Origin of the sequence: Arthrobacter parietis (assembly GCF_039530425.1) — a bacterium.
GTDB classification, from domain to species: Bacteria; Actinomycetota; Actinomycetes; order Actinomycetales; family Micrococcaceae; genus Arthrobacter_D; species Arthrobacter_D parietis.
The window spans coordinates 1,112,620-1,167,591 of record NZ_BAAAON010000001.1 but is presented as its reverse complement, the minus strand read 5'-3'; the positions used below and the strand labels follow the sequence as shown (position 1 = coordinate 1,167,591).

Here is a 54,972-nt window from a genome sequence, read left to right as displayed (position 1 = left end):
CCGACGGCGCTGAGGCTGCACGCCTGGCAGCACGGCTGGAGCCGGACGTCGTGTTGATGGACGTCCGCATGCCGGTGATGGACGGGATCGAGGCCACCCGGCGCATCACCCAGTCAGGCGCGTGTGCCCGGATCATCATCCTCACCACCTTCGACCTTGATGAGTACGCGTTCGCAGGGCTGCGGGCAGGGGCTTCAGCCTTTCTCCTCAAGGACGTCGCGCCCAACGAGTTGGTGCAGGCCGTCCGGGTGGTCGCGAGCGGGGATGCCGTGGTTGCGCCGAGGGTCACCCAGCGGCTGCTCGAGGAGTACGTACGCTCCCGCCCCGACGCGCCGAAGCCTCCCCGCGACCCGCTTTTGCAGGACCTGACGCCGCGTGAGCTCGAAGTTCTTGGTGCCATCGCGGAGGGGCTTTCCAACGCGGAGCTGGCACACCGGTTCTTCCTCTCCGAAGCCACCGTGAAAACCCATGTGCGCCGGATTCTCACCAAACTTCATCTGCGGGACCGCGTCCAGGCCGTGGTGTATGCCTACGAAACCGGTCTGGTTACCCCAAGCCAGGGGCTCGATTTCTGAGCTTGCCGGCTTCCGGCGCAGCACGCGGCGGACAGTAGGCTTGCAGGCATGACTGCCGCTCACGCTCATATCGCAGACCTCGGCGCTTACGTTGCCGCCTCACCCTCCAGCTTCCACGCTGCCCACGAAGGCGGCATCCGACTTCAGGCGGCCGGCTTCAACCAGCTGCATGAGGACGATCCCTGGGACGGGGGACCCGGCCGCTTTTACGTCATCCGCGACGGCGCGCTGATCGCCTGGATCACCCCGTCCACTGCGACGGAGACCACCGGCTTCCACATCCTCGGAGCGCATACGGACTCCCCGTCCTTCAAGCTGAAGCCCAAGCCCACCATCGGACGGCACGGTTGGCTACAGGCCGGCGTCGAAATCTACGGCGGACCGCTGCTGAATTCCTGGCTCGACCGTGAGCTGGCGCTCGCCGGCCGGCTGGTGACGCACGACGGCGCGGAGCACCTTGTGCACACAGGCCCGCTCCTGCGCTTCCCTCAGCTGGCCATCCACCTGGACAGGGCTGTCAACGACGGCCTGAAGCTCGACAAGCAGCAACACATGAACCCGGTCTGGGGCCTTGGTGATCCGGGACGGGCGGACCTCCTGCAGCTTCTTGCGGTCGACGCTGATCTCGAAGCAGCGGAGATCGGCGGCTTCGACGTGGTGGTTGCGGACACTCAGCAGCCCCGGGTCTTCGGCGCGGACGGCGAGTTCTTCGCCTCGGGCAGGCTGGATAACCTCTCTTCCGTGCACGCCGGGATCACCGCCCTCATTCAGGCAACAAGGAACGACGCCGGTGGCGCACCCATCGCGGTGCTGGCCGCCTTTGATCACGAGGAAGTCGGCAGCGGATCACGCTCCGGCGCGAGCGGGCCGTTCCTGGAGGACATCCTGCATCGGATCTCGTCGGGATTGGGTGCCGGTGAGGAGCAGCGGCGGCGGGCTATCGCGTCGTCGTTCTGTGTGTCATCGGATGCCGGCCATGCAGTCCATCCCAACTACGCCGAGCGCCACGATCCGGCAAATCACCCGGTCCTGAATGGCGGGCCACTGCTGAAGATCAACGCGAACCAGCGCTACACCACCGACGCTCCCGGCGCCGCCTATTGGGCGCGGTTGTGCAGGGATGCGGGCGCGCCGTACCAGGAGTTCGTGTCGAACAACGTGATGCCGTGCGGATCCACCATTGGACCGCTGACCGCAACCAGACTTGGCATCCGGACGGTGGATGTCGGCGTTCCACTGCTGTCCATGCACTCGGCCCGTGAGCTCTGCGGCGTCGAGGATCCATACCAGCTCACCCGGGTGATGCAGCGGTTCTTCACGGTTTCCTGACACGGTTTGCCGGCCCAGCCACTTGTCCACAGGCGGTTCGGAGAGCTGCCTCATGTCCGGTAGTATTGATAAGTCCGTGCCAACGTGGAACCGCTGAAAATGAGTGGTTTCCGCGCGCGGATCAACGCTAAAGAACCTCCTGTTGCGGAAAGACCGCGACCGTTTAGCCCAGAGGAGGTGGGTTCACAAATGCGTGCATATGAACTGATGGTAATCATCGACCCCGATGTCGAGGAACGTACCGTTGAGCCAACACTCGAGAAGTTTCTGAATGTCGTCCGTAACGGCGAAGGAACTGTGGACAAGGTAGACATCTGGGGACGTCGCCGCCTTGCCTATGAAATCAAGAAGAAGTCCGAAGGTATCTACGCCGTCGTCAACTTCACCGCTACCCCGGCTGTTGCAGCTGAACTTGATCGCCAGCTTGGTCTGAATGAGACCATCATGCGCACCAAGATCATCCGCCCCGAGGAGCAGAAGGTTTCCGCCGAGTAATTTCGGCTATCAAACCAGGCCCACTCCGGTGGGCCCGTGACCGTAGGAGGCACCATGGCAGGCGAGACCACTATCACGGTCGTCGGTAATCTCACCAGCGACCCGGAACTTCGTTTCACCCCGTCAGGCTCTGCAGTGGCTAATTTCACCATTGCGTCGACGCCGCGGACCTTCGACCGTCAGTCCAGCGAGTGGAAGGACGGCGAAACGCTGTTCCTCCGGGCGTCGGTCTGGCGTGAAGCGGCTGAGAACGTAGCGGAGACCCTCACCAAGGGAACCCGTGTTGTTGCTCAGGGCCGCCTCAAGTCACGTACGTATGACACCAAGGAAGGCGAGAAGCGCACCGTCATGGAGTTGGAGGTGGACGAAATCGGTCCATCCCTGCGCTACGCATCGGCCAAGGTAAGCCGTACCCAGCGCTCCGGCGGTGGTGGCGGCGGTTTCGGTGGAGACAGCGGCGGCGGCTTCGGCGGCGGCAACTCCAACCAGGGTTGGAACGGCGGCGGCGGCCAGCAGGCCCAGCAGCCGTCCCAGGACCCGTGGGGTGCACCGGCCGGCGGTAACTCGTCCGGTTGGGGCAACGGCCCGGAATCATCCGAGCCGCCTTTCTAGACCTTCCAGGAACGGTGCCGCACCGGCGGCGTTCCACTTTTGAAATTCCCATCCCGCAGAACCGTTCTGCGGGCTCCACCAGACATAAGGAGCACCACGATGGCTAAGGCTGAACTTCGTAAGCCCAAACCAAAGTCCAACCCCTTGAAGGCCGCTGACGTCACCGTCATCGACTACAAGGACGTAGCACTGCTGCGTAAGTTCATTTCCGACCGCGGAAAGATCCGTGCGCGCCGCGTTACCGGCGTGACCGTGCAGGAACAGCGCAAAATCGCCCAGGCAATCAAGAACGCCCGCGAAGTTGCACTCCTGCCTTACTCCGGCGCAGGCCGCGGCTAAGGAAAGGAACACACCATGGCAAAGCTTATTCTGACCCAGGAAGTCACCGGTCTGGGAACCGCAGGCGATGTTGTCGAGGTCAAGAACGGTTACGCACGTAACTACCTTCTGCCCCGCGGCTTCGCCCTCACGTGGACCAAGGGCGGCGAGAAGCAGGTGGAGTCCATCAAGGCTGCACGTTCTGCCCGCGAACACGCTTCACTCGAGGACGCTCAGCGTCAGGCTGCTGCTCTGCAGGCAAAGCCGGTCAAGCTGACCGTCAAGGCCGGCGAGTCCGGTCGTCTCTTCGGAACCGTCAAGGCCGAGGATGTCGCCAAGGCTGTTGAGGCCGCTGGCCTTGGCGCCATCGATAAGCGCAAGGTCGAATTGCCGGCACACATCAAGTCGGTCGGCAGCTACCAGGCAAACGTTCGTCTCCACGAGGACGTAGCCGCAGTGATCGATCTCGACGTCGTCGCCAGCTAGAGTTACGCATAGTACGCGCAAGGCCCTCGTTCCTTCGGGAGCGGGGGCCTTCTGCCTGCCGCCGGATCAGCTGCTTGTGAAGTTCTCACTGACCATGAACTCGTGACCCAGGGCGATGAGCTGAGCGAGAACGTCCTGGTCGACGTCGTCGAGCTTATTGATGTACAGGCATCCTGCACCAGTTCTATGCTTGCCCAGCTCCGGAAGAAGCTCGGCGGCTTGTGGTGCGTAAGTGAGCCCGTAGAGCGCGAGGTTGGCGCTGCGCGGTGAGAACCCGACGGCCAGGGCGTCCCCCTCGCGGCCGGAAGCGTACTTATAGTGGTAGCTTCCGAACCCCACCATTGACGGACCCCACATCACCGCTTCGAGCCCGGTGATACGGCTCATGAGGGCCAGGAGCGTTTGAGCGTCCTGCCTGCGGCGTTCATGGGGCACTGAATCGATGAAGTCCTGTGGGGACGCGGCGGTGGGTACAGTCTTGTTGTCTGCCATGGGTGGAAGTATCTCAGGGTTAAGACGTACACCGGACCGTACCCGGTGCATATATCTCGCAGGTGGAGTATTCCCGTGTCCGTACGTCTATGGCCGGTCCATCAGTGTAGGGGCATAAAGGGCCGTCATGCTTTCTATTCGCTGTGACGCACGTCATGTCTAGTGGCGTACGGGTTGTGGATAGTCAGTGCATAAATGCGCCGCCGTAGGGCTCTTTTGCTCGTCTGTCAACACGAAAGTGCGGGCTGAATGTTGGCGGAATAAACTTCTTCTCCACAGGTGGAATGAAGCATTTACCCAAGTCAGCCCCACATTGTGGATTAATATTCTTTCTACTCCACAGAGATATCCCCAGCCTGTGCACACAACACGCCGAACAATTGCCTGTTTATACACACCCCCTGTGGATAACTCACTTGGCAGAGCGGAAGCTGGGCACTAGCGTTGCGGGGTATCCCATACCGCAAGGACTGTCGGTGACGGCTGGTATCTATAGTTATTCAGCTCGGATCCACCACTCCTCGGCAGACGCCCTGGGCAGGGATCGGGAAAGTTTCGGGAAGGAAGGCCGCACACGTGTCTTTGACTCATGCGGATTCATCAGAAGACACTCGTTCACCGCAGTTCTCCCGAACGCCTCCACAGGATCTGGTTGCTGAGCAGTCCGTCCTCGGCGGGATGATGCTGTCCAAAGACGCAATTGCCGATTGCGTCGAGGTGCTACGCGGCGTGGATTTCTACCGCCCGGCACACGAGAGCATCTATGAAGCGATCATCGATCTCTACGGTCGTGGAGAGCCCGCTGATGCCGTGACCGTATCGGACGAGCTCACCAAGCGCGGAGAGATCTCCCGCATCGGCGGTCCTGCTTACCTTCACACACTCATCCAGTCTGTTCCCACGGCCGCCAACGCGGGCTTTTACGCTGAAATCGTTCGCGAGCGTGCTGTCCTGCGTCGCCTGGTTGATGCCGGTACCAAGATTGTCCAGCTCGGCTACTCCAATGACGGAGAGGTGGATGACCTCGTCAACGCCGCCCAGGCCGAGGTCTATGCAGTAGCCGAACGCCGCACCGCTGAAGATTATGTGCCCCTGAAGGACATCATCGAGGGCACGGTCGACGAGATTGAGTCGGCTGGCCACCGTGGCGAGGGGATGACCGGGGTACCGACGGGCTTCTACGAATTCGACGAACTTACCCAGGGTCTGCATGGCGGGCAGATGATTGTGATTGCGGCTCGTCCTGCCATGGGTAAAGCGCTTGCACTAGACACCCCGCTGCCCACGCCCAGCGGCTGGACAACCATGGGTGAGGTGTCGGTGGGGGACCAGGTGATAGCAGCAGACGGTAGCCCAACCGCGGTCGTAGCTGCCACGGAGGTCATGCATGGCCGACCGTGTTTCAAGATAACGTTCGACGACGGTTCGACCATCGTTGCTGACGAAGAACACCAATGGCTGACCGATACCCGAGCTTCCCGAAAGTCCGCGCAGGCGGCGTCCGTAGGCCACAGCGGCGTACGCAATCAACGGGTGTTCCCCTCTGTTCGCACTACACGGGAAATCGCGAATACGCTCCGGTGCAATACCAGCGATCAGCGACTCAACCATTCAGTGCGCAATACCCGTCCGTTGGCCCTGCCTCATGCTGAGCTCCCGATCGGCCCTTACACTTTGGGGGCGTGGCTGGGTGACGGCGCATCGGCGACCGCTCGAATAACCACGGCTGACGAGGAGGTGCTCCTCCGTATTGGCGGCGAGGGGTACGTGACGAAGCAGATTACCGACATCACCTATTCTGTACGCCTTCCTGAGCAGTACATCTTCCATGGTGTTTGTGTCGTTTGCAGTCGCCCGTTTGAAAACAAGGTTCGCCATGTCCAGACCTGCTCGCGCTCGTGCGGTGCTCGGGCAAGTGCTGTATCGGCCCCGGTTCCTCCTAGCGTTTGCATGGATTGCGGTGAGCGGTGCGCCGGCGGCTTGCGTTGTATGGCGTGTCGTAACGGCAACGGATCTTTACAAGCCCAGCTGCGCACCCTTGGAGTGCTTGGGAACAAGCACATCCCTGCCCAGTACCTTCGAGGGAGCGAGGCGCAGCGGCGCGCTCTCTTGGCCGGTCTGCTGGATACGGACGGTACCGTTACCGCGAATGGCTGCGTGCAGTTTGCGGTCACGCACGCTCGCTTGGCAAAAGATTTCCGTGAGCTCGCGCTCAGCTTGGGCTACCGCACCGGCTGGTGGGAAAGACCTGTCAAAGGTCGTAGCGCTTCTTCGTCGACGTGCTTCGTCATCACTTTTTCCACTGATGACACTGTATTTGGGCTCACTCGCAAGCAGATTCTCCACAAAGAGCGGGACTGTAGGTCCACGCCGAAGCGGACTCAGCGGTTCATCACCTCGGTGGAACGCGTCGAGTCGGTACCTGTTCGATGCATACAGGTAACGAATGACGAGCATCTGTATCTGGCAGGCAGGTCCTTCGTCCCCACTCACAACTCCACGTTCGCTTTAGACTGGGCCCGTTCTGCCGCCATCAAGCACAACATGACTACCGTCTTCTTCTCGCTCGAGATGGGCCGCAATGAGATCGCCATGCGTTTGTTGTCTGCGGAAGCCACCATCGGACTGCAGGACCTGCGTAAGGGCACCGTAAAGGATGAGCAGTGGGGCAAGATCGCCACCACGATGGGACGCATGAACGACGCCCCGCTTTTCATCGATGACAGCCCGAACATGTCGCTGATGGAGATTCGTGCGAAATGCCGCCGTCTCAAGCAGAGGCATGATCTGAAGCTCGTTGTCCTCGACTACCTGCAGCTGATGTCATCCGGAAAGCGCGTGGAATCCCGGCAGCAGGAAGTTTCGGAATTCTCGCGCGCGCTGAAGCTCCTGGCCAAGGAACTGAACGTCCCCGTCGTCGCGCTTTCCCAGCTCAACCGTGGCTCTGAACAGCGAACCGACAAGCGGCCGATGGTCTCGGACCTTCGCGAATCGGGCTGCCTCACTGCTGACACAAGGGTGCTTCGATCGGATACCGGTGCGGAGACCACAATGGGCGAGCTGTTCCGGACCGGTGCCCGGGATGTGCCTGTTTGGTCTTTGGATGACAGCCTCCGGTACGTGGAGCGCCACCTCACGCATGTTTTCTCGACCGGCACAAAGGAGGTTTTCCGTCTAACGCTGGCCTCCGGGAAAACTATTCGAGCCACTTCCAACCACCCGTTTTTCACCTACGACGGCTGGCGTGCGCTCGGTCATCTCAAGGTCGGGGACCGACTGGGTGTTCCTCGCCATGTCAACGGGCCGTCAGAGCGGACCCATTGGGATGATTCTCAGGTCATCCTTCTCGCCAATAAGGTGAGGGACTTCGTTCCGGAAGAGGTCTTCGCTTTACCCAAGGCCCAAATTTCCCTGTTCCTGAAGCACCTGTGGGCCACCGACGGTTCTGTGACCGTGAACCGGGCGGCTACGGGCGGCCGCATCTACTATGCGTCGACCTCACGGCGGCTCATCGATAACGTAATGCGGCTCCTTCTTCGCTTCGGTATCAGCGCCAGGGTAAAAACGGCGACCGCCAAGGGCAACTACCGTCCGGGTTACACGCTCGACGTCTCGGGCGGTGACGATCAGCGCCGGTTCCTTCAGGAGATCGGCGTCCATGGTGCCCGGGCGGCTTCATGCGAGCATCTGCTTGAGATCATCCGGGACAAAACAGCCAACACCAATGTTGACACCGTTCCTCTGCAGGTTTGGGATGATGTGAAGTCCATCCTCGCGGAAAAGGATATGACCCACCGTGAGTTCCAGGCAGCCATTGGGACCCAATATTGTGGATCAACCCTCTTCAAGGCCGCTCCGTCGCGGCAGCGATTGGCAAGGGTGGCGGCCGTGTTGGGCTCAGCGGAGCTCGACGTCATGGCAGTCAATGATCTCCTCTGGGACAGCGTTGTCAGTATCGAACCGGACGGTGAGGAAGAGGTATTCGACGCGACTGTCCTTGGAAACCACAACTTCGTTGCCAACGGCATTGCCGTTCATAACTCGATCGAGCAGGATGCCGATATGGTCATCCTGCTCCACCGCGACGACGTCTATGACAAGGAATCGCCGCGAGCCGGAGAAGCCGACGTCATTGTCGCCAAGCACCGTAACGGTCCCACCAAGACTTTGGTTGTCGGGTTTCAGGGCCACTACTCGCGGTTCAACAACATGGCAGCGGACACCGGCGGGTTCTAGGGGGAAGGGTGATCACGGGAGACGGCTGGGCTTCAGCCGATGAGGCACGCCGGCCTGCGCCGGGTCAAGCTCCACCGGGCTCACCAGGACGGCCGGCCCTCGGCGCAGCACCCCACTGGCGACAGGCTGACAGCGCACGCCCCCGCGGCCACGCATGGCCGCATGTGCTCCAGGAGCTAGCATCCGGTCCATCCACGCACACGGATGCGCGGGCCTGCCGCCGCGCAGCGTCACCCGGTCCGGGCCCGACTCGAGGGTGAACTCCTGCCCAACCAGGGGCGCCAGATGTGCACCCCTCAAGACCACGTTGCGCCGCGTCAGCAGCGGATCGAAAGCACCCTCACCCAGTTCTGCCGCGATCGCCTCCAACGCCTCGACGGCGAACACCGTCACCGCAGCGTCCATGTGCGCCGCCTTGCCGAAGAAGCGGTCCCCGACGATGCCCTTGCCGGCCACCACGTCGACATGCTCGGCGTCCACCGTTGGCACGTCCGCTGCGCCATCACGCGCGCGGCCGAAGTAGGCGTGCTGGCCGGACACGAGCAGATGCAAAATCTCGACCTCGTACCGGTAGACGCTCATTCATCCAAACTAACGCCTACTGTGGCTGAGCGCAGCCGCTTACCCGCCGGCCACGGACTGAATGATCATCACCTCTGAGCCGGGTGCAACCGGTGTAGAAAGACCGTCCGCCCGGCGCACGTCTTCACCGTCCACGTAGATATTGACGTAGCGGCGCAGCGCCCCGGTCTCATCACGGATCCGACGGGCAAGGACAGGTCTCCCGTCGGCCAGTGTGTCCAGTACCGCAGAAACCGGAGCGGGCGCCTCCAGCGGAATCTCGACGGCGGACCGGTCATCAACCAGCGGCCGCAGCAGCGTCGGAATCAGGACGGTGACAGGGCTCATGGTGACCCGACGCCAGCAGCGGCGCCAACGACGACGGCGGCACGCACGCACAGCACATCCGGCAGGTGAGCCGCCACCTCAGTGAAAGTATTCCCTTCGTCCGCGCTGGCGTAGACAGAACCGCCCCGCGTTCCGAAGTAGACGCCGACCGGCTCCGCAGTATCCACGCCTGCGGCATCGCGCAGTACGGCGTTGTATTCGCTAGCGGGCAAGCCTCTGTCCAGCCGGGTCCAGGTGGCACCGGCGTCGTCCGTGCGGTGAACGGCAAGCCGTGCATCCGGGGGGATGCGCTCTCCGTCGGCCTTCAGGGGAATAACCCAGGCGGTACCGCCGCGGCGGGGATGGGACAGCATCACGAATCCGAAGTCAGCCGGCAGTCCGTCAGCGATCGATTCCCAGGTTTCTGCGCCGTCGTCGGTCCGGTAGACACCGTGGTGGTTCTGGGCGTAGAGCCGTTGGGGATTCTCAGAATCCCGAGCGATCTTGTGAACACACTGACCGAATTCCGGGTTGGGGTCCGGCATGAAGTACGCCGAGATGCCCTTGTTCCGCGGTTCCCAGGACTGGCCGCCGTCTGTGGAGCGATAGACGCCGCCGGTACTCATGGCCACGTGAACGGTGTCGTCGACCGGGCTGGGCATAACCGTGTGCGCCGCGGCGCCGCCGAAACCGGCGCCCCACTCCGAGCGGTGCGGATGGTCCCACAGCCCGCGGTTGAGCTCGAAGTGCTGCCCGCCGTCAGTCGATTTCCACACGGAGATCGGTTCACAGCCGGCCCAGACAACCCCCGGCCGGCCCGTTGTGTCCGGCTGCAGCTGCCAGATCCGGCCAAGCGCGGTGTCATCTGATTCGGCAAACTTGATGGCGCCCTGCTCGGGTTCGGACCAGGTCGCTCCGAGGTCATCCGAATAGACCACGGTGGGTCCCCAGTGCCAGTCCATCATTCCCACCAGGATGCGCGTCCTCCCCTCGCGGGTATCAATTCCGATGCTCGGGATCTCGGACATGAGGTGGTGGGGCTGTGAGAGCGTCCAGTTCTGCCGGTCGGTGCTGGTTGCAAGCCAAAGGCCCTTTTTGGTTCCGACGGCAAGGAGGGTGGTTTCCATGGGTACTCGATTCGCGAAGGTGAAAACGCGGTCGCCGTGGACACACCAAACGCACGACGGCACCGCATGTAGACACCGTAAACAATGGCACAGCACCCAGCGGCTGTACAGGGGTTTTGCTGGGTATGCTTCTATCCCATGGCCGTGTATATCGATCCTCCGCTCTGGCCCGCGCACGGCACGCTTTTCTCGCACCTCATCTCGGATACCTCGCTCGCTGAGCTGCACGCATTCGCAGCCAGTGCCGGCATTCCCGAGCGCGCGTTCGACATAGATCACTACGACGTCCCGGCCCGGCGCTACCGCCGGCTCGCCGAGCTCGGTGCCCACGAGGTTGACGGCGGAACGCTGGTGCGGGTCCTGATCGCCAGTGGGCTACGGGTACCTGCACGACGCCGGCCGGACCGCATCCGCCGGTCCCTCCTCACGCGATGGGAGCAGACCCTGCCCGGCACGTCCCGGCTCGGCGCGGAGTTGCTGGGCCGGTGGTCGGAGCCGCACCGCCGCTACCATACGCCCGAACACCTGCTCGATGTCCTGGAGGCGCTGGACCTCCTTTTCACCGAGAACGACGGCGCCGAAACCCGCCTGAATGCCCGGCTCGCCGCCTGGTTTCACGACGCTGTGTATAACGGCCGAGCTGGGGAGGATGAGGCGGCGTCGGCTGCGCTCGCGGGGTCCCTGCTCGAAGGTGTCGTAGAGACTCATGCGGAGGTGAGGCGCCTGGTGCTGCTGACCACTACGCACGCACCGCTGCAGGGTGACCGCCCGGCCGAGTTGCTGTGTGATGCGGACCTTGCGGTGCTGGGCCGTGCTCCGGGCGGGTACCGGCGGTACCTCGCCGCCGTCCGGGAGGAGTACGCCCACATACCGGACCCGGAATTCGCGCGGGGGAGGGCCGCCGTCGTCGACCGCTTGTTGAATCTTGATCCCCTTTATCGCACTGCCGAGGGGCGGCGTCTGTGGGCGGTGAAGGCTCGGGTGAACCTTTCCGCCGAGGCAGCAACCCTGCGCTGAACGTCCCGGCTCGATTACCGGCGCCGTGGCACAATTGTTGACACTGTTCACATTTGTTTAGGCGCCTCACGAGGGGAGGAGATGGTGTGACTCATCGGAAGCGCAGCACATACCGTCACGGTGACCTGCAGCGCGCCCTGGTGGCTGCTGGTACTGAACTTGCCCGCGAGGGCGGGCCCTCCGCCGTCGTGCTCCGTGAGGTCACGCGCCGCACGGGCGTGACACCCAACGCCGCCTACCGGCACTTCGCCGACAAGCGGGCACTCCTCCATGCCGTGTCGATGGCAGCTCAGGCGGAACTGGCGCGTTCCATCGAGCAGGAACTGTCCCGGATTGAATCAACCGGCGACGTCGGCGACGTGGCCAAGGCTCGGCTCCGCGCCGTAGGAGCCGGGTATCTTCGTTATGCACAGACCCAGCCGGGCCTTTTTCGTACTGCGTTCGCGGAGCATGCGGACCTGCGCGATGCCGCTGCCCCTGATTCGGCCGGCGACAGCGGCCTGACACCGTTCCAGTTGTTGTCTGCGGCGTTGGATGGTCTGGTCGAGGCGGGTGTTCTTCCGGCGGAGCGGCGTTTGGGAGCTGAGTTCCTGGCGTGGTCGTCGGTGCATGGGCTCGCCATGCTCGTCATTGACGGACCGCTGCAGGGACTGGATGAGGAGCAGCGGACCTTCGCTGCGCGGCGACTGCTGGAGATGGTTGAGAAAGGGCTATGACCTTAGGAGAGGTCCGTTGGCCTCCGCCCGGCCTCGCGTGCGCGCTCCCTGTAACGCAGCATGTGGCCGCGCGCGATCAACGCGATCGCCGCCACCACGATGACAACGCCGATAATCAGCAGCACTATGGAACCGGCATCGACAGGCTCGCTGCGAGCGGCGGACCGCGCAAAACCTGACATCCCCTGCGGTATGAAGAAGGTGCTGAACAGAAGGAGTGCAGCACCAACGATGAAGTGCTTGACTCCAGCTTTCACGGACATCTCCTCATCTGGCTGAACAGCTATTCAACCAGTACCCAGCGTAGCTATTCGGAGCCAGGATGGCCCATCCGTTTTGTCCTGCCCAGGGCCTAGGCTGGGATTCGTGTCCACCACTGTCCCCGACCGCCGCCAGCTTGGCCGCTCTATTCTCCGCCTTGCCGTCCCTGCGCTGGGCGCTCTCATTGCGGAGCCGCTCTTCCTGCTGGCGGACTCCGCGATCGTCGGTCATCTGGGCGTCAACGAGTTGGCCGGCGTAGGACTCGCATCAACAATCCTTCAGACCGCCGTCGGACTTATGGTTTTCCTCGCCTACTCGACAACGCCTGCGGTTGCGCGGTTCCTCGGCGCCGGCCGCATGCAGGATGCACTCGCAGCAGGGCGCGACGGCGTCGGGCTGGCACTGTTGCTGGGTGTGACCCTGTCGATTCTCGGATGGATCCTCGCGCCAGGGCTCGCTGCCGCAATGGGCGCTGAAGGCGAAGTTCACCAGTTCGCGGTGGATTACCTGCGGTTCTCCATGCCGGGGCTGACAGCCATGCTTGTTGTACTCGCGGCAACAGGAGTGTTGAGGGGGCTCCAGGATACACGCACGCCGCTGGTAGTGGCCGGAGCCGGGTTCGGCGCCAATATCGTCCTGAACTACCTACTGGTGTACGGTGCGGGGCTTTCCGTTGCAGGTTCCGCGCTGGGGACGAGCATTGCGCAATGGGGCATGGCAGCGGTCTATCTCGTCATCATCTATCGCTTTTCAGGCAGGCACTCGGTTTCGCTTCGTCCTACCTGGCGGGGCCTGAGGGCAACGGCACGCGTCGGTTCATGGCTGATGCTCCGGACCGCCAGTCTGCGGGTGGCGATCCTCGCAACGGTGGTGGTGGCAACGTCGCAAGGGCCCGTGTCCCTTGCAGCCCACCAGCTGATCATGACCATCTTCACTCTCCTCGCCTTCGCGCTGGATGCTCTTGCGATTGCGGCACAGGCGCTCATCGGGAAGGAGCTCGGTGCTGGCAACCGGCCTCTCGCACATGCCCTCACCCGCACCATGATCCGTTGGGGAGTTGTCTTCGGCGTGCTCACCGGACTGATGCTGGCAGCCGCTGCACCGTTCATTGACTGGATTTTCACCTCTGACGAGGGCGTCCGGGCGGCCTTCACCATAGGCCTCTGGGTACTCGCCGCAGCGCAGCCGGTCTGCGGCTACGTCTTTGTGCTGGACGGAGTGCTGATCGGTGCGGGTGACGCGAGGTATCTGGCGCTCGCCGGCGTCGTAAATCTGGTTCTGTACGTTCCACTGCTGGTTCTGGTGTTCGCAGCCGGCCTGACGGGACTGGAGGGGATCGCCTGGCTATGGGCAGCGTTCGGTGTCGGGTACATGCTGGCGCGCGCACTGACTCTGGGCTGGCGGGTCCGGAATGATCGCTGGATGGTGACCGGGGCCGCCTGAGACTAAACTTGCATCGTTCCTCAGGCGCACGGAAAGGCAGGACATGAGCGTGGAAAAGGCAGGCAGGCCCGCACTGACTCTGCTCTGGCGTGCTTTTCTGCTTCACGCCGCAGTGGCCGGTGCTTTCGGGCTGCTGACCATCTTCTGGGGACAGCCCTCCGTCCATGTGATGTCCGTCGCGGGAGGGCTCTATTTTCTGGGGCTGGCCGCCGCCGTCTACTTCACCGAGCAGAGCCTGTTGCTAGAGGGCGCCATACCCGCGTGGCTCACCCGAACGGTGCCGGTGTTCCTGGCAATTGCCGGTCTGCTCAATCTGTGGGTGCATGCAGACCAGGTGTTTGCCCAAGCCGGGGCGCTTGCATTGATCCTGATGGGTTTGGTGTACCTGATTATCTGGTTCAGGAACCGCGGCGCCTATATTGCTGCCCGCGATTTCCTCCTGATCGGGATCGTGACAACGTTGACCGGAGCTCTGCTGCCGCTGTTCCAGCCTCTCGGAGCGCATGCCCTGCTCGGTGTGGCCGGCGGCGGCGCGGTGATTTCCGCCGTCGTGCTTGCTCTTGCAGCCCTCAGCTACCGGCATGACGCACGGGAAGTTACCGGTCCCGTAACCCACGCCAAACCCGTAAACTAGATTTCTACTATTCGTAGAAAACATTGAGGAGAAGGAACCGTGTCCAAGCAGGTCAAGGGCGTCAAGGGTCCTCTCATTTTTTCGGCCGTTCTGGCAGCAATAGCGGGGATCGCGACCATGGTGTTCGCCACCGGCGGTGGCACCCGGGAGCTGCGGGTGGACCTGGGCCTGACCGCCGCGGGCATCGCCTTCATCGCCTCGATGGTCATCTGCGCGCTGTTGCTGATGACGGAGAAACCCAATGAAGATCACCTCGGGAAGGGCACGGGGATCAATCGCTCGTCCTCGAAGATTCCCGGCGGATCAGCCAACCTCGATGAGCACGGCAACCCCCGGGGCACCAAGCCGAAAAGCACGGACGACGACGCCCGCTAACACGCAAGCGAAGACGGCAGGCTGCCGTCAACCGGATCAGAGGAGGCGCGGGAACCAGGGCGCTTGCGCGAAAAGGTGAACTCTGGTTCACTTATTTTCACGGAGGGGAGTATCCCCTAACCAGTCCATCGTCATTCCGGCAGCCCCAGCGCTTCCCGGTGGACAGGCCGGCAGCGGCCGGGAGAGACCTCCAGTTGGTAGTAACTGACTGGAAGCAGGTACCCCATGAACGTGCCCTTGTGGCTGTGGTTTGCTGTCATTGGCCTCATACTCCTGATGTTGACGTTCGACCTCGTTGCGCACCGGCGCGCGCATGTCATTTCTGTCCGGGAAGCTGCAATCTGGTCTGCTGTCTGGGTCCTGATGGGCGTGGCGTTTGGTGGAGTGGTCTGGCTCGGTTATGGCGCTGAGTTCGGCCAGCAGTATTTCGCCGGATACGTGATTGAGAAATCTCTCGCCGTCGACAACGTCTTCGTGTGGGCCATCATCTTTGCCTTCTTCGGAGTCCCCCGCGAGTTCCAGCACCGCGTATTGTTTCTCGGCGTGCTGGGAGCCCTGGTTTTCCGAGGCATTTTCATTGCTGCCGGTTCGGCCATCATTGCCAGTGCGGAGTGGGTTCTCTACCTGTTCGCCGCGTTCCTGATCTTCACCGGCTACAAGATGCTCAAGCAGCGCAACGAGCACATTGATCCGGAGAAGTCACGCACGCTGAAGCTGTTCCGCCGCTATGTCCCGATGACCGACGCCTTTTATGGTCAGCGTCTTCTCATCCGCAAAAAGGGCGTACTGCTTGCCACTCCGCTGCTCGCGGTCCTCGTCATGGTAGAGGTGACGGACATTGTGTTTGCGGTCGATTCCATCCCTGCGATCTTCGCGGTGACGGATGAGGTGTTCCTGGTCTTCACCGCTAACGCGTTCGCTATTCTGGGCCTGCGTGCCATGTACTTTCTGCTTGCCGACCTCATTCACCGCTTCATCTACCTGAAGGTAGGGCTTTCCCTGGTGCTGGTGTGGGTGGGAATCAAGATGCTCCTCAAGGTGGACGTCTTCTACATCCCGACGGCGATTTCCCTGGGTGTCATCATCACCATTTTGGCCATCTCCATAGGCGCGAGCCTGTTGGCGACCCGCGGGGAGGAACGCCGGGCGCTTCCCGGTCCGCTGACTTCCCCCTTCCGCACGGCCACACCGGAAGAGTTCGAAGATCTGCAACCGGTCTGGGGTAGAAAAGGTGTAGCGGCGGGAACTGACCCCCGCAACGACACCTAAAACGACAACGGGGAGGCACTATGCCGGAGGCTGGACCGGACCCCCATCCCGGAGATGGCCCCCCGGCTGCGACGGGCGGTGAAAGCCGCCCGTCGTGGACCATCCTCACGAATCACGGGCACGTGCTCCTCGCGGTGGCAGCCCATCCGGACATTCTGGTGGAGGACCTTGCGCTCCGGGTGGGAATCACCCGCCGTGCCGCCCTGCACATCCTCAAGGATCTCGAGGAAGCCGGGTACATCCACCGTCTGAAGGAAGGGCGCCGCACACACTACGTCGTGGAGGGTTCCCAGCCCTTCAGGCATCCTGCGGAATCACACCACGACGTCGGCGCCCTCCTCCGCATCTTCAAGGATGACGAAGTGGCTTCCGACTCTAAACGCCCGTCCGGTCGATAGCATTGGATCCATGGCGCCACATGTTCACATCACCGGCGACAGCGAAGCTGATGAGCTGCTGTCCAACAATCCGCTCGCGCTGCTGCTGGGCATGCTCCTCGACCAGCAGGTAGCGATGGAAACGGCCTTTGCGGGGCCGGCCAAGATCAAGGCACGGCTGGGCGCGCTGGATGCCGCCACCATCGCAGAGTACGACGCCGACGCTTTTGTTGAGCTCTGCCGGACCCCTCCCGCTGTGCACCGCTATCCCGGCAACATGGCGGCCCGGATCCAGACACTCTGCCGGACGGTGGTGGATGAATGGGGTGGCGACGCGTCGGCCATCTGGACGCGTGGTGAACCTGACGGCGCCGAGGTGCTGAAGCGGCTGAAGGGCCTGCCGGGCTTTGGGGTCCAGAAAGCGCAGATTTTCCTTGCGTTGCTCGGCGAACGCTATGACTTCACGGGCTCCGGGTGGCGGGAGGCAGCAGGCCACTACGGCGAGAACGGCTGCTTCCGGTCCGTCGCGAACATCACTGACGCAGAGTCACTGGCGAAGGTTCGTGAGACCAAACGCGCGGCGAAGGCAGCCGCGAAGCAGAAAGCATAGCTGGTGCGTCATGACCGTAGCTGGTGTTGACTCATAACCAATTCTCAGCGTAACGTCATCACCGTAAGCACACTTTGGTTATGACGTTATGAGGGACACCCATGAGAAGCGGTACAGCTACCGGACTGTGGTTTGCGCTGCTGTCAGCCGCCTCCTTCGGCGTGTCAGGGCCCTTCGCCAAATCGCTGCTGGAGATCGGATGGAGCCCTGGTGCCGCCGTCGGAATCCGTATCGGTGGCGCAGCCCTGGTGCTGCTTGTCCCCGTGGTGGTTGCGCTCCGAGGCCGCTGGGGCACGCTGCGGCGCAACGCACTGACGCTGATCATCTACGGCGCAACCGCCATTGCGCTCTGTCAGTTCTTCTACTTCAGTGCTGTTCAGCGGATGTCAGTCGGCGTTTCACTGCTGCTCGAGTACCTCGCGCCCGTGCTCATTGTCGGATGGTTATGGCTCCGCTCCCGCAGGGCGCCGAGTAGGCTCACCATCTGCGGATCCATCACCGCCATGCTTGGACTGCTTCTTGTCCTTGACCTGACCGGCGATCAGCGGTTGGACCCCATCGGGGTTCTGTATGGACTCGGAGCCGCGGTCTGCCTCGCGGTGTTCTTTGTAATGTCGGCAAAAGCCGACGACGACCTGCCGCCACTGATAATGGCCGGCGGCGGTATGCTGGTCGGCGCTTTCACGATCCTCGTGCTCGGGCTGATCGGCGTGATGCCTTTTGCGTTCGAGTTCCGAGACGTGACCCTCGCAGGCTGGCAGACGTCCTGGCTGGTTCCCGTCCTGATGCTGGTTCTGATTGCGACGGTGCTCGCCTATGTCACCGGAATCTTCGCCGCTCGGGGCCTTGGGTCGAAGGTGGCATCCTTCGTCGGTCTTACTGAAGTGATGTTCGCCGTCCTGGCATCGTGGCTCATTCTCGGCGAGCTGCCCTCAGTCATCCAGCTGCTCGGCGGTGCGCTGATTGTCGGCGGCGTGATCCTGGTCCGCATCGACGAACTCCGGCAGGCGGCTGGCTCCCGCGACCCGCTCGACCAGGCAAACGTCGTAGAACCTGTACCGACAACGCCGGGCAGCTAGGGAGTGGGACCAGCGGAACAGTAAGTCCGGCTGGCCCCACACCAAGCGCTATTTCCCGAACCGGCGCAACCGCAGTGAGTTCGCGACCACCAGCACCGAGCTGGCCGCCATGGCCGCGCCCGCGACCATCGGGTTCAGCAGGCCCAGCGCGGCAATCGGAATGCCGATCGTGTTGTAGAAGAATGCCCAGAACAGGTTGGACTTGATGGTGCCGAGCGTCTTCCGGGACAGCTCGATGGCCTGGGCTACCTGTTCCAGGCTGTTGCCCATCACAGTGAGGTCAGCGGCTTCAATCGCCACGTCTGTGCCCGAGCCCATCGCGATGCCAAGGTCAGCCTGCGCCAACGCAGCGGCATCATTCACGCCGTCACCTGCCATGGCAACGGTTGCCCCATCCGCCTGAAGCCGCTTCACGGCCTCTACCTTGCCCTCGGGGAGCACATCCGCCATGACGTCTTCGGGAGCGATGCCTACTTCCGCGGCGATTTTCCGTGCCACGGCGGCATTGTCACCGGTGAGGAGCATAGGCCGCAGCCCGAGTTGCTTGAGCCGCTCAATGGCAGCGGCTGAGGACTCCTTGACGGTGTCCTGCAGACTGATCAGCCCGGCAACCTCACCATTGACGGCAACCCAAATGGCGGTGGAACCGGCCTCCTGCTCCGCAGCAAGAGCCGAACGGTGCGCATCGGTGATGTCGACGTCGTTCTCCTCCAGCCAACCGGCACGCCCGGCCAGCACGACAGAACCGTCAACGGTCCCACGCACACCGCCGCCTGCGGAGCTGATGAAGTCGCTCACCGGCGGGTGCCCCGGAGCAGCCGCCGCAATGGCCTGCGCAATGGGGTGTTCGCTGGCGGACTCCACAGCCGCAGCCAGCGACAGCACGTCTTCCCGGCTGCGGGAACCAAGCACGACGACGTCCGTCACGGACAACCGGCCGCTGGTCACGGTGCCGGTCTTGTCCAGAACGATGGTGTCGACCGTCCGGGTGTCCTCGAGGACCTGGGGACCCCGGATGAGGATGCCCAGCTGGGCGCCCCGGCCCGTACCGGTGAGCAGCGCGGTCGGTGTTGCGAGCCCCAACGCGCACGGGCAGGCAATGACCAGCACTGCGACGGCGGCCGTGAACGCTGCTTCGACATCACCGCTGAAGACGAGCCACGCCGCGAAGGTGAGCACCGCGATCACAAGGACCACGGGCACAAAGACTGCGCTGATGCGGTCGGCGAGCCGTGCGATCGGCGCCTTGCCGCTCTGCGCCTGGCTCACCAGCCGGCCCATCTGCGCCAGGGTGGTCTCGCTGCCGACGCGGGTTGCCCGGATGATCAGCCGGCCGGACGTGTTGATGGTTGCGCCGGTGACGGTGCTGTCCGGGCCAACCTCGACGGGCACTGACTCTCCGGTGATGAGCGAGGTGTCCACGGCGCTGCGACCCTCGACCACGAAGCCGTCGGTCGCGATCTTCTCACCTGGCCGGACAACGAACTCATCACCATGCACCAGCGACGACGCCGGCACCTTCACTTCCACACGCTCACCGCCCTGTTGGCGCAGCACGGTGGCATCCTTGGCCCCGAGATTGAGGAGGGACTTCAGTGCATCACCGGCCCGCTGCTTGGCATTGGCTTCCAGATACCTGCCGAGCAGGAGGAAGGTGACCACGACGGCGGCAACCTCGAAATAGAGCGCGTGCCCGCCCATATCCATACCGACATGCGCCGTGACCATCGGGTCAGCGAGGAGCTGGCCCAGTGAGAACAGATAAGCGGCGGTGACGCCGATCGACACCAGCGTGTCCATTGTGGAGGAGAAGTGCCGCGCGTTGATGGCCGCGGCCTTATGGAAGGACCACGCAGACCACGTCACTACCGGCGTGCTGAGGGCAAGCACCACCCAACCCCAGTGCGGGAACTGGAGCGCCGGGATCATCGAGATGAGGAATACCGGGACGGTCAGGATGGCAGCGGTGATCAGGCGGGGACGCAGCTGGGACGCCGTGCCTCCGTGCGACATGTGATCATGGTCCATCCCGTCCGCCGCGGGTTCGCCTTCCGTCGATGGCCCGGGCCCGTGCGGCGACTTCTTCAGCTGCGCGGTGTAGCCGGTGGCATTCACCGTGTTGACGATGTCTTCATCCGAGATGTGCGCAGGCACCGTCACCATCGCGGATTCCAGTGGCAAGTTGACGCTCGCCTCGACGCCGCTGAGCTTGCCGAGTTTGCGCTCCACCCGACCCACGCATGAAGCGCAGGTCATGCCCTGGATATCGAGCTCAACTACCCTGGTTGCGCTCGCGGTTTCTGTAGTGTCCGGTGTGGTGGTCATGATGGTCCTTCCAGGCCGGCTTTTCGCCGGAGTTCTACTACGCGTCGTTGGAAACGACGACGTAGCCGGCTTCCGCCACGGCTTCGCCGATCTGCTCTGAGTCGATGTCACCCTCCGAGGTGACGGTTGCGGTGGAAATTCCACCCTTGTTCAGCTCAACGGAGACGTTCTGGACGCCCTCGATGGCGGAGATCTCCTCGCTGACTGAGTCAACGCAGTGGCCGCAGGTCATTCCCGAGATGCTGACTGTTGTGGTGCTCATGATTGTTCTCCTTCGGTGATGTGCAGGAATTACCGCAACAGCCGGCTGATGGCCGCTGTTGCCTCCTGAACTTTTTCGTTAACTGCCCGGGGGTCTCCGGACGCCTGTGACTCATTTGCGGCACCGACGACGCAGTGAGCAATGTGCTCTTCAAGGAGCCCGATGCTGACCGCATGCAGTGCCTTGTTCACGGCGGAAACCTGGGTGAGGACGTCAATGCAGTACTTGTCCTCCTCCACCATCCGCGCAATTCCACGGACCTGCCCCTCAATGCGCTTAAGCCTGAGGAGGTAGGCCTCCTTGTCAGCGGTGTAACCGTGTTCCGTTGTTGTCTGCGTCATGATTCCTCCCGGTTGTCACTCCAACATATACCCGCCGGGGGTATGCGTCAAGTACCCCTAGGGGGTATGGATTGGGAACGATTCGCCCGGTGCCCTACGTTAGATAACAAGACACGAAAGGCAACCCCTCATGACCCTCAACCTTGAGGCGTGGCAGAAGCGCGTCCTCCTCCTTCTCGGCCTCATCGCGGTGGCCGCCCTATTTGCCCTCGCCTTCACCGCGGGCAGGGTGGCGGCAGATCCTGAGACGCCGGGGACCAACAGTGCGGACGCTGGATTCGCGCGTGACATGCAGGTCCACCATTCCCAGGCCGTGGAGATGTCTCGCATCGTGCGTGACCAGACTGACGACGTCGTCATCCGCACTATTGCGTATGACATCGCCATGACCCAGCAGCACCAGGTCGGCCAGATGTACGCCTGGCTGGAGGAATGGGGTCTGCCGCAAAGCAGTGACGCGGATCGGATGGCGTGGATGGCAGGCAGCGGACACACCGCACATGCCGATGGCGGCACAGGCGCCGAGGGCGGGGATGACGCCGCCGCGGACACTCTGATGCCCGGCATGGCAACGCCCGAAGAAATGCAGGCGCTCGCCGAGGCGACCGGCGAGGACGCTGAGCGGCTGTACCTCGAGCTCATGATTGACCACCACATAGCCGGTGTGGACATGGCCCAGGCGGGAGTGGATTTGGCGGAGGACCCGGAACTCCGCGAGCTCGCCCGCAAGATGGCGGCGGGCCAGCAGATTGAGATCGTGGAGATGGAAAAGCTCCTGGCGCAGCTCTAGGCCACCCGCCCGGTACATTTAGACCCGAACCCTTACAAAAACAGAAGGAAACCAGCGCGTTGAATAAGAAACGAGCTCAGGAGAACGTGGACCGGCAGGCACGGTTGAAGGCGCTCCAGTCACAGCAGCGGGCCAGCGAACGGAAGCGGAACAGCCTGATCTTCGGCGGCATTGCACTGGTGATTGTCGCCATCATCGTCGCTGTCACCATCGTAATTGTGCAGCAGGTGCGGGAGAACGATCGCCTGGATGCGCTCGCCGAGCAGCCCATTGAGGGTCTTGAAACCATCGAGGTGACATCCTTCGAGCACGTCCCCGGACCCGTTGAGTATGAGCAGGATCCTCCCGTCGGTGGGAACCACAACGCCATCTGGACCAACTGCGGTATCTACACGGAGCCGATCCCCAATGAGAACACCGTCCACTCCCTTGAGCATGGCGCTGTATGGATCACCTACCAGCCGGATCTGAAGCAGTCCGAGATCGATGCCCTCACCGATCTCGTGGGGGAGCGGAGCTACGTCCTCCTGAGCCCTTACGAAGGCCAGGAATCACCGATCATGGCGAGCGCCTGGGGCCTTCAGCTGGGCGTTGACTCGGCTGACGATGAGCGTCTCGTTGCCTTCCTCACCAAGTACATCCAGGGCGAGCAGACCCGCGAGCCGGGTGCGGCCTGCAGCGGAGCGCTGGACCCCTCCGCATAACCCTTACCTTGAATGAGCAGGGCACGCCCCTTATCCCTCGGGATAGGGGGCGTGCCCTGCTTAATGAGGCTCAGGCGGCGGACGGCTTGCGCAGGCTCCAGAAGGCCAGGCCGGAAGCGGCGAGCATGAGAACCGCGCCGATTCCTGACGTAAGAACAACGCCGCTGTCGAACGCGTGGAACGCCGACTCCAACAGGAGCGCCCCGCTCTCCGAAGGCAGTTCCGACGCGACGTTGATGGCGCCGCCCAGCGTTTCTGTCGCCGTCGTCCCCTGTTCAGGACTCAGCCCGGCAGGAAGCCTCAGGTGCTCCTGGTAGGAAGCGAGCAGGATGCTGCCGAGGAGCGCGGTGCCGAAGACGGAGCCGACCTCGTAGGCAGTCTCCGAGATGGCTGACGCTGCGCCCGCTTTCGCTGCCGGCACGCTGGACAGGATCAGGTCGTTCGACACCGTCTCGGATGCGCCCACGCCCGCGCCGAGCAGCACGAAGGCCGCAAGCAAGGCGCCGATCGATCCGCCCTGGCTCAGCAGCGCGACAAACGCATATGCTCCCGCCGAAAGCAGCAGGGCAGCCGGCACCACCACATGTGGTGCAACTTTCCGGACCAGCGGCACGACGGCGAGTCCCGCAACAATCGTCATGACAAGGCCGGGCACCAGGACCGCGCCGGCCTCCAGCGGACTGAGCCCGAGCACCAGCTGCAGATGCTGAGACACGAAGTAGAGAAACCCGACCAGCGAGAAGATTGCCAGCAGGTTCACCAGCACCGCACCGGTGAATGGCCGCACGGTGAAGAGGCGCACGTCGAGCATGGGATTCTGCCGCCTCAACTGGCGGCGGACAAACGCGGTACCCGCGGCAAGACTAACGACGACGGCGGCAGCAACAACGGCTGCCGAGCCGCCTTTCGCGAAGGTCTTGATGGCGAAGACGATGGGCAGCATGGTGCTGACGGAGAGCATGATGCTCAGGTAGTCGACGCGGCCCGGGTTGGGATCCGCTGACTCCGGAACCAGCAGGGGCGTAACAACGAGAAGGACCAGGAGTACGGGAACAGCCAACAGGAACACCGAGCCCCACCAGAAATGCTCCAGGAGTGCGCCGCCCACCAGCGGACCAAGGGCAGCACCCGCCGAAAAACCGGCTGCCCAGACCGCGACAGCGAGGCGGCGCTGGTTCCGGTCGAGGAAGATGTTTCGGATGAGGGAGAGCGTTGACGGCATCAGCATGGCGCCGAACACACCGAGACCAACGCGGGCTGCCACCAGAAACTCGGCCGTGGGTGCGAAGGCGGCAACCACGGAAAAGACAGCAAACCCGGTGGCGCCGATCATCAAAAGCCGGCGCCGTCCGAATCGGTCGCCGAAACTGCCCATTGCAACCAGTAAGCCGGCGAGGACCAGCGGGTAACTGTCGATGATCCACAGCAGGGTTGTACCGCTGGTGTTGAACGCAAGCGAGATTTCCGGCATGGCGAAACTCAGGACCGTATTGTCCACTGCCACCAGCAGCACCGGCAGCATCAGAGCCGCCAGCGCCCACCACTCACGGCGACCGGCACGCGGAGGGACAGCGAGCGAGCGGGTGGCAGCCGGGACAGAAGTGTAGAACTGGGTCATGGGTTTAAGCTATACCGTCCAGCCGGTACAGTAAAGCGAATCGGCGTCAGTATGATGAAGGTCATGGCCAGTGCCCGCGAACGGATTCTTGACAGCTACGAAAGCATCCTCATCAGCGATGGGGAGCGCAGTGCCACCATGGAATCGGTGGCCGCGGCAGCGGACGTGTCCAAGGGTGGGCTGCTCTATCACTTCCCATCCAAGGAGGCCCTCGTTGACGGGCTTGCTGATCGCCTCGAGAGTCTCGTTGCCCGGGACCGGGAGGCAATGGCGGCGGATCCGGAAGGTCCGGCGCGCTATTACGTCCGTACCTCCATGTATGAGAACAGCCCCCTGGACCGGGCGCTCGTAGCCATGGCGCGCCTCGCTCAGCAGGGCCACCCGAAAGCACAGGAAACCTTCGCGCTCATTCAGGAGCAGTGGCTGGGTGCCCTCGAATCCGAGCTCGGGAGCCGCGCCGTTGCCCGCGCCGTGAAGCTGTTAGGAGACGGACTGTATTACGACGCCGCGTTCTTCGCCGGCGCGGCTTCCGAACAGCAGAGCGGGGATGACCTCAAGGACGTCCTCGCAATCGTGGACCTGATCGTCCGGGAGGGTGCACAGATCCAGCGAGGGGCATAGCCGCTGTGCTGAGGGCGCTTGAATTCGAGGCCACCGCTGCCCTGGAAACACGTGCCGGGTCTACGATGCTTCCATGACTCAGCGGCAGTGGTCCGGGCATGTGTTCATTGGCATGAGCGTCGACGGGATGATCGCCAGGGCAGACGACAGCCTCGATTGGTTGACAGGCGACGCATCAGCCGGGGAGGCCAACAATCCGGACGTATCAGGTTTCACTGGATTCATGGCTTCGGTCGACCACCTGGTGATGGGCAGAAGCACCTATGACGTGGTGCAGGGGATGGGGGAGTGGTTCTACGGCGATACACCGGTGCTCGTGTTGAGTACCACGCTCGAAACGGATGACCCCCGTATCCGGATTGTGCGCTCACTCGGCGAGGCCACTGCGATGCTGGATGACGACGGCGCCCGCAACGTCTATGTGGACGGCGGCAGAACTGTGCGCACCTTCCTTGCCGCTGGTTTGATCCGAACTCTCACCCTCACGCGGGTTCCTGTTCTCATTGGCGAAGGGAAACCACTGTTCGGCGCACTCTCGGCCGATGTGCGGCTGCAGTTGGACGACGTGAGAGCACTCAAGGACGGGGCTGTGCAGACGCGTTACACGGTCCTCTAAAAACAGCCGCAAAACCCCTTGACCCAGCAACGGTAGAGGAATAATCTACAACCAAATGGTTGTAGATCAGCTTTCAGAACCTGAAGTGGACCGGTTGTTCCACGCACTCGCGGACAGCACGAGACGCAGCATTGTGCTCCGAGCAATCAGCGAGGAGTACTCAGTTTCAGCCCTGGCTGCGCACTACGCCATGAGTTTCGCGGCGGTGCAGAAGCACGTAGCGGTGCTGGAACAGGCGTCGCTGGTCACCAAGGAGAAACGCGGAAGGGAGCAGATGGTGCGTGCCAACCGGGAAACAGTTCGGAAGGCGCGGCAGCTGCTTGACGAGTTCGAGTTGATCTGGCGGCAGCGCGTCGACCGGATCACCGAGATCCTCGCAGAGGATGAGTAGTCGATATCAGGAAAGGTAGTCATCATGGCTGTCATCAGTACCGAAAAGGACCTCGAGGCGCTCAGCCTCACGATCGTTGCGGAGTTTGACGCCGCCGTCGAACGCGTCTGGCAGATCTGGGAGGATCCACGCCAGCTCGAGCGTTGGTGGGGCCCGCCGACGTGGCCGGCCACGTTCGACAAGCACGAGTTCCGCGAGGGCGGCTCGTCAAGCTATTTCATGACGGGCCCGGATGGGGAGAAGAGCCGCGGCTGGTGGAAGTTCACCGCGATTGACTCGCCCCGGCGGCTGGAGTTCAACGACGGCTTTGCCGATGAGTCCGGTGCCCCCACGGGCGAAATGGGGGAGACCCACGCCGTCGTCATCCTGGAGGAGGTTGAAGCGGGCCGCACACGGATGACGGTGGCATCCAGCTTCGAGAGCGCCGAGCAATTGCAGCAGATGATCGAGATGGGCATGGAGGAGGGGCTCAAAGAGGCAATGGGCCAGATCGACGAAATCCTGGCAGAGCGGGCCAGCGTCTGAGGCCGGAAAAAGCAATGGCCCCGGCGGATATCTCCGCCGGGGCCATTCACCTGTCAGCAGTCAGGCCTTCACCGCAAGCACGTTGCAGCCAGCGCCCAACAGGATCGACTGCGCGGTGGAACCCATGATCAGCTTGCCCACCGGTGTTCGGTGACGCAGCCCGATCACGATGAGTTCGGCGGCATGGCGAACAGCCGCCTCCAGCACGTCCTCCGCGGCCGTGTCCTTCGACGTTCCGTGATGGACGGTGAAGTCCACTCCGGAAGTCCGCAGCGTGTCCTGCAGGCGGGACATGTCGTCGTCGTCGGCGTAGGTCGGGTCCACCAGGCGGTCCGCGCGGGTGGTGTTGACCACCACGAGTGTCGCGCCGCGTTGGCGAGCCTCGTCAACCGCGGCTGTCGCGGCGGCGTCACCCAGCGCATTCGGCACGTAACCGAGTACAACAGCACTCATTTTCCGCCTTCTTTCAGCTCGACGGTGGCAACAGGGGTTTCATCGGCCACCTCGGACTCCATGGCCTTCTGACGTTTCTTCAACCAGAAGGAGAGGGCAAAGATGACAATGAGCACCGCGTAGATGGTCGCGGCGATCGGTGTGCTGACCAGTGCGGTTGGATCACCCTGCGAGATGGCAAGCGAACGCCGGAGCTGATCCTCGAAGATCGGGCCCAGGATCAGGCCCACCACCATCGGGGCAATCGGATAGCCGTAGCGGCGCATGAAGAACCCGAGTACGCCGATTACCAGTAGCACAAAAACGTCCACCGGAGTGAAGTTCACGGAGAACGCGCCCATGGCTGCGAAGACCATGATTCCGGAGTAGAGGTAGGGCCGGGGGATCTGCAGGATCTTGACCCAGATACCCACGAGCGGCAGGTTCAGGACCAGCAGCATCAAGTTGCCCACGTAGAGGCTCGCAATCAGCGCCCACACCAGTGCACCCTCAACCTCGAACAGGAGGGGTCCGGGCTGGATGTTGTAGCGCTGGAACGCGACGAGCATCATGGCTGCAGTGGCCGTCGTCGGAATGCCAAGCGTCAGCAGCGGAACCAGGACACCGGCCGCGGCCGCGTTGTTGGCAGACTCGGGACCGGCGACGCCCTCGATGGCGCCCTTGCCGAACTGCTTCTTCCGCTCGCCCTTCGCGAGCTTCCGCTCGGAGGCGTAGGACAGGAAGGTTGCGACGTCCGCACCGCCGGCGGGAATGGTTCCCACCGGGAAGCCGATGAACGTTCCGCGAAGCCAGGGTTTCCAGGACCGCTTCCAGTCCTCCTTGCGCATCCAGTTGGTCCAGCGCCCGGCCACGGGAATCACCTTGACGGGACCGTGGCGGAGGCGGGAGGCGACATAGAGCGCCTCACCCACCGCGAAGAGCGCCACTGCCACCAGAACGACGTCGATACCGTCCGCCAGGAACGGGTTGCCGAACGTGTACCGCTGCTGGGCGGTCAGCGCGTCGACGCCGATCAGGGCAATGAACAGGCCCAGCGCCAGCGACGCAAGCCCCCGCAGCACGGAGGCACCGAGCAGTGCCCCGACGGTCAGGAACGCAACGATCATGAGCGCCACGTACTCGGTGGGCCCGATCTGCACTGCGAATTCAGCGACATAGGGTGCAACGAAGCTCAGTAGCACGGTGGCGACCGTGCCGGCAACGAACGAGCCGATCGCCGCCGTCGCCAGTGCCGCGGCGCCCCTGCCCGCCTTGGCCATCTTGTTGCCCTCAAGTGCGGTCACAATGGAGGCTGATTCGCCGGGCGTGTTCAGGAGGATCGAGGTTGTGGAGCCGCCGTACATGCCGCCGTAGTAAATGCCGGCGAACACGATGATCGCAGCCGTCGGATCGAGGCTGTAGGTGATCGGCATGAGGAGCGCCACGGTCATGGCGGGGCCGATTCCGGGCAGGACGCCCACTGAAGTACCTACCAGCACGCCGCCGAGCGCATACAGCAGGTACATCGGCTGCATCGCAACGCTGAAACCCTCAAGCAATGCCATGAAATTATCCATTGAAGATTTCAACTCCTTCCAGGAGGAAGCCGGCCGGCAGCGAGACTCCGAGGAGGCCGGCGAACACGAACTGGAGGATCAGCGCCAGAACGACGGCGATGACCGCGTTACGCCACCACGGCTTGGCACCGAGGGACCAGGCGGCACCGAAAAAGAGGACGGCGGCCGCTACCGGCCAGCCGAGCGGAACAATGAGTGCGATGTGAATGGCGAGGAACCCGACGAGCTTGCCGACGGTGAGCCAGTCGGTCTTTACGTTGGGGTCAATGTCCTCGCCTTCCTCGGCAGCACCGGTGTGTCCGCGAAGGAGCTGGATGACCAGCCCGATGCCGATGGCCACCATGATGCCGGAGACGATGAACGGGAAGACACGGGGGCCAACAACGCCGGCGGACGGCGGGATGGGAATCTGCGCGCCAGCAATGAAACCGACGACGCCGACGCCGACGATCATTCCCGCGAAGATCAGTTCGCCGAGGGGCCGGGCGGTCGCGGCTTTGGTGCCACTCCCGCCCGGCGCCTCGTTGATTGAAGAGCTCATCGCCGTTACAGCAGACCGATCTCGGTCAGCGTGGTCTTTACGGCGGCGATGTCTTCGGTCAGGAAGGCGTCGAACTCCTCGCCGGCAAGGAAGGCGTCGTCCCAGGCGTTGGTTTCAAGCGTGGTCTGCCAGGCTTCGGTTTCGGACATTTCGGTGACCAGTTCGGTCAGCTCGGCTGCCTTGGCCTCGTCGATGGTTCCCGGGGCCACAACGCCGCGCCAGTTGGTCAGCACCAGGTCCACGCCCTCATCCGTCAGGGTGGGAACGTCCGGCAACAGAGCTGCGGGCTCTGCACCTGACACTGCGAGTGCACGCAGCTTGCCGGCCTTCACCTGTTCGGCGTACTCGCCGACGCCTGAGATGCCGGCAGACACCTTGTTACCGAGCAGCGCAGCGAGCGACTCACCGCCACCGGAGTAGGGAATGTAGTTGAGGCTATCGGGGGCGATTCCGGCCTCTTTCAGCATCTGGCCTGCGAGGATGTGGTCAGCGCCGCCGGCTGATCCGCCGGTGATGGAAACGCCCTGACCGTCCTTCTCGACTGCGGAGAGGAGATCGTCGATGCTCTGGAACGGTGAATCGGCCGGCACGACGACGATCAGCGGTTCTTCTGTCAGCCGCGCAATGGGCGTGGTGTCTTCGATACGCGTTTGGGCTGCATTGGTTTCGACGGCGCCGACCATGACGTAGCCCATCACCATGAGTGTGTTGGGGTCCTGCTCGGTGGCCAGCTGCGCAAGCCCGTTTGTGCCGCCCGCGCCGCCGACGTTCACTACCGAAGCGTTGCCCACCAGGTCGTTATCCTGCAGATCCTTCTGCATGGCACGGCCGGTCTGATCCCACCCGCCACCCGGATCGGCGGGGACGATGATGTTGAGCCGGTCGATTCCGGACTCGGCTTCCGTGCCGCCGGACGTGCTGCCGCAGGCGGACAGGGCAAGGACAGATGCGACGCCGATGGCGCCTACAGCCGACAAGCGCTTCATTGTGCTCTCGTGCTTCATTGGGTGGAACCTTCCTACGTTCAATACCGACATGTGATGCGCCTCACCACACGTTCCGGTCCAGCGTAGGAAGGGAAGAGCCGCGCGGGAACCATACGGTCACAACGTGCGTAGTGGTCTTTATGGTCATGAGAAAGTTCCGGATCCAGCGTTGGCTTTCCGCCGGATCCATACACCCGATCATGCGAGAATGGAAGGATGATCCGGTCAATGTCGCTTAGATCACAGCTGTTCTTCCTGCAGCTGCTGATTGTGCTGATCATTGTGCTGGTTGCCGGCACCGTCGCCGTCCGGCTGCAGGAACAGCAGATTCGCGATGCCTACCAGGGCCGCATGGTCGGAGTGGCGCAATCAATCGCCCAGTTGCCGTCCGTCGTGGACGCGTTCGACGACGAGGATCCCAGCGCGGTCATCCAGCCGATTGCTGAACTCACCACTCAGGCCACTGGAGTCACGTATGTGGTGGTGACTGACGACGTCGGAATCCGGTATTCACACCCGAACCCGGACATGATCGGTCAGATGGTGTCCACTGATCCATCCGTCCCGCTGTCCGGTGAAACTTTCGTGGGCACGCAGACCGGAACACTCGGCGAGTCCTGGCGCGTGAAGGTTCCCATTCGGGGGGAGGACGGCACCGTGATCGGGACGGCCTCCGTGGGCACCCTGGAGTCGACTCTCGCGGCGGATCTGCAGGAAGACCTGCCTGTGCTCCTCGCCTGGCTCATCGTGGCTGCCCTTGCCGGAACCGCTGGATCGATCTGGATCTCACGGCTGGTTTGGCGTCGCATCTACAGGCTCGAACCGGAAGAAATCGCAGCGCTGCTCGAGACCCGTGACGCCATGCTGCACGGCATCGGTGAAGGGGTGGTCGCGGTTGATGAACGCGGACGGCTTGCCGTGCTCAATGACGAGGCCAAGCGGTTGCTCGAGCTGGGAGATGAGGTGAAGGGGCAGCCGGCAAACGCCGTCCTGGAACCCGCCCTGGCCGGCATGTTCGGTTCGGCAGGGGACGCCGATGAGACCGTTCTGGTGGGTGAAAGGGTGCTCCTCGCCCGCTCAAGCGACGCCGTCGTTGACGGTCGCCGCGTGGGAAGCGTGCTGGTGTTGCGCGACCGCACGGAACTCCACCAGCTGCTGCTGGACCTGGATGGTGCGCGTGATGTCACGCAGGCCCTCCGCAGCCAGGCGCATGAGTTCGCAAATAAGATGCACGTCATCTCGGGTTTGCTCGAGCTTGGCCGGACAGACAAGGCGGTGGATTTCATTTCCCGCTCAGGTCATGGCGGGTCGGTGGTGTCCGGAGACTTCTCGCCCGGTGTCAGCGATCCGGACACCGCAAGTCTCCTCATGGCCAAGACCACCATCTGCGCCGAAAAGGGCATCAGTTTGATCGTGGACGAGGCTTCGGCCTTCGAGGCGGACGGCACCACGGATCCGGTAACGGTGTTGGGGAACCTCATCGATAACGCCGTCGACGCCGTCGGTTCCAACGGGACAATCCACGTCCGGCTCACCTCTGACGCCGGCGGCTGTTCCATAGCGGTGTCCGACGACGGCCCCGGGATCCCCGAACACCTGCGCTCGCAGGTGTTTGCAACGGGGTTCTCAACCAAGGACGCCGCAGGCGCAGGTTCCCGCGGCTTCGGGCTGGCGCTCGTGCAACGCGTTGCAGAGCGCCGCGCGGGCAGCGTGACGCTCACGGAGTCGGTGCTGGGCGGCGCTCACATTGCGGTGACGCTCGGCCCGGCGCCTGTTCCGCTGGAGCAGAAATTTCCGAGCTCAGTGGAACCTCACGCCGCCGGGGTGCTCGCTCCGTGAGCCTGATTCGAACGCTGGTCGTCGACGACGATCAGGAGATTGCCGGTGTGCACTCAGGGTTCCTGCTTGCGCACGGAGGCTTCGACGTCGTTGGCGTGGCAAATTCCGGCGGCGAGGCGCTTGAGAAGGTGCGTGAAATGAAGCCGGAGCTGATGCTGCTCGATATTCATTTGCCGGACATGTCCGGAATCGACGTGCTGCGGGCCGCCCGCACCATCCCCGGTGACCCGGTGGACATCATTGCCATCACAGCGGCCCGGGAACTGGAAACGGTGCGTGCGGCAATGGCTGGCGGGGTACTTCATTACCTCGTCAAGCCATTCAACTCGAAGGTCCTGATGCAGCGGCTGGACGACTACGTTCAGCACCGCGCGAGCATCGCGGAGCACAGCTCCGTTTCAGCCGGTCCCCTGGATCAGGACCGCATCGACAGGTTGCTCTCCGCGACGCCGGCGAGGACTCCGCCGACGCCGCCTCCGATGCTGACAGAATCCTTGCCGAAAGGGTTGTCCCAGCCCACCCTTGAATCCGTGGTCGGTGCGCTCCGGACCTCCGGCGTCGGCTTCTCTGCGTCCGAGGTTGCCGCCCAGCTCGGTCTCGCAAGGGTGAGCGCGCGGAGGTACCTTGAGTACCTCGTGACGAAGGGCAGCGCGCGCATTGTGCCGAAGTACGGTGCGGCGGGCAGGCCGGAGAAGTTCTATGTGTGGACGGGTGCCCAGCGCTAGACATGGCGCAGGTACCGGTCAGGCGCCTTGTCCACGAGCGCCAGGTCCTCCCACTCCCGCTCCCGCAGCCCCCATTCGCCCACCTCGAGAATCTGCGCCCCCGGCAGGGCGGCGAGAAGCGGCGAGTGGGTCGACAGGAGCACTTGGGACTTGCCGTCCGCGAGCAACTGCTTGAGCACCCCCACCAGCGCCAGGCATCCGGAGAAGGACAGCGCTGATTCCGGCTCATCCAGCACCCATAGACCGGCTCCGCGGAAACGGTCGACGACCAGTTCCAGGAAGGATTCCCCATGGGACATGTCGTGGAACGCTGCATCCCCACGGCTACTGGGGTTTTTCTCCAGGTAGGTGAAGAATCCGTGCATGGTCTCCGCTCGAGGTCCAGCCCTTCCTGCAGAAACTGCGCAACCGGCGCCAGCGTGGCTGGCCATACAGTGCGTGCCAAGGTCTTGTCCCGGGCCTCCTCCACGCGCCGGACGGGGTACCGGTCGAATGCCATGGCCCCATTCTGGCAGTCCGCACTGACAGCTTCTGCCAGTCTGTGGATGAAGGGTTCACTTGTGGGCCGGCGCGGGTTAGGCTCGGACTTGTCAGGTCAGGCGGGTAGAGGGCGCCGGACAGAACCGAAAGTACGCAAGGAAAATTCGCCATGTCTGAAAACACCTCTGTTGATAACAACCGCAGCATCCGGGACTGGGCAGACCTCGCCGAGGAAATGTGGTCCTATCTCACCGGTAAGGGCGCTGCCGTCAATTACAGCTTCATCGACATGACCGTCGAAGTGCCGCGGGACATCGGCCCGGACGCACCCCGCGCAACCTGGAAGCTGAACGGAACCGTACGGGTCACCACCAGCGACAACGACGCCGCGGGCTCCGACACCCACCGGAGCTGACCCGTGTCACAGCGGGTACGCCTCGACATCGATCTCGCCTTCTCATTCTCGGAGAACGACGACGGCGGATCCACCCGCGCCACAAGCGGCACCGTCAGCGCGGCCGGGTCCGAGGTGACCATCTACTGCGAGGATCCAGCGGTAGCAGGCTTCGGGGGTATGCCCTCTCTGGAGAGTGTCCGCGAGCTCGCAGCGAACCTGGCCACCAAGGGCCTCACCGTGACCATCGCCGGTCCTGCCGGAACCCTGGTAAGCATCGGCAAGGTGGAAACGTCCATGGCCCAGCGCCTGATGACGCGGTCAGCGCACATCCGTGCGGGCTCAATCACGGCACTGGCTCCTCTGATCCGGGGCGGCAGCCGCAAATCCAGCGTGCCGCTACTGCCGCCGTCGACCCCGTTTCCCCTCGTTCCCACGGTGAACCGCCGCATCCGTCGCCAGGTGACCACCACCCACCACACGAGGGGCAGCGGGCGTCCGCGCCTCATCTTCGTGCAGGATTCCGAGACCTGGAACGGGCAGGTCCCTCGTGAAGTGAATCTGGTTGGGGAGAAGCTGGTGATAGGAAGCTCGCCGGACGCCGACCTGGTGCTCGACGGCCTGCTTCCCGTGCATGCCACAGTAGAGCACAACGTCGACGACGAGTACGTGCTCATACCGCATGGACCCGTTCGGGGAAGTGTGCGGTCGGACGGACCGTCCATCCTGAGGACCGGCGCACGTGTCCAGCTCGGTGACTGGTGCCTCGCATACTTCCGCGAGGAATATGCCGACCACGGGCGTCCATTCGGCGGCCGCAGCGGCGGCGAGATGGCGTACCAGCGGCCGCAATACGATCCAAGATCAGGCACGGTCGAGGAAGACGGCTCCTTCGGCATCGGAGACTACCGGCAGAATCCGCGCTGACGATGGACAGTGTGGAACTCCTCCTCGAAGCAACCGGGGAGGAGCTTCTGCGCTCAGATTGGGACATCCTCAAGCGGGCCGGCTTACCTTCCCAGGCACGGCATACCGCGGCTTCGAACCGCGCTCATATCACCCTGCTGGCTGCGCCACGGATTCCGGCTGAGTATGACAGCACTCTTGCGGCGCTCGCCGAGGCGCTGCCGCTTCCCATCCACACGGCGGGTCTGGTGCTGTTCAGGACCGGCCGGGGCCAGGTGCTGGCGCGCCTCGGCGTCGTCAGTAGAGCACTTCTTGACTTTCATCAAACCGTGCACCAAGCTCTCGACGGCGTGCCGGGTGTCACCGGGAACTGCGTCCCTGACCGCTGGGTACCGCACATCACGCTCGCCCGCGGCATGACGCCGGGGCAGGTGGCTGAGGCATTGGACTTGCTGCCCGGCGATCACGGCCAGCTCATTCTCCCCACCCTGCGGCGCTGGGACAGCCATGAAAAAACGACGACGGCGCTTGGCAGCACGACCGGTTAGCGGAGGTGGTCCACAAGATGTTCCGCAATGCCCGTGTAGGTTGCTGGAGTGAGAGCGAGCAGCCGTTCCTCGGCCTCCGCTGAGAGCCCCAGTTCGAGAACGAATTCACGCATTCGAGCTGCGTCAACGCGGTGTCCACGGGTGAGGTCCTTCAGCCGCTCGTAGGGGTCTTCCATGCCCGGAGTTCCAGCGATCGCCTCGGCACGCATCACCATCTGGACGGCTTCCCCAAGGACCTCCCAGTTGGTGTCCAGGTCAGCAGCCAGCACGGACTCCGCGACATCCAGGCGATCGAGCCCCTTGGAGACGTTGGAGATGGCCAGCAGTGAATGCCCGAAAGCCACACCGATGTTGCGCTGGGAGGAGGAGTCGGTCAGATCGCGCTGCCACCGTGAGGTCACCAGGGTGGAGGCCAGGACATCCAGGAGCGAGCAGGAGATCTCAAGGTTGGCCTCTGCGTTCTCGAATCGGATGGGATTGACCTTGTGCGGCATGGTCGAGGAACCGGTTGCTCCCGCTACCGGCACCTGCGCGAAGTAACCGATCGAGATGTAGCTCCATACGTCCGTGCAGAAGTTATGCAGGATGCGGTTGAAGCGGGCAACGTCGGCGTACAGTTCGGCCTGCCAGTCGTGGGATTCAATCTGCGTGGTCAGCGGGTTCCACGTCAGGCCCAGCCCTTCCACAAATTCCCTGGCGATGCTCTGCCATTCGGCGCCCGGCACGGAGGCGACGTGGGCGGCAAAGGTGCCGGTTGCCCCGTTGATCTTCCCCAGGTACTCCGTACGGCGGACGCGTTCGAGCTGCCGGGACAGGCGGTGCGCAACGACGGCGAGCTCCTTGCCCAGCGTGGTGGGCGTGGCGGGCTGTCCATGGGTCCGCGACAACATGGGGACGGCCCGGGATTCTTTGGCCATTGCCTTGACCTGGTTCACGAGCGCCTCCGCCGCAGGAAGCCAGACATTCTCCACTGCGCCCTTCACTCCGAGAGCGTAGGACAGGTTGTTGATGTCCTCTGAGGTGCAGCCGAAGTGGACGAGGGGTTTCAGACGGCTGATGCCGATGCCTTCAAGCCGGCTTCCAATGAAGTATTCAACGGCCTTGACGTCATGCACGGTGACCCGCTCAATTTCGCCAAGCTCGCTGACGGCGCTGCCGTCGAACGTGCTGACAATCTCCCGGAGCGCTGCTTCCTGCACGTCTGTGAGCGGAGCCGTTCCAGGCAGGACACTCTTGCCGGTGAGGTGGATGAGCCACTCCACTTCAACGTGAACGCGATCCCGGTTGAGTGCAGCTTCAGACAGGTAATCGACCAGCGGAGCAACTGCTGGACGGTATCTCCCGTCGAGGGGCCCAAGGGCGATCGGCACCTGGCTGTCACCCTGGTGAATCGATACGGACGCAAGGTTGACCCGGGAGGAAGGAGTGTGCGGCATGTGACCAATCATTCCATGACCGGCGGTATACCTCCCATGCGTGACAACTCCTCCACAGGCACAGGATTCCTGCGGGATATCAACATACGCCCCGCCTGCCGAGCTCCGGACCTTCGTCGGCGCCTAGCGTCATGGGCAGATACAACAGCGAGGTGAGGAGAGTGCGGAGCATGTATCTCAGTATGTCGTCGGGCTTAATTTGCGAGCAGGAGCCTAGCGAGGCAGCACGCGACTTCGCCAGACAACTGCGTCTACAGGCCGATGTTGTCGACGCCGTGCGCGAGCGGCTCGGTGTCGCTCGGAGTATCGGCTGGGAATCTCCGGCAGGACGCAATTTCCGCGCATATCTGATCGAGAGGGAAACCGGCCTTCGCAGCGCACCAGTTCTCTTGCGTGAGGCCGCTGTATCAATGGAGGGGTATGGGGTTGCACTGCGTATGGGCGAAACAACAAACGGCTCGCAAATATGAGCACCGAGCATGACCTGACACCCGTGCACACGTCACCGGACGTCGACGGCGTCGCAAGGGTTATTGGCGGCGTCGGAGGCATCCGCTTCCAATGGGATGAGCTGGACAGGGGAGCGCAGATTGTTGCAGACGCTGGGCAAGAACTAAGCAGTGTGGCCGAGACCGTTGCCGCTGTGGACGCCCGATTGTCGACGCTCCAGTTGATGGCAGCAGGCAACGCAGTTGCTACCGCCGCGTCGTTCTCAACTGGCGCAGCGGCCGCAGAAGCGATCAACCTGGCGCGCCGAAGGCTCCTTGACAGCAGTTCTGAGCTCCGGAGCACCGCGGACAAGATCCGGTTGAGCCGCTTTGCGTATGAGGCGGCTGATGTCGTGGTTCGTGGGCTCATCGGTGACACGCGAACTGCTGGAGATCCTTTTGGTTCGCTCCCACTGGTGGCTGCTCCGTTGACCGTCGAGCACACACGATCGGAGACCGCACGCCTGGATGGAACCGTCGACAACTTGTTGGCGCAGGTCTCCCACGCCAGCGCAGAGCCAGGAAGCGCCTTCGAGATCCTTGAAGTGGCGGGCGAATCAGAATCTACCTATGTTGTGGTGATTCCAGGCTCGGAAGGGAGTAGTTGGGAAGAACCTTTCAGTTTCCATGGCGTGGCAGAGGCGCGAGGAATGAACAGTGCGTACGTCGGCGATGCTGTGGCTCGCGCTTTGGAAGGCGTAGATGCCGAAGAGGGCGCCACAGTGGTTCTCGTTGGCTACAGCCAGGGCGGCATGCATGCGATGAACCTCGCCAACAGCGGCCCTGTGTCTGAGAAGTACTCCATCGCTCACGTTGTGACGGCGGGATCGCCGGTGGAACTGGAGGAAACCCCCGATGAGACCACATTCCTCCATCTTGCCCATACCTGGGACATCGTGCCCCATGTAGACCTCCTTCCGCGTGAAGACCAGCCCAACCAGGTTTCCGTGGTCCTCGACCACCACGCCAAACTGGCGGAAGGAGAAGAATTTGGTTTAGGCCCGGCGCACAAGATCGACAGTTACCGAGAAGGCGCACAAGCCGTGGACCTGAGCACGCACCCTTCAATTGCACCGGTTACTGCGGCGCTCGGCGCGGCTGTTACGGGAGCCTCGGCCAAGCGTCACGTTTTCCAGATCACCCGTCCTTCGTTGCTGGGCCCGCAGCCGGCGCCGCCCAACGCACCACGCAGCGAACGGAAGCTGGGCCCGGTGCTAACGCCTGGTTCCGGTGATCGAAACCGCAACAAGTGAGACAAGGCTGATGATGATCGCTCCCAGGATCGCGGTCCAGAAGAAGTCGTCTACAACAAAATCGATCGGAGTGAAAGAGGTCAGCCACGACGTCAGCATGAGCATGCCCGCATTGATGACGATCGTGAAGAGCCCGAGGGTGAGGATTGTCAGGGGCAGCGAGAGCAGAGACACCACCGGCCGCACCAGTGCATTCACAACGCCGAAGATCAGGCCCACGAAGAGATAGGAGAGTACGCTCCCGACGGTGTCGTTGGTGGCTACTTCAGTGGCGGCTTCTGAACCCACCTCGATACCGGGCAGCAACCACGCCGCCACCCACAGAGCGAGAGCATTGATGAGAACCCGCACGATGAACTTGAGCATGCCCCAATGCTGTCACACCCGGGCATCGTTTCCCTGGATGGAGCGGGAATTTCCACTCCCTGCCGGAACTCGCCGGGCATGCCGTTCCCAGTACGCTTATGCACATGAGTGCACCCGAACACCACACCGATGCTGCTGCGGAAGAGGTCACCCGCATCCACCCGCGCAGCGTACTTGGCCGCCTACCCCGTTACGCCGCCGGGAAACCCCCGGTAGTGATCGAGGGCCTACAAAGCTTCAAGCTTTCTTCAAACGAGAATCCGCTTCCACCGCTCCCGGCAGTACTGCAGGCGATTGGCAGTCAGACGGCAGTCAACCGCTACCCGGATCCCATGACTACAACACTGCGCACCGAACTCGCGGCTTTTCTGGGAGTGCCTCCCGAGGACATCGTCACCGGCGCCGGAAGCCTCGGAGCGCTGAATCAGATCCTCGCCGCATTCGCAGGTCAGAACGATTACGACGCACCCGACGAGGTCATCTACCCCTGGCGGTCTTTCGAGGCATACCCGATCTGCGTCGGACTGGCCGGAGCCATGAGCGTGCAGGTCCCACTGCTTCCGGATTCGACCCATGACCTCGACGCGATGGCATCAGCAATCACCGACCGCACCCGGGTGATCCTCCTATGCACACCGAACAACCCGACCGGCCCGGCGTTGGCAGAGCAGGAAGTGCGCGGTTTCCTCGCCAAGGTGCCGAGAAACATCGTTGTGGTGCTGGATGAAGCGTACGTGGAGTTTGTTCGGAAAGAAGAGGCCGTCGAGGGCCTTCAGCTATACCGCGATTACCCCAACGTCATTGTCCTTCGCACTTTCTCCAAGGCTCATGGCCTCGCCGGGCTGCGGGTCGGGTACTCCATCTCCCGGCCGGCACTCACCGAGCACCTTCGTGTCAGTGCAACCCCTTTCGCGGTGTCCCAGATTGCCGAGCATGCGGCAGTCACCTCCCTGCAGCACATTGACGAGGTTCGGGAACGGGTTCAGACGATCGTTGACGAACGCAACCGCGTGGTCGACGGGCTGAAGCAGCTCGGCTGGGAGGTGCCGGAGGCCGAGGGTAACTTCATCTGGCTCGCGCTCGGAGAAAACACGCCGGAATTCGCAGCATTGGCGGAACAGCAGGCTCTCTCCGTCCGGCCCTTCGGCGTAGAAGGCATCAGGGTGAGTATCGGCGAACCCGAGGCAAACTCACGGTTCCTCGAGCTTTGTGCAACGTACACAAAGGGTCCGGGAGTTTCCTAGCACTTCACAAATAGGACGTGGGCGCCGTCGTCGTTACTCTTGTAGGATTGCGCATGCACTGCAGTGCATGAACGGTCGAATAGATATAACGCCCACGGAATATTACCTGCGAGGATCCACAGTATGGCCACATCCCGCCTGCCTGCGGCCGAGTTTGATGCAGAGGAGCAGCTCGACGCCCGGCACCTGCCGGAGTTCCCTCGGGACCCGTCCGGCATGGTGCAGATGCTCTCTCCTGAAGGGGAGCTCAAGAGCTCGGCCTTCAGGGGCTATCTCCCCGCGGAGGATGAGCTGGCCGCGCTGTATCGGGACATGTACCTGATCAGGCGCTTCGATCAGGAAGCTACCGCACTTCAGCGTCAGGGAGAGCTTGCGCTGTGGGTGCCGATGCGCGGCCAGGAGGCAGCGCAGATCGGCTCCGCACGCGCCATGCAGGTCCAGGACTACGCGTTTCCCACGTACCGCGAGCATGGCGTCGCGGTGGCGCGCGGAGTCGCCCACGCGGACCTGCTCAAGCTGTTCCGGGGCGTCACCAACGGTGGATGGAACCCCAAGGACACCAACTTCCATCTGTACACACTGGTACTCGCGGCCCAGTGCCTGCACGCCGTCGGTTACGCCATGGGCATGCAGCGGGATCAGTTCGCGGAGCCATCGTTGCCAAAAGCCGCGACGGTGGCCTACTTCGGAGACGGCGCCAGTTCCGAGGGCGACGTCCATGAATCGATGGTCTTCGCCGCGTCCTTCAACGCGCCCGCGGTCTTCTTCTGCCAGAACAACCACTGGGCCATTTCGGTACCCACGGAAGTCCAGTCCCGGGTTCCCCTGGCGCACCGCGCTCAGGGGTACGGTTTCCCCGGGATCCGTGTTGATGGCAACGACGTCCTCGCCGTGCAGGCCGTCACACGCTGGGCGTTGGATCGCGCGCGAAACGGCGGGGGACCTGTGCTCATCGAAGCCTTCACCTACCGGATGAGTGCACACACCACTGCCGATGACCCCACGAAGTACCGCCTCGCCACCGAGGAGGAGCAGTGGGTCGCCCGAGATCCACTCACCCGTGTAGAACGTCACCTGCGCGCAGCCGGCACCGGTGACGATTTCTTTCAGCAACTGGAGGAGGAGGCGGTGGGGCTCGCCAAGGACCTGCGCACCGCCGTCCTGTCCATGAGCGCGCCCGGGCTTGAGCACCGCTTCGCCACAACGTACGCGGAGGCCCATCCACTCATCCAGGAGGAGCTGAAAGCCTGGAGAGACTATGAAGCGGGCTTCGACGTCGAGGGAGGTGCCCGCTAATGGCAGTGATGACCATAGCCAAGGCAATCAACGAGGGCCTCAGGGCCGCGCTCGGCGCGCACCCTAGTGCCCTCCTCATGGGCGAGGACATCGGGGATCTCGGAGGTGTCTACCGGGTCACGGAGGGGCTCAAGGCACAGTTCGGGGCGGAACGCGTGGTGGACACCCCGCTGGCCGAGTCCGGGATCATCGGCACTGCCATCGGTCTTGCCCTGCGGGGGTACCTCCCCATCTGCGAAATCCAGTTTGACGGGTTCGTGTTTCCTGGGTTCAACCAGATCACCACTCAGCTGGCAAAGATTCACGCCCGCAGCGACGGACTGTTGACCGCGCCGGTTGTCATTCGTATTCCCTACGGCGGCGGGATCGGGAGCGTGGAGCACCATTCAGAGTCGCCCGAAGCGCTCTTCGCCCACACCGCAGGCCTGCGGATCATCACCCCGTCCAATCCGCATGACGCGTACTGGATGATTCAGCAGGCGGTGGCCTGCGCGGATCCGGTGATCGTTTTTGAGCCGAAACGCCGCTACTGGCTGAAGGGGGAAGTGGACGTATCGGCGGTGCCCGCCAGCCCGTTCCAGGCAGAGGTGCTCCGCGAAGGCACCGATGCCACCATTGTGGCGTACGGGCCGCTGGTACCGGTGGCTCTCGCCGCAGCGAACGCGGCCGCTGAAGACGGCACAAGCGTCGAGGTCATCGATCTGCGGTCCATTTCACCGATCGACTTCGACACCGTCACGGAGTCGGTACTCAAGACCGGCCGCCTGGTGATTGCGCATGAAGCTCCCACTTTCGGCGGCATCGGCGGCGAAATCGCAGCCCGCATCACCGAGCGCGCGTTCCTGTCACTTGAGGCGCCGGTCACCCGGGTCGGCGGGTTCCACCTGCCGTACCCCACTGCCCGAACCGAGGAACACTACCTGCCGGACCTCGACCGCATCCTGCACTCACTCGACACGGTGCTCGCCTACTAGAAGGACTCCCATGACGCTGAACACCTTCAATCTCCCTGACGTGGGCGAGGGTCTCACGGAGGCCGAGATCGTCCGGTGGCAGGTTCAACCCGGCTCAACCGTCGCCGTCAACGACGTGATCGTCGAGATCGAAACAGCCAAATCGCTTGTTGAGTTGCCGTCTCCCTACGCCGGTGTGGTTGCCGAACTCCTTGTCCGGGAGGGCGAGACGGTCGAGGTGGGCACCCCGATCATCTCCGTTTCGGACTCTGCACTCGCCGAGCCCGGCGCCACAGACGATGCCCCGGCCGCGGCCCACGTCCCCGGTGAACTTGTCACTCCACCTGCAGCGCCAGCAACAACGGCTGCGGACGCCAACGCACCCCTGGTCGGAACCGGACCCAAGGCCGATTCCTCCCGCCGCAGGCCGCGCAGCAACCGTCCCGCCGGCACGCAGGCAACCCCAATGACGACGACGACGCCCGCACCACCGGCGGGGCACGTCACCGATGTGCAATCCCCCGCGACGCCGACTTCCCGCACGGCCGCAGCAATATCCGGGGCAGTGCGGCGCGCCCTCGCGAAGCCGCCCGTACGCAAGGCCGCCCGTGATCTTGGCATCGACCTGGCCGACGTTCCCGCTACCGGCGGCTCAGGTGAGGTGACCAAACAGGACCTGCTGAGTTACCAGGCCCAGCGGGACGCTGAGCAGGACCACGCGCCGTCGTTCTGGGGTGCAGCCACCCGTCCGCAGGGGGAGCGGATCGAGCGCATCCCCGTCAAGGGTGTCCGTAAGGCCACCGCGCGGGCGATGGTGGAGAGCGCCTTCTCAGCACCGCATGTGAGTATCTTCGTCGATGTTGATGCCTCCCGGACCATGGAGTTCGTGAAGCGGCTCAAAGCCTCCCGCGACTTCGAGGGCATCAAGGTGTCACCGCTGCTCATTCTCGCGAAGGCCGTCATCTGGGCGGCGGCGCGCAACCCGTCGGTCAACGCAACCTGGACGGACCGGGAAATCCTGGTCAAGCACTTCATGAATCTGGGAATTGCAGCGGCGACGCCGCGCGGACTCATGGTGCCGAACATCAAGGACGCACAGGATCTTTCCCTGAAGGAACTGGCGGTGGCGTTGAATGATCTGGCGGCCCGTGCGCGGGCCGGCAAAACCCAGCCGGCGGAGATGCAGGGCGGAACCCTGACGGTGACAAACATTGGTGCGCTCGGTATCGACACCGGAACACCCATCATCAATCCCGGTGAAGTCGCGATCGTAGCTTTTGGAACCATCAAGCAAAAGCCGTGGGTGCTTGACGGCGAGGTGATTCCCCGCTGGATCACCACCCTCGGCGGATCGTTCGATCATCGCGTCGTCGACGGCGATCTCAGCGCCCGCTTCATGGCCGACGTCGCGTCGATCCTGGAAGAACCCGCTCTACTCCTGGACTAAGTTTCCCGGACTGGATCCCAGGGCCTGAATATTCGGGGCGATGCGGCGTCGTAGTGTTTTATGCGCGAGACGCGTTTTCCTCGATCGCGGTCCTCAGGATCGGGGCGAGTCGACGGATGCCCTCTTCGATGTCCTCGGGTGAGACGGCGCTGAAGGCGAGGCGCAGCTTGTTCGACGGCTCATCGGACGGAGTGAAGGCGGCACCGGGAATGAAGACCACTCCCGCGTCGATGGCCTGGTAGAGCAGCGGATAGGTGTCCACGCCCTCCGGCAGCGTGACCCACACGAAGAAACCGCCGTCCGGCGTTGTCCAGCTGACGCCCTCGGGGAGGTGCGCGGCAAGCCCCTTCAACATGGTGGAACACCGCTCGCTGTACAGCGACCGGGTGTTGGCGAGGTGGCCCTGCCAGTCGTAGTCGCTCAGATACGCCGACACCAGCATCTGGGTCAATGGCGATGGACACAGCACTACTGCCTCGCACGCAAGGTAGAACCGGCGGTGCAGATGCCGGGGCACAAGCGCCCAGCCCAGACGGACTCCGGGGGCGAAAATCTTCGAGAATGATCCAAGGTAGATGACGTCATCAGGGTTTTCCGCCCGCATCGGCGGCAGCGGGTGACCGTCGAAGCGAAGCAGACCGTAGGGGTTGTCTTCAAGAATCAGGATGTTGTGCGCACGGCAGATGTCGACAATCCGTTGGCGACGGTCAGCCGCCAGGGTGATGCCGCTGGGGTTGTTGAAACTGGGAATCGTGTAAAGCAGCTTGATGCGGCGGCCCTCGGCGAGCAAGTCCGCGATCCGCTGTTCAAGACGCTCCGGAACCAGTCCTTGCTCGTCCATCTCAATGGCTTGAACGTCCACCTGGTACGCCTCGAAGGTGTTAAGTGCACCGACATAGGTTGGGTCTTCGCACAGGATCACATCACCCGGGTCACAAAACACCTTGGCTGCCACATCCTGAGCTGACTGCGAGCCTGTGGTCACGACGATGTCCGCGGGATCCGCATCAGTGATGCCTTCGGCGGCCATTACGTCGCAGATCTGCCGGCGCAGCTGTTCCATGCCCTGACCGCCGCCGTACTGCAGGGCCTCCAGCCCGTGTTCGGCGATGATCCGCTCGGCGGTCTTGCCGAGGTCCTGCATGGGGAGGGATTTCAGATAGGGGCTGCCGCCGGCCAGCGAGACGAGCCCTGGCCGGATGGAGATGTCGAAGACATCGCGAACGGCTGACTGCTTGATGTTTGCGGCTCGCTCGGAGAACAGATTCTCGTGCCGGTGAGCTGAATCCACGGCCCGTTCGAGGGCCACTTCAGTTTCGGCGGGCAGCAGCGTTGAGTTCAGTTCATCCTGGGAGGTCACGCGATGAGTCTAGAGGACGCGTTCACTCATAGGCAACGGAAGTTTTCTAGATCCACCCAGCCTGGTGTGCCTTGATGCCTGCCTGGAACCGGCTGTCAGCGTGGAGAGTCTCGAGCATCCACGCAATGTGGCGGCGGCAAGTCCTGACGTTGATGCCCAGGCGCCGGGCGATGACCTCATCGGAATAGCCCGCTGCGAGACCTTTGAGGATAGCCTGCTGCGTGCTGTTGAGAGGGGAGACGGTCGGCTCGTCGATCAGGAAGGGCTCGCTGAGTTCCCAGGCGAACTCGAACAGCTGGGTAAAAATGTGGATTAAATGCGGGTCTCGAACCACTAGTGCGGCCTTGTCGTCATGTCCCAGCTGACGGGCTACGAGGGCGAGTTTCCGGTCGAAGATCAGCATCCGTAGCGGGACTCGCGGCAGGGCACCGAAACGCCCGCCTCCGGCGGTGATGGCAGCAACTGCCTTGCGCGTCGGAACGTGGTCACGGGTGCTGACGTCATACAACGTTTTGCGCTCCACCCCCAGTCTCAGCAGTTCCAGGTCCTTACGAACGTTTTCTTCCTGCACATCGGCCGTGGATCCCTGTCCGGGCTGGGCAATCAGCACCTTTTCCGTGACATCCCTGCCATAGTCGATCAGGACGCGATGGATCAGATGAGGATCTTCCAGCGTCTCCACCGAGGAGCTGGTGATAACACTCTTGCGGGCCTCAAGATAGGTGGGCACGAGGGTGGAGAGTTCCCGCCGGCGGGCAGCTATCCTCGCCCGCAGATCCTGCACAGCGCGCTCATCGGCGTCAACAAGATCAGCCAGAGCAACGTCCGGAGAAACGGCGATGTACGCGTGTGCGGAGGCGCCCTGCTCGCTGAGCAGCCGGCGCTCCACGAGCACTTCCATCGCCGAGTCAATCTCCCGTAGGGTGTACCCAAGCGCCTCGGAGGCCTCGGATTTCATCCATCCCGGGTGGCCAACGGCATACCGGTAGAGCTCAATGGATATGCCGTCGAGCATCCCGGTTTCCCTTTCCGACTGTCGCGTTTCTCTAGGGGTAGCCTACAGACCTCGGGGCTGGGCTCGCCGTGCCCGTCCCGAAGTTGGCCGCTGAACGCCAAAATCGGTGCTGTAAAAACATGACATGTCAGGTTAATGACATCGTCCTGTCTGCGCGCCGGTGCAGGAATGAAATGGAACGCAAACCGCGGTATTGCCGGGCGGATGGGCTCGCCTTGGACAGTCCGCCGGGAACGTCTGAGGCGGCATTTGTCCTCATCAGGCCATGTCCTGAATAGGGCGCCTTCTCAGCTGGACAAGCCGCAACCGCCACGCACATGCTGGTTTTACCGGCTCGACGGCGAGCCGGATCGCGTCACATGCAACCTGACGAAAGGGAACGTCCAGTGAAGAAGATTATCGGCGCAGCCGCAGGGATCCTTGTCGCAGCAGCGGTTCTTGCACCGGCAACCCCGGCAGTTGGAGCAGCTAGCTGGGACTGGCCAAAGACGGTAACCGCAAGTTGGGATTGGCCGAAATAAGACCAACCACACAGCGATTCAGGTCTTCGTCGCGAAGCTGAAACGCCCCAAAGACTCGCCCCAGCGGGGGTAACCATTAGCCCGAAGGAGGATGCCATGAGTCAGCTGACCGCAGTTCGAACCGCCTCACGAACCGCACTCAGCACTCAATGGTGGCATCTTTCCACTCATGCAGGCGGCTTCGATGTAGCGGACGGCATCATTGGAGACCTGGTTACCCCGCTGGCGGCGCAGGCCCACGTACTGCGGGCCGAAAGATGGTTCTATACGCGGAGTGTAGAACCATCGTCATCTGTTCAGGTACGGCTGCACATTCTGGCGCAGCCCGCCACCATCGAACGGTTGCAAACAGTCCATCAAGTACTTCTGAAGCGCAATGGCGGCGCTCTGGCCGCGGCGCCCTCCCGGCAATCTATCTCAACTCCCGCTACGCATGGTTACTATCTGCGCGGGGCGGAAGATGCGGATCCCCAGCTTGAGTCTGAGCTCTTCAAGTATGGCGGCGTTGAAGGCCTGCAGCTGGCAGAGGAAGTTTTCGAACTCTCCTCCGAGCTCGCTGCCTGGGGCACTCAGCGCTTCACCAAGATGCACAGTCGGTCCGCTTTCGCCGCGCTGGTTCTCTTCGACTCTGCACGCAGCATGATGAAGGGCTCGCGATCAGCCAGTTGGGCTGATCGGCGCCGTATTTCGTGGGATTACTACTGGGACAGCCATCTCAGGACCTGCACGCCGGATCTCGGTGCCCGCGGCCCGGCCGTCCGGGAGGCTATGGCCAACCAGGTGAGCGCCAAGACGCCCGCGTTCCAAAGTCTGATGGCCGCTACCGCCGCCGAGTCAGCGGTTCACAATTGGAGACGCCGGTGGTTCCGCACACTGGACGCCTATCTGTACCGCGCGGACAGGGCCCGAGTCAGCCGCAGCGCCCAGCACCTGACAGTCCACCACGCGCATATGACACTGAACCGCCTGGGTTTCAGCCCCCGTGAGGAAGCAGTACTTGGTTTGTATGCCCGTACCTGGAGCGTTGAACGGGAACGCGCCCTGTTCAGCCGGAACTGACCTTCGTCCTGCTCGATCGTCGCCACCCCAGACGAGAAAGGAAAAGTGCACGCATGGCCTATAACGAAGACGTCATCCTCGCCGCAGACGCACACGACCTGAGCGAGGCCCTGGGGTGTTCCCCCGATACGGTCGAGGACCTTCGGGGCATGGGTGTGATCGCCTCCCAGGGAGAGCTCTGGGACGTGGGAGCGGCCCGCGACTACCTGCGCGATGCTGCGTGGGCAGGCAGTCTCTGGCACTAGCCCAGCAGGGCCCTCTCCGGAAGCACTGACGCTCAAGCTACTTCGGGTCGAGTACTCCGCCGTCGCGAAGACGGCTGATCAATGAGCCGAGTTCCATGCGCAGTGTTGTGCTCTTCTCGGCGAACAGATCATCCTCGAGATCGCGTGCCTCGGTGAGCGCGCGGCGGCCGGCGGCGGTCATCGTATACCTGGCGTTCTCCGCCTTCACGAACTCCAGTTGGCTGAGTTCGGCGAGGGAGCGTGCGGTGATCTCCTGTGACAGGAGGCACTGCGCTGCAACATCGGGGATGGAGGCTGCAGACAACTCCGCCAGACCGCTCAGGACCGACAGGTCAACCGGAGTCAGCCGGAGTTCGGCTAGTTGGGAATGCAGGTGCTCCTGGACGAAATGTGCTGCCGTGGTCAGCATGAGCCGCGTTGAATGCGTGTGCAGCGGCGCGCCGTCGTGCCCGTTGATTTCAGCAGTGCTGAAGGGATCGGGCAGGTCGGTGCCAGGATCAGAAGGTGTGTGAGTGCCGGGGTCCGAAGCGGTGGCCATAGGGTCCCTTAAAGGTGAGAGATGCAATAGCCACTGCTTGACCGATAGATGATCATAGTATGGCTTCACCCGTCCGCAAATTCGGACCGGTGAAACAAATCCTGGTGCTCAAGTCCCACCGTGGCCCTAGGGTTGGGCCATGGAGAAAATCAGGACTGCCCTCATCGGATTCGGCCTTGGTGGGCGGGTATTCCACGCGCCCTTCATCAGCACCAACAGCCGGTATTCACTCGATGTTGTCGTGACATCCAACGAGGACCGTATTGCGCAGGTTGAAGCCCGCTATCCGGACACGCGGACCCTTTCCACCGTCGATGAGCTGTGGCAGCAGCTGGACCTGCTGGATCTCGTTGTCGTGACTACGCCTCCGGCCACGCACGCACAGCTGGCCGAGCGGGCGCTGAGGGGAGGCGCCGCCGTCGTCGTGGATAAGCCCTTTGTCGTTGATTCAGCGGACGGTGAGCGGCTCATCGCGCTGGCACAGGCGGAGGGGCAGTTGCTGACGGTCTTCCAGAACAGGCGCTGGGACGGCGATTTCCTGACCGTGAAAAAGCTGCTCGAGGCGGGCAAGCTGGGCCAGGTGCGGCGGTTCGAATCCCGGATGGAAACCTATAAGCCGCTGGTCACCAAACCCTGGAAAGCAACCAGCGGAGCCGAGGAGGGCGGCGGTATCCTTTATGACCTCGGCCCGCACCTGATCGATCAGGCATTGCAGCTCTTCGGAGACGCTGAGCTCATTCATGCGGAACGTGCGGCCCACCGCGAAGCCGAAGGGCCGGACGATGACGTCTTTGTGGCCCTGAAGCATTCCTCAGGCGTGATCAGTCACCTCTGGATGAACGCACTCGCGCCGCAGGCGGCCCCGCGGTTCCGGGTCACGGGCTCCGGATCCGCGTACACCAAGTGGGGAGTGGACGTTCAGGAAGCAGCCGTTGATGCAGGCATGCTGCCCTCCGATCCCGGCTACGGTGTGGAGGACAAACTCGCCTGGGGCCTGCTCGGATTCGACCACGAGGCAACGCGGCATCCCACGGAGGACGGCAACTATCCCGCGTTCTATGACCTCCTCGCGGCTGCGCTGCAGGACGGCGGGCTCGTCCCGGTTGATCCGGCGGACAGTCTGCGTGCCCACCGGATCATTGAAGCGGCTCACACCGTATAGACGAGCTGGCGCCAGTCCTCGGTGAGTTCGAGGCCGTGTGCCTCGGACACTGAGGAGTGCGCCACCGCACCGCCCGCAACGTTGAGCCCGTATGCCAGGGCAGGAATAGCCTCGAAGGCACCCCGCACTCCGCGATCAGCCAGCGCCACGGCATACCGGAGGGTCACGTTGGTCAGCGCGTAGGTGGACGTGTTGGGCACGGCGCCGGGCATGTTCCCTACGCAGTAGAAGAGCGACTGGTGCACGGTGAACGTGGGTTCCTCATGCGTGGTCACGTGTGAATCCTCGAAGCAGCCGCCCTGATCCACGGCAATATCCACGAGGACGCTGCCCGGTTTCATCCGCGACACCATGTCATTGGTGACGAGCTTCGGCGCCTTGGCGCCCGGGATAAGCACCGAGCCAATCACCAGGTCTGCCTCCAGCACCGCCCGCTCGATCTCGAAGGCGTTGGACGCGATGGTCCGGACGCGGCCCGCATACTGGGCGTCGAGCTCCCGGAGCCGGGCGATATTGATGTCCAGAACGGTGACGTCGGCTCCGGTGCCCACAGCCATGGCGGTGGCGTTGGTTCCGGCAACACCTGCACCCAGCACCACAACCTTTGCCGGCCGCACGCCGGGCACGCCGCCCAGCAGCAGGCCCGGACCACCCGAGGGCGCGGTCATGACCTGCGCTCCAACCTGAACCGACAACCGCCCGGCCACCTCGGACATGGGGGCCAGCAGCGGAAGTGCCCGACCATCCTGGACGGTTTCATAGGCAATTGCCGTGACGCCGGCTTCGATCAGAGCATGGGTCAACTTCGGTTCAGCGGCGAGGTGAAGATAGGTGAAGAGGATGAGGCCCTCCCGGAAGCGGTGGTACTCCTCCGCGATCGGTTCCTTGACCTTCATGACCATGTCAGCCCGCGCCCACACATCATCGGCATCGTCGACGATCTCCGCGCCAGCGGCCACATATTCATCATCGGTGATGTTGGACCCCACACCGGCCGACCGCTCCACCAGGACCGTATGGCCATGGGTGCGGAACTCGTGCACGCCTGAGGCCGTAATGGCTACGCGAAACTCGTTGTTCTTCACTTCTTTGGGGACGCCGATGATCACGGGATTCTCCGTCTGCTCTCGAATTGACTGAAGTTGACCATGGAACCTGATCAGCAGGCTTGTGGCCTGTTTCCTCAAGGATACGAGCGGTTCCCTCCGCCGGACAGGGCGCCCGCCGCCCATCGAAGGAGGGCGAGCACGACGACGCCGGGTGACGCCGTCGTCGTTTGTCTTGCCTTCCGCGCAGGGAAGCGGAAGGAAGACCGCTGTGACTGGCATCACTAACACGGACCCGTCATCCGTTCCAGTCGACAGTTGTCGAGTTGTGGAGCACCAAGTGTCGCCGTCGCGGTCCTAGGATGAGTCAGTGCAGACAACACAGGTGGAGCTCGAGGTGGAGCGGATTGCCGCACGCCTCGGCCGCGGCCTCTCCCTGGAGGACCTCGACGGCGTCCTCCTCGCCTACAGCAGCCACCAATCCTCCGCAGACCGCGTGCGGGTCAACTTCCTGCTCAGCAAGAAGGTCCCGGCGGACGTGAGCGCCTGGCAGGTGCAGCACGGAATAACGACGGCGGTGCGCCCGGTCGCGGTTCCGGCCAATCCCGGACTCGGGATGCTTGGGCGGGTATGCGTACCGCTGCTGGTGCGCGGCTTCCGCGTCGGCTACCTGTGGGTGCAGCAGGACGCCGGCGAAGACAGTGCCGCTCATATTCTCAAGCAGCTGCCCGGGGTACGCGAGGACGTCGAGCGGCTTGCGGCCCTGCTGTTGGAGGACAACACGGCCGGTTCCGAGCACCGCACGCGCCGGGAGCGGGTCTTCCTCGCTGCCGCCACGGGTGAAGGTCAGGCACTGGAGGAGTGTGCGGGCTGGCCGGAACTTGACGGCACTTCGCCGTGGCACGTCGAGGTGCTGCTCGATCGTTCGACGGCACACCGGGAGGAGGGCACCGATGATGGGACGCTGGCACGGCGTACCGCAGCTTTACAGGCCACCGTCGGGGCCGACGTCGTTGTCTTCAGTGCCGGTGAGGCCTCCCATTCGGTCCTGCTGGTCCGTCATGATGCGGGCCAGACGGAGCTGGCCGCGATCCGGCGCCGGTATGGTGAGCGGCTGGCCGCTGTCGCGGGTGCAGCAGGCTTTCCGTTGACGAGCGGGGCCAGCGAGCCGTTCACTGCCCCTGATGGCCTGGCGGGTGGATACCAACAGGCGCGATCGGCGGCGCAGGCAGCCGCGGTCGATCCCTTGCTGGGCGATTCCGTGCGCTACCGCTCGATCGGCGTGTACCAGTTTCTGGCGGGCGGCGGGTGGCAGGCTTCCTCGCCGCGGTCGGTCTACTTCGAAGAACTTGAGGATTATGACCGCAACAATGAGCTGCTGCCCGTTCTGGAGCTGTTGTTCGACAAGAACGGTTCAGTGCAGGACGTAGCGGGCCAACTCCACCTGCATCGCAGTAGCGTGTACAACCGGTTGTCCCGCGTCCGTTCCGTGATCGGCGCTGATCCGCTCAGCGGGCCGGTCCGCCTTGAGCTGCACCTTGCTTTGAAGGCGCGGCGATGGTCACGGCGTCCCCGCATCTGATTTCTTCTGGGCGGCGAGCCACGCGTCGATGGCTTCCCGCCTGATGCGCCGGTGAGTTCCACGGTATTCCACCGGGATCACGCCGGCGTCGGTCAGGTTCCGCAGATAGGTATGTGAAATTCCGGCCGCTTCCGCCGCCTGCGAGGTGGTCAGCGAGTCAGCGACCGAGGTCACCGTCACGGAGTCTCCCGCCGCCAGTCTCTGCAGAAGATCGACGACGGCGTCCCTCGCTTCACCGGGAAGCTTGACGGCCGTGCCGTCCACGAACACCGTGACATCGTTGCTCTCAGCCAGGGTTCGCGCCAGCGACAGGCGCTGCGTGGTGGGGAGAGCCGGGGCGGTGCGGGAGCGGGATCGGATCATAACGCTATTCTGCCAATCCGGTTGCTTCGAAACACTAAGGACTTCCGTAATTAGCGCACAAACGCTATCGTTATTAAACCTTAACTAAGCGAGCTTAGTTGTTGCTTCTCAGAACGACTGCAGTTGGACGGTGGCAAACAATGACGATTATCAACCCGGACCATCGAAGTACCATGTTGCCCTCAACGGGGCAGCTGGCCGAGCGGGATAGCGCTTTGCCGTGGTGCGGAACCTGTGGAACCGATGAGTTCCTGATCTACGAGGACTTTGTTCCCGCGCGTGTTTCCTCTGGAGGGCGGGATCTGCTTCCTGCCAGTGTCAGTTATTCCTGCTCCGTCTGCGGATCCTTCAATGGACATCAGGTTCCACCCATGTGGAGTCCTCCGCACTGGTTCTGGTACAGCTGAAGACCGTAACTCCGCACCGTTGAAAGCCCTCCGTCTCCTCGGAGGGCTTTCCTTTTATTACCCACTCTTTCCCCGCGCATGACCGCCTAGCCGCGGCCGATGAAGGGCATGCCGCTGGCCGTCATGACCACTGTGCCGATGTTGGCTGATGGCGGTAGCTGCGCCATATACAGCACGGTGCGGGCGGCCTCTTCCACCGGGAACGTGGGTTCCATCCGACGGGAGCCGTCCGCCTGCAGCGCGCCCTCGCCAACGCCGAGGGTGGTCATAAGCCCTGTGGAGGTATTGCCGATGTCGATCTGACCGCACGTAATGCCGTAGGCGCGTCCGTCCAGTTCGATCGACTTGGTCAGCCCTGTCACTGCATGTTTTGTTGCGGTGTACGCCGCCGACCGCGGCCGTGGAGAGTGGGCAGCAATGGACCCGTTGTTGATGATGCGCCCGCCCTGCGGGTCCTGCTGCTTCATGATGCGGAACGCTTCCGCCGCGCACAGGAACGAACCCGTCAGGTTGATCGCCACCGTTGACGTCCATTCCTCAGGGCTGATCTCGTCAACTGCGCCCGCGGGACCAATGGTTCCCGCGTTGTTGAACAGGAAATCGAGCCTGCCCCAGCGTTGATGTACGTGCGCGAAGAGGTGGGCGACGTCGTCGGGCCGGCTGATATCGGTTGGAAGTACGTCAGCCAATTCCCGGCCCTGTGCGGTTGCCTCGAGCGGTTCACGACGGCGGCCCGCCAGGGTCACTGCCCAGCCGGCGTCCAGGAATGCGTGCGCCACCGCCTTGCCGATGCCGGAGCCTGCACCGGTGATGACGGCAATGCGTGGAGACTCAATCGGCAGTTCATTCATGACGTTCCGGTGCCCTTTCTGGTTGGCATTTCCCATCTTGGCAGGCATTCACCCTATAGTAATGGAATAATAGTTCCATATTGCGAAAGCGCGGGTTGGAATGGACCCGGAGGGACAAAGGCCATCTGCCGCATTGCAAGGGTGCGATGCCGGTCAGGCAGTGAATCGAGCGGGCAGGTTCCGCGCAGCGAAAGAGGGTTTGGCATGGTTGCTGATCAGGGGATTGTGGGTTCGGGTGTTGGTGGGGATTCGGATCCTGAGGAGACGGCTGAGTGGATTGAGTCCTTTGATCAGTTGATTGATCAGCGTGGTTCTGATCGTGCCCGTGATGTTTTGGGGCGTTTGCTGGCGCGTGCTGGTGGCCGGTCGGTGGGTCTTCCCAGTGTTGTGACTACTGATTATGTGAACTCGATTCCGGTCGATGAGGAGCCTGAGTTCCCCGGGGATGAGGAGATCGAGCGGAAGTACCGGGCGTGGATGCGGTGGAATGCTGCGGTGATGGTGCATCGGGCGCAGCGTCCGGAGATCGGTGTGGGTGGCCATATTTCCACGTATGCGGGTGCGGCGACCCTGTATGAGGTGGGGTTCAATCATTTCTTCAAGGGTAAGGACCACCCCAGTGGTGGAGATCAGGTGTTCTTCCAGGGCCACGCGTCGCCGGGGATGTATGCGCGGGCGTTCCTGGAGGGCCGGCTGACCGAGGAGGATCTGGACGGGTTCCGGCAGGAGAAGTCCAAGGCCGGTCATGCGTTGTCCTCGTATCCGCACCCCAGGTTGATGCCGGAGTTCTGGGAGTTCCCGACGGTGTCGATGGGGATCGGGCCGATGAACGCGATCTATCAGGCGCAGTCCAACCGGTATCTGCAGAACCGCGGGTTGAAAGACACCAGTGATCAGCAGGTGTGGGCGTTCCTGGGGGACGGGGAGATGGATGAGCCCGAATCGCGTGGGTTGTTGCAGTTGGCGGCCAATGAGAATCTGGACAACCTGAACTTCGTGATCAACTGCAACCTGCAGCGCCTGGACGGGCCGGTGCGTGGTAACGGGAAGATCATGCAGGAACTCGAGGCGTTTTTCCGCGGTGCCGGGTGGAACGTGATCAAGGTGGTGTGGGGCCGGGAGTGGGATGACCTGCTCGCCAAAGACACCACCGGGGATCTGGTGAAGATCATGAACGAGACCGCTGACGGGGATTACCAGACCTACAAGGCAGAATCCGGTGGGTTTGTGCGCGATCACTTCTTCGGGAAGACCCCGGCCACGAAGGATCTCGTGGCGGATATGGATGATGCGCAGGTGTGGGGACTCAAGCGCGGCGGGCATGATTACCGGAAGGTGTACGCGGCGTACAAGGCCGCCACCGAGTTCAAGGGCAAACCG

Annotated in this window: 59 protein-coding genes and 1 pseudogene (1 of these 60 only partly in view); 38 read left to right on the top strand and 22 right to left on the bottom strand. The window is 63.0% G+C overall.

What is annotated here, in order from left to right; translation table 11 throughout:
- The 6 genes from ABFX19_RS05500 to rplI form a co-directional block, all read left to right on the top strand.
- Nucleotides 1-575 carry the 3' portion of a response regulator gene (locus tag ABFX19_RS05500; protein WP_082565885.1) on the top strand. Its footprint begins 109 nt before the window's first position, so only the last 575 of its 684 coding nucleotides appear in the window; the start codon falls outside the window, past its left edge; the stop codon is at nt 573-575.
- Nucleotides 576-623: 48 nt separating this feature from the next.
- Nucleotides 624-1,904, top strand: a complete 1,281-nt coding sequence (locus ABFX19_RS05495; RefSeq protein WP_346027763.1) for a M18 family aminopeptidase — start codon at nt 624-626, stop codon at nt 1,902-1,904.
- Nucleotides 1,905-2,093: 189 nt separating this feature from the next.
- Complete coding sequence (gene rpsF, locus ABFX19_RS05490; protein WP_026543913.1) at nt 2,094-2,399, top strand: 30S ribosomal protein S6; 306 nt, start codon at nt 2,094-2,096, stop codon at nt 2,397-2,399.
- Nucleotides 2,400-2,453: 54 nt separating this feature from the next.
- Nucleotides 2,454-3,011, top strand: coding sequence for a single-stranded DNA-binding protein (locus ABFX19_RS05485; protein ID WP_277358536.1), 558 nt, complete (start codon nt 2,454-2,456; stop codon nt 3,009-3,011).
- A 99-nt stretch (nt 3,012-3,110) separates the two neighbouring features.
- Nucleotides 3,111-3,350: a 30S ribosomal protein S18 gene (gene rpsR, locus ABFX19_RS05480; RefSeq protein WP_005273147.1), complete on the top strand. Its 240-nt coding sequence runs from the start codon at nt 3,111-3,113 to the stop codon at nt 3,348-3,350.
- A gap of 15 nt (nt 3,351-3,365) precedes the next feature.
- Nucleotides 3,366-3,815 (top strand): 50S ribosomal protein L9, encoded by a 450-nt coding sequence (rplI, locus tag ABFX19_RS05475; RefSeq protein WP_056545506.1) that lies wholly within the window; start codon nt 3,366-3,368, stop codon nt 3,813-3,815.
- Nucleotides 3,816-3,881: 66 nt separating this feature from the next.
- Here rplI and ABFX19_RS05470 read toward each other — a convergent pair whose 3' ends face one another.
- Entirely contained in the window at nt 3,882-4,307 is a 426-nt protein-coding gene (locus tag ABFX19_RS05470; RefSeq protein WP_277358537.1) for a DUF1801 domain-containing protein, read from the bottom strand.
- Between the two features lie 576 nt (nt 4,308-4,883).
- Here ABFX19_RS05470 and dnaB point away from each other — a divergent pair.
- Nucleotides 4,884-8,543, top strand: coding sequence for a replicative DNA helicase (dnaB, locus tag ABFX19_RS05465; RefSeq protein ID WP_346027762.1), 3,660 nt, complete (start codon nt 4,884-4,886; stop codon nt 8,541-8,543).
- Nucleotides 8,544-8,555: 12 nt separating this feature from the next.
- On the opposite strand, the gene ABFX19_RS05460 is transcribed toward dnaB, so the two are convergent.
- The 3 genes from ABFX19_RS05460 to ABFX19_RS05450 are packed head-to-tail and all read right to left on the bottom strand — an operon-like array spanning nt 8,556 to nt 10,558.
- A complete protein-coding gene (locus tag ABFX19_RS05460; protein WP_346027761.1) occupies nt 8,556-9,125 on the bottom strand; it encodes an MOSC domain-containing protein in 570 nt (189 codons plus the stop codon).
- A gap of 39 nt (nt 9,126-9,164) precedes the next feature.
- The gene (locus tag ABFX19_RS05455) at nt 9,165-9,452 is read right to left on the bottom strand and encodes a MoaD/ThiS family protein (protein WP_277358994.1); all 288 of its coding nucleotides are present in this window, start codon (nt 9,450-9,452) and stop codon (nt 9,165-9,167) included.
- Entirely contained in the window at nt 9,449-10,558 is a 1,110-nt protein-coding gene (locus tag ABFX19_RS05450) for a WD40/YVTN/BNR-like repeat-containing protein (RefSeq protein ID WP_277358993.1), read from the bottom strand. Before ABFX19_RS05450 ends, ABFX19_RS05455 begins: the two co-directional genes overlap by 4 nt.
- Nucleotides 10,559-10,696: 138 nt before the next feature.
- On the opposite strand from ABFX19_RS05450, the gene ABFX19_RS05445 reads away from it, so the two are divergent.
- Nucleotides 10,697-11,575: a DUF4031 domain-containing protein gene (locus ABFX19_RS05445; RefSeq protein ID WP_346027760.1), complete on the top strand. Its 879-nt coding sequence runs from the start codon at nt 10,697-10,699 to the stop codon at nt 11,573-11,575.
- Nucleotides 11,576-11,661: 86 nt separating this feature from the next.
- Nucleotides 11,662-12,291 carry a TetR/AcrR family transcriptional regulator gene (locus ABFX19_RS05440; protein ID WP_277358991.1) on the top strand — a complete coding sequence of 210 codons (630 nt, stop codon included), beginning with the start codon at nt 11,662-11,664 and terminating at the stop codon, nt 12,289-12,291.
- Nucleotides 12,292-12,293: 2 nt separating this feature from the next.
- Here the strand turns inward: ABFX19_RS05440 and ABFX19_RS05435 are convergent, their stop codons facing one another.
- On the bottom strand, nt 12,294-12,548 hold the full coding sequence (locus tag ABFX19_RS05435; protein WP_277358990.1) for a hypothetical protein: 255 nt from the start codon (nt 12,546-12,548) through the stop codon (nt 12,294-12,296).
- A gap of 109 nt (nt 12,549-12,657) precedes the next feature.
- Between ABFX19_RS05435 and ABFX19_RS05430 the strand changes: the two genes are divergently transcribed.
- The 7 genes from ABFX19_RS05430 to ABFX19_RS05400 all read left to right on the top strand — a co-directional run bounded on the left by ABFX19_RS05430 (nt 12,658) and on the right by ABFX19_RS05400 (nt 18,339).
- Complete coding sequence (locus ABFX19_RS05430) at nt 12,658-13,995, top strand: MATE family efflux transporter (RefSeq protein ID WP_346027759.1); 1,338 nt, start codon at nt 12,658-12,660, stop codon at nt 13,993-13,995.
- Between the two features lie 43 nt (nt 13,996-14,038).
- Entirely contained in the window at nt 14,039-14,629 is a 591-nt protein-coding gene (locus ABFX19_RS05425; protein ID WP_346027758.1) for a hypothetical protein, read from the top strand.
- Nucleotides 14,630-14,668: 39 nt separating this feature from the next.
- Complete coding sequence (locus ABFX19_RS05420) at nt 14,669-15,004, top strand: hypothetical protein (protein WP_277358987.1); 336 nt, start codon at nt 14,669-14,671, stop codon at nt 15,002-15,004.
- A gap of 225 nt (nt 15,005-15,229) precedes the next feature.
- Nucleotides 15,230-16,273 carry a TerC family protein gene (locus ABFX19_RS05415; RefSeq protein WP_346027757.1) on the top strand — a complete coding sequence of 348 codons (1,044 nt, stop codon included), beginning with the start codon at nt 15,230-15,232 and terminating at the stop codon, nt 16,271-16,273.
- A 20-nt stretch (nt 16,274-16,293) separates the two neighbouring features.
- Nucleotides 16,294-16,671, top strand: a complete 378-nt coding sequence (locus ABFX19_RS05410) for a helix-turn-helix transcriptional regulator (protein WP_277358985.1) — start codon at nt 16,294-16,296, stop codon at nt 16,669-16,671.
- A gap of 10 nt (nt 16,672-16,681) precedes the next feature.
- The gene (locus tag ABFX19_RS05405; RefSeq protein ID WP_056545479.1) at nt 16,682-17,260 is read left to right on the top strand and encodes an HhH-GPD-type base excision DNA repair protein; all 579 of its coding nucleotides are present in this window, start codon (nt 16,682-16,684) and stop codon (nt 17,258-17,260) included.
- Nucleotides 17,261-17,361: 101 nt separating this feature from the next.
- Nucleotides 17,362-18,339, top strand: coding sequence for an EamA family transporter (locus ABFX19_RS05400; RefSeq protein WP_277358984.1), 978 nt, complete (start codon nt 17,362-17,364; stop codon nt 18,337-18,339).
- Between the two features lie 48 nt (nt 18,340-18,387).
- Here ABFX19_RS05400 and ABFX19_RS05395 read toward each other — a convergent pair whose 3' ends face one another.
- Genes ABFX19_RS05395 through ABFX19_RS05385 form a run of 3 tightly spaced genes read right to left on the bottom strand, consistent with a single transcriptional unit; the run spans nt 18,388 to nt 21,267 of the window.
- Complete coding sequence (locus tag ABFX19_RS05395; protein ID WP_346027756.1) at nt 18,388-20,664, bottom strand: heavy metal translocating P-type ATPase; 2,277 nt, start codon at nt 20,662-20,664, stop codon at nt 18,388-18,390.
- Nucleotides 20,665-20,701: 37 nt separating this feature from the next.
- The gene (locus ABFX19_RS05390) at nt 20,702-20,926 is read right to left on the bottom strand and encodes a heavy-metal-associated domain-containing protein (protein ID WP_056545421.1); all 225 of its coding nucleotides are present in this window, start codon (nt 20,924-20,926) and stop codon (nt 20,702-20,704) included.
- A 29-nt stretch (nt 20,927-20,955) separates the two neighbouring features.
- Nucleotides 20,956-21,267, bottom strand: coding sequence for a metal-sensitive transcriptional regulator (locus tag ABFX19_RS05385; RefSeq protein WP_056545419.1), 312 nt, complete (start codon nt 21,265-21,267; stop codon nt 20,956-20,958).
- A 130-nt stretch (nt 21,268-21,397) separates the two neighbouring features.
- Between ABFX19_RS05385 and ABFX19_RS05380 the strand changes: the two genes are divergently transcribed.
- Nucleotides 21,398-22,057 carry a DUF305 domain-containing protein gene (locus ABFX19_RS05380; protein WP_346027755.1) on the top strand — a complete coding sequence of 220 codons (660 nt, stop codon included), beginning with the start codon at nt 21,398-21,400 and terminating at the stop codon, nt 22,055-22,057.
- 59 nt (nt 22,058-22,116) lie between these two features.
- On the top strand, nt 22,117-22,761 hold the full coding sequence (locus tag ABFX19_RS05375; RefSeq protein ID WP_346027754.1) for a thioredoxin-like domain-containing protein: 645 nt from the start codon (nt 22,117-22,119) through the stop codon (nt 22,759-22,761).
- A 70-nt stretch (nt 22,762-22,831) separates the two neighbouring features.
- Here ABFX19_RS05375 and ABFX19_RS05370 read toward each other — a convergent pair whose 3' ends face one another.
- A complete protein-coding gene (locus tag ABFX19_RS05370) occupies nt 22,832-24,379 on the bottom strand; it encodes an MFS transporter (RefSeq protein ID WP_346027753.1) in 1,548 nt (515 codons plus the stop codon).
- A gap of 63 nt (nt 24,380-24,442) precedes the next feature.
- Between ABFX19_RS05370 and ABFX19_RS05365 the strand changes: the two genes are divergently transcribed.
- The 4 genes from ABFX19_RS05365 to ABFX19_RS05350 all read left to right on the top strand — a co-directional run bounded on the left by ABFX19_RS05365 (nt 24,443) and on the right by ABFX19_RS05350 (nt 26,532).
- The gene (locus ABFX19_RS05365) at nt 24,443-25,000 is read left to right on the top strand and encodes a TetR/AcrR family transcriptional regulator (RefSeq protein ID WP_277358979.1); all 558 of its coding nucleotides are present in this window, start codon (nt 24,443-24,445) and stop codon (nt 24,998-25,000) included.
- A 73-nt stretch (nt 25,001-25,073) separates the two neighbouring features.
- Nucleotides 25,074-25,616, top strand: a complete 543-nt coding sequence (locus tag ABFX19_RS05360; protein ID WP_346027752.1) for a dihydrofolate reductase family protein — start codon at nt 25,074-25,076, stop codon at nt 25,614-25,616.
- 55 nt (nt 25,617-25,671) lie between these two features.
- Entirely contained in the window at nt 25,672-26,007 is a 336-nt protein-coding gene (locus tag ABFX19_RS05355; protein WP_277358977.1) for an ArsR/SmtB family transcription factor, read from the top strand.
- Nucleotides 26,008-26,031: 24 nt separating this feature from the next.
- Nucleotides 26,032-26,532, top strand: a complete 501-nt coding sequence (locus ABFX19_RS05350; protein ID WP_277358976.1) for an SRPBCC family protein — start codon at nt 26,032-26,034, stop codon at nt 26,530-26,532.
- A gap of 60 nt (nt 26,533-26,592) precedes the next feature.
- On the opposite strand, the gene ABFX19_RS05345 is transcribed toward ABFX19_RS05350, so the two are convergent.
- Genes ABFX19_RS05345 through ABFX19_RS05330 form a run of 4 tightly spaced genes read right to left on the bottom strand, consistent with a single transcriptional unit; the run spans nt 26,593 to nt 30,086 of the window.
- Nucleotides 26,593-26,985: a universal stress protein gene (locus ABFX19_RS05345; protein WP_277358975.1), complete on the bottom strand. Its 393-nt coding sequence runs from the start codon at nt 26,983-26,985 to the stop codon at nt 26,593-26,595.
- Nucleotides 26,982-28,541 (bottom strand): tripartite tricarboxylate transporter permease, encoded by a 1,560-nt coding sequence (locus ABFX19_RS05340; protein WP_346027751.1) that lies wholly within the window; start codon nt 28,539-28,541, stop codon nt 26,982-26,984. Before ABFX19_RS05340 ends, ABFX19_RS05345 begins: the two co-directional genes overlap by 4 nt.
- Complete coding sequence (locus ABFX19_RS05335) at nt 28,534-29,082, bottom strand: tripartite tricarboxylate transporter TctB family protein (protein ID WP_346027750.1); 549 nt, start codon at nt 29,080-29,082, stop codon at nt 28,534-28,536. The genes ABFX19_RS05340 and ABFX19_RS05335 overlap by 8 nt, the downstream gene beginning before the upstream one ends.
- Nucleotides 29,083-29,087: 5 nt before the next feature.
- Nucleotides 29,088-30,086, bottom strand: a complete 999-nt coding sequence (locus tag ABFX19_RS05330; RefSeq protein ID WP_277358972.1) for a Bug family tripartite tricarboxylate transporter substrate binding protein — start codon at nt 30,084-30,086, stop codon at nt 29,088-29,090.
- A 210-nt stretch (nt 30,087-30,296) separates the two neighbouring features.
- Here ABFX19_RS05330 and ABFX19_RS05325 point away from each other — a divergent pair, with 210 nt between their 5' ends.
- Complete coding sequence (locus ABFX19_RS05325; protein ID WP_346027749.1) at nt 30,297-31,907, top strand: ATP-binding protein; 1,611 nt, start codon at nt 30,297-30,299, stop codon at nt 31,905-31,907.
- Entirely contained in the window at nt 31,904-32,632 is a 729-nt protein-coding gene (locus tag ABFX19_RS05320; RefSeq protein WP_277358970.1) for a response regulator, read from the top strand. Before ABFX19_RS05325 ends, ABFX19_RS05320 begins: the two co-directional genes overlap by 4 nt.
- On the opposite strand, the gene ABFX19_RS05315 is transcribed toward ABFX19_RS05320, so the two are convergent.
- Nucleotides 32,629-32,997, bottom strand: coding sequence for a hypothetical protein (locus ABFX19_RS05315; RefSeq protein ID WP_346027748.1), 369 nt, complete (start codon nt 32,995-32,997; stop codon nt 32,629-32,631). The genes ABFX19_RS05320 and ABFX19_RS05315 overlap by 4 nt on opposite strands.
- A gap of 284 nt (nt 32,998-33,281) precedes the next feature.
- Here ABFX19_RS05315 and ABFX19_RS05310 point away from each other — a divergent pair, with 284 nt between their 5' ends.
- Genes ABFX19_RS05310 through ABFX19_RS05300 form a run of 3 tightly spaced genes read left to right on the top strand, consistent with a single transcriptional unit; the run spans nt 33,282 to nt 34,960 of the window.
- Nucleotides 33,282-33,527 carry a hypothetical protein gene (locus ABFX19_RS05310; protein WP_277358969.1) on the top strand — a complete coding sequence of 82 codons (246 nt, stop codon included), beginning with the start codon at nt 33,282-33,284 and terminating at the stop codon, nt 33,525-33,527.
- A gap of 3 nt (nt 33,528-33,530) precedes the next feature.
- Nucleotides 33,531-34,433, top strand: coding sequence for an FHA domain-containing protein (locus ABFX19_RS05305; protein ID WP_277358968.1), 903 nt, complete (start codon nt 33,531-33,533; stop codon nt 34,431-34,433).
- An 11-nt stretch (nt 34,434-34,444) separates the two neighbouring features.
- The gene (locus ABFX19_RS05300; RefSeq protein ID WP_346027747.1) at nt 34,445-34,960 is read left to right on the top strand and encodes a 2'-5' RNA ligase family protein; all 516 of its coding nucleotides are present in this window, start codon (nt 34,445-34,447) and stop codon (nt 34,958-34,960) included.
- On the opposite strand, the gene purB is transcribed toward ABFX19_RS05300, so the two are convergent.
- Nucleotides 34,957-36,396: an adenylosuccinate lyase gene (gene purB, locus ABFX19_RS05295; protein ID WP_346027746.1), complete on the bottom strand. Its 1,440-nt coding sequence runs from the start codon at nt 36,394-36,396 to the stop codon at nt 34,957-34,959. The genes ABFX19_RS05300 and purB overlap by 4 nt on opposite strands.
- Before the next feature lie 170 nt (nt 36,397-36,566).
- Between purB and ABFX19_RS05290 the strand changes: the two genes are divergently transcribed.
- Both ABFX19_RS05290 and ABFX19_RS05285 read left to right on the top strand, forming a co-directional pair.
- Nucleotides 36,567-36,866, top strand: coding sequence for a hypothetical protein (locus tag ABFX19_RS05290; protein WP_346027745.1), 300 nt, complete (start codon nt 36,567-36,569; stop codon nt 36,864-36,866).
- Nucleotides 36,863-38,137: an alpha/beta hydrolase family protein gene (locus ABFX19_RS05285; RefSeq protein ID WP_346027744.1), complete on the top strand. Its 1,275-nt coding sequence runs from the start codon at nt 36,863-36,865 to the stop codon at nt 38,135-38,137. The genes ABFX19_RS05290 and ABFX19_RS05285 overlap by 4 nt, the downstream gene beginning before the upstream one ends.
- Here the strand turns inward: ABFX19_RS05285 and ABFX19_RS05280 are convergent.
- Complete coding sequence (locus ABFX19_RS05280; RefSeq protein ID WP_346027743.1) at nt 38,099-38,503, bottom strand: phage holin family protein; 405 nt, start codon at nt 38,501-38,503, stop codon at nt 38,099-38,101. The genes ABFX19_RS05285 and ABFX19_RS05280 overlap by 39 nt on opposite strands.
- A 104-nt stretch (nt 38,504-38,607) precedes the next feature.
- Here ABFX19_RS05280 and ABFX19_RS05275 point away from each other — a divergent pair, with 104 nt between their 5' ends.
- From ABFX19_RS05275 to ABFX19_RS05260, 4 genes are all read left to right on the top strand, one after another.
- Nucleotides 38,608-39,747: a histidinol-phosphate transaminase gene (locus tag ABFX19_RS05275; RefSeq protein WP_346027742.1), complete on the top strand. Its 1,140-nt coding sequence runs from the start codon at nt 38,608-38,610 to the stop codon at nt 39,745-39,747.
- A 123-nt stretch (nt 39,748-39,870) separates the two neighbouring features.
- Complete coding sequence (gene pdhA, locus ABFX19_RS05270; protein ID WP_277358961.1) at nt 39,871-41,043, top strand: pyruvate dehydrogenase (acetyl-transferring) E1 component subunit alpha; 1,173 nt, start codon at nt 39,871-39,873, stop codon at nt 41,041-41,043.
- Nucleotides 41,043-42,017, top strand: coding sequence for an alpha-ketoacid dehydrogenase subunit beta (locus ABFX19_RS05265; RefSeq protein WP_346027741.1), 975 nt, complete (start codon nt 41,043-41,045; stop codon nt 42,015-42,017). The genes pdhA and ABFX19_RS05265 overlap by 1 nt, the downstream gene beginning before the upstream one ends.
- 10 nt (nt 42,018-42,027) lie before the next feature.
- Complete coding sequence (locus ABFX19_RS05260; protein WP_346027740.1) at nt 42,028-43,443, top strand: dihydrolipoamide acetyltransferase family protein; 1,416 nt, start codon at nt 42,028-42,030, stop codon at nt 43,441-43,443.
- A gap of 58 nt (nt 43,444-43,501) precedes the next feature.
- Here ABFX19_RS05260 and ABFX19_RS05255 read toward each other — a convergent pair whose 3' ends face one another.
- Both ABFX19_RS05255 and ABFX19_RS05250 read right to left on the bottom strand, forming a co-directional pair.
- Complete coding sequence (locus ABFX19_RS05255; protein WP_277357586.1) at nt 43,502-44,803, bottom strand: aminotransferase-like domain-containing protein; 1,302 nt, start codon at nt 44,801-44,803, stop codon at nt 43,502-43,504.
- Nucleotides 44,804-44,849: 46 nt separating this feature from the next.
- Nucleotides 44,850-45,818, bottom strand: coding sequence for a helix-turn-helix transcriptional regulator (locus ABFX19_RS05250; protein WP_346027739.1), 969 nt, complete (start codon nt 45,816-45,818; stop codon nt 44,850-44,852).
- A 617-nt stretch (nt 45,819-46,435) separates the two neighbouring features.
- Between ABFX19_RS05250 and ABFX19_RS05245 the strand changes: the two genes are divergently transcribed.
- Complete coding sequence (locus ABFX19_RS05245) at nt 46,436-47,398, top strand: lantibiotic dehydratase C-terminal domain-containing protein (protein WP_346027738.1); 963 nt, start codon at nt 46,436-46,438, stop codon at nt 47,396-47,398.
- A 53-nt stretch (nt 47,399-47,451) separates the two neighbouring features.
- Nucleotides 47,452-47,643 (top strand): hypothetical protein, encoded by a 192-nt coding sequence (locus ABFX19_RS05240; RefSeq protein WP_056545370.1) that lies wholly within the window; start codon nt 47,452-47,454, stop codon nt 47,641-47,643.
- 37 nt (nt 47,644-47,680) lie between these two features.
- On the opposite strand, the gene ABFX19_RS05235 is transcribed toward ABFX19_RS05240, so the two are convergent.
- Complete coding sequence (locus ABFX19_RS05235) at nt 47,681-48,181, bottom strand: hypothetical protein (protein WP_346027737.1); 501 nt, start codon at nt 48,179-48,181, stop codon at nt 47,681-47,683.
- A 139-nt stretch (nt 48,182-48,320) separates the two neighbouring features.
- Here ABFX19_RS05235 and ABFX19_RS05230 point away from each other — a divergent pair, with 139 nt between their 5' ends.
- Nucleotides 48,321-49,343 (top strand): Gfo/Idh/MocA family protein, encoded by a 1,023-nt coding sequence (locus ABFX19_RS05230; protein ID WP_346027736.1) that lies wholly within the window; start codon nt 48,321-48,323, stop codon nt 49,341-49,343.
- Here ABFX19_RS05230 and ald read toward each other — a convergent pair.
- A complete protein-coding gene (gene ald, locus ABFX19_RS05225) occupies nt 49,331-50,452 on the bottom strand; it encodes an alanine dehydrogenase (protein WP_346027735.1) in 1,122 nt (373 codons plus the stop codon). The genes ABFX19_RS05230 and ald overlap by 13 nt on opposite strands.
- Before the next feature lie 307 nt (nt 50,453-50,759).
- Between ald and ABFX19_RS05220 the strand changes: the two genes are divergently transcribed.
- Nucleotides 50,760-51,971: a PucR family transcriptional regulator gene (locus ABFX19_RS05220; protein WP_277357580.1), complete on the top strand. Its 1,212-nt coding sequence runs from the start codon at nt 50,760-50,762 to the stop codon at nt 51,969-51,971.
- Here the strand turns inward: ABFX19_RS05220 and ABFX19_RS05215 are convergent.
- A complete protein-coding gene (locus tag ABFX19_RS05215) occupies nt 51,951-52,334 on the bottom strand; it encodes a helix-turn-helix domain-containing protein (RefSeq protein ID WP_056545362.1) in 384 nt (127 codons plus the stop codon). The two genes, ABFX19_RS05220 and ABFX19_RS05215, sit on opposite strands and share 21 nt — an antisense overlap.
- A 493-nt stretch (nt 52,335-52,827) precedes the next feature.
- Nucleotides 52,828-53,592, bottom strand: a complete 765-nt coding sequence (locus tag ABFX19_RS05210) for an SDR family oxidoreductase (RefSeq protein WP_346028041.1) — start codon at nt 53,590-53,592, stop codon at nt 52,828-52,830.
- Nucleotides 53,593-53,796: 204 nt separating this feature from the next.
- Here ABFX19_RS05210 and ABFX19_RS05205 point away from each other — a divergent pair.
- Nucleotides 53,797-54,972, top strand: a pseudogene (locus ABFX19_RS05205) (pyruvate dehydrogenase (acetyl-transferring), homodimeric type); the annotation flags it as partial.

Bases quoted from the DNA above. Each gene is read 5' to 3' on its own strand.
- ABFX19_RS05495 (WP_346027763.1), top strand. From the start codon at position 624: ATGACTGCCGCTCACGCTCATATCGCAGACCTCGGCGCTTACGTTGCC.
- rpsF (WP_026543913.1), top strand. From the start codon at position 2,094: ATGCGTGCATATGAACTGATGGTAATCATCGACCCCGATGTCGAGGAA.
- ABFX19_RS05485 (WP_277358536.1), top strand. From the start codon at position 2,454: ATGGCAGGCGAGACCACTATCACGGTCGTCGGTAATCTCACCAGCGAC.
- rpsR (WP_005273147.1), top strand. From the start codon at position 3,111: ATGGCTAAGGCTGAACTTCGTAAGCCCAAACCAAAGTCCAACCCCTTG.
- rplI (WP_056545506.1), top strand. From the start codon at position 3,366: ATGGCAAAGCTTATTCTGACCCAGGAAGTCACCGGTCTGGGAACCGCA.
- ABFX19_RS05470 (WP_277358537.1), bottom strand. From the start codon at position 4,307: ATGGCAGACAACAAGACTGTACCCACCGCCGCGTCCCCACAGGACTTC.
- ABFX19_RS05460 (WP_346027761.1), bottom strand. From the start codon at position 9,125: ATGAGCGTCTACCGGTACGAGGTCGAGATTTTGCATCTGCTCGTGTCC.
- ABFX19_RS05455 (WP_277358994.1), bottom strand. From the start codon at position 9,452: ATGAGCCCTGTCACCGTCCTGATTCCGACGCTGCTGCGGCCGCTGGTT.
- ABFX19_RS05450 (WP_277358993.1), bottom strand. From the start codon at position 10,558: ATGGAAACCACCCTCCTTGCCGTCGGAACCAAAAAGGGCCTTTGGCTT.
- ABFX19_RS05445 (WP_346027760.1), top strand. From the start codon at position 10,697: ATGGCCGTGTATATCGATCCTCCGCTCTGGCCCGCGCACGGCACGCTT.
- ABFX19_RS05425 (WP_346027758.1), top strand. From the start codon at position 14,039: ATGAGCGTGGAAAAGGCAGGCAGGCCCGCACTGACTCTGCTCTGGCGT.
- ABFX19_RS05415 (WP_346027757.1), top strand. From the start codon at position 15,230: ATGAACGTGCCCTTGTGGCTGTGGTTTGCTGTCATTGGCCTCATACTC.
- ABFX19_RS05410 (WP_277358985.1), top strand. From the start codon at position 16,294: ATGCCGGAGGCTGGACCGGACCCCCATCCCGGAGATGGCCCCCCGGCT.
- ABFX19_RS05405 (WP_056545479.1), top strand. From the start codon at position 16,682: ATGGCGCCACATGTTCACATCACCGGCGACAGCGAAGCTGATGAGCTG.
- ABFX19_RS05400 (WP_277358984.1), top strand. From the start codon at position 17,362: ATGAGAAGCGGTACAGCTACCGGACTGTGGTTTGCGCTGCTGTCAGCC.
- ABFX19_RS05395 (WP_346027756.1), bottom strand. From the start codon at position 20,664: ATGACCACCACACCGGACACTACAGAAACCGCGAGCGCAACCAGGGTA.
- ABFX19_RS05390 (WP_056545421.1), bottom strand. From the start codon at position 20,926: ATGAGCACCACAACAGTCAGCATCTCGGGAATGACCTGCGGCCACTGC.
- ABFX19_RS05385 (WP_056545419.1), bottom strand. From the start codon at position 21,267: ATGACGCAGACAACAACGGAACACGGTTACACCGCTGACAAGGAGGCC.
- ABFX19_RS05380 (WP_346027755.1), top strand. From the start codon at position 21,398: ATGACCCTCAACCTTGAGGCGTGGCAGAAGCGCGTCCTCCTCCTTCTC.
- ABFX19_RS05370 (WP_346027753.1), bottom strand. From the start codon at position 24,379: ATGACCCAGTTCTACACTTCTGTCCCGGCTGCCACCCGCTCGCTCGCT.
- ABFX19_RS05365 (WP_277358979.1), top strand. From the start codon at position 24,443: ATGGCCAGTGCCCGCGAACGGATTCTTGACAGCTACGAAAGCATCCTC.
- ABFX19_RS05360 (WP_346027752.1), top strand. From the start codon at position 25,074: ATGACTCAGCGGCAGTGGTCCGGGCATGTGTTCATTGGCATGAGCGTC.
- ABFX19_RS05355 (WP_277358977.1), top strand. From the start codon at position 25,672: ATGGTTGTAGATCAGCTTTCAGAACCTGAAGTGGACCGGTTGTTCCAC.
- ABFX19_RS05350 (WP_277358976.1), top strand. From the start codon at position 26,032: ATGGCTGTCATCAGTACCGAAAAGGACCTCGAGGCGCTCAGCCTCACG.
- ABFX19_RS05345 (WP_277358975.1), bottom strand. From the start codon at position 26,985: ATGAGTGCTGTTGTACTCGGTTACGTGCCGAATGCGCTGGGTGACGCC.
- ABFX19_RS05340 (WP_346027751.1), bottom strand. From the start codon at position 28,541: ATGGATAATTTCATGGCATTGCTTGAGGGTTTCAGCGTTGCGATGCAG.
- ABFX19_RS05335 (WP_346027750.1), bottom strand. From the start codon at position 29,082: ATGAGCTCTTCAATCAACGAGGCGCCGGGCGGGAGTGGCACCAAAGCC.
- ABFX19_RS05330 (WP_277358972.1), bottom strand. From the start codon at position 30,086: ATGAAGCACGAGAGCACAATGAAGCGCTTGTCGGCTGTAGGCGCCATC.
- ABFX19_RS05325 (WP_346027749.1), top strand. From the start codon at position 30,297: ATGTCGCTTAGATCACAGCTGTTCTTCCTGCAGCTGCTGATTGTGCTG.
- ABFX19_RS05315 (WP_346027748.1), bottom strand. From the start codon at position 32,997: ATGCACGGATTCTTCACCTACCTGGAGAAAAACCCCAGTAGCCGTGGG.
- ABFX19_RS05310 (WP_277358969.1), top strand. From the start codon at position 33,282: ATGTCTGAAAACACCTCTGTTGATAACAACCGCAGCATCCGGGACTGG.
- purB (WP_346027746.1), bottom strand. From the start codon at position 36,396: ATGCCGCACACTCCTTCCTCCCGGGTCAACCTTGCGTCCGTATCGATT.
- ABFX19_RS05290 (WP_346027745.1), top strand. From the start codon at position 36,567: ATGTATCTCAGTATGTCGTCGGGCTTAATTTGCGAGCAGGAGCCTAGC.
- ABFX19_RS05285 (WP_346027744.1), top strand. From the start codon at position 36,863: ATGAGCACCGAGCATGACCTGACACCCGTGCACACGTCACCGGACGTC.
- ABFX19_RS05280 (WP_346027743.1), bottom strand. From the start codon at position 38,503: ATGCTCAAGTTCATCGTGCGGGTTCTCATCAATGCTCTCGCTCTGTGG.
- ABFX19_RS05275 (WP_346027742.1), top strand. From the start codon at position 38,608: ATGAGTGCACCCGAACACCACACCGATGCTGCTGCGGAAGAGGTCACC.
- pdhA (WP_277358961.1), top strand. From the start codon at position 39,871: ATGGCCACATCCCGCCTGCCTGCGGCCGAGTTTGATGCAGAGGAGCAG.
- ABFX19_RS05265 (WP_346027741.1), top strand. From the start codon at position 41,043: ATGGCAGTGATGACCATAGCCAAGGCAATCAACGAGGGCCTCAGGGCC.
- ABFX19_RS05260 (WP_346027740.1), top strand. From the start codon at position 42,028: ATGACGCTGAACACCTTCAATCTCCCTGACGTGGGCGAGGGTCTCACG.
- ABFX19_RS05250 (WP_346027739.1), bottom strand. From the start codon at position 45,818: ATGCTCGACGGCATATCCATTGAGCTCTACCGGTATGCCGTTGGCCAC.
- ABFX19_RS05245 (WP_346027738.1), top strand. From the start codon at position 46,436: ATGAGTCAGCTGACCGCAGTTCGAACCGCCTCACGAACCGCACTCAGC.
- ABFX19_RS05240 (WP_056545370.1), top strand. From the start codon at position 47,452: ATGGCCTATAACGAAGACGTCATCCTCGCCGCAGACGCACACGACCTG.
- ABFX19_RS05235 (WP_346027737.1), bottom strand. From the start codon at position 48,181: ATGGCCACCGCTTCGGACCCCGGCACTCACACACCTTCTGATCCTGGC.
- ABFX19_RS05230 (WP_346027736.1), top strand. From the start codon at position 48,321: ATGGAGAAAATCAGGACTGCCCTCATCGGATTCGGCCTTGGTGGGCGG.
- ABFX19_RS05215 (WP_056545362.1), bottom strand. From the start codon at position 52,334: ATGATCCGATCCCGCTCCCGCACCGCCCCGGCTCTCCCCACCACGCAG.
- ABFX19_RS05210 (WP_346028041.1), bottom strand. From the start codon at position 53,592: ATGAATGAACTGCCGATTGAGTCTCCACGCATTGCCGTCATCACCGGT.